The sequence below is a fragment of the Desulfovibrio piger ATCC 29098 genome (assembly GCF_000156375.1).
GTDB classification, from domain to species: domain Bacteria; phylum Desulfobacterota; class Desulfovibrionia; order Desulfovibrionales; family Desulfovibrionaceae; genus Desulfovibrio; species Desulfovibrio piger.
Map to the genome: position 1 here is coordinate 345,941 of NZ_DS996359.1, position 55,693 is coordinate 401,633.

Below are 55,693 nucleotides of genomic sequence, written 5' to 3' on the forward strand. Positions count from 1 at the left end.
ACGGAGGGGAAACGGGGACGGTCCCGTTCGGCGTCGGCGCGACGAACGGCCTCTCCCCCTCGTGCTCCCCCTACCTCTCCAAAACGCGCTCATGGCGTCCCGTGCTCCGCACAGGACGCACGTATCTGTCATGACGGGGCTTTGGGAGAGCTGAAAACAGCCGTGCCGTCATGGGGCAGACACGGGAAGAGGAAGGAAAACGGGAAAAGGTCAGTCCCCCATGCGGGTGACGTGCAGACGGGCGGCCAGGGCTTCCAGCACGCGGGCGGGCGTGACGTTGAAGCCCAGGGCCTCCTGGGCCTCGTTGAACCAGAGGCAGCACTGGACGCGCTTCTCGCGGGGCAGCAGGGCCAGGGCCGTGTCCAGGGGACAGAGGGCATCGTCATTGCCGGACATGACCCGGCTCATGGATTTCTGGCAGGCCAGCAGGATCTGTCCGGCCAGGCGGGCGTCCAGGGCGTTGCGGGCGCCGGTGCGTTCGAACAGGCCGCGGCCGCTGGTGATGAACAGGGCCAGGGCTTCTTCCCAGGGCTGGAGGGCCGGATCACGGGACAGGCTGTCGGGCCAGGGCAGGGTCAGGCAGAGGGAGCGCGAGACCAGCGTGGGCAGGAGCTGTTCGCGCTGGGCGGCCAGCAGGACGAAGCAGGAGGAGGGCGAGGGCTCTTCCAGTGCCTTGAGCAGGGCATTGGCCGCATTGCTGCGGTTCTGTTCCACGCCCATGAGCAGCACCACGCGGCGGCCCTGACCGTGGGGAGCGTCGCGCAGCTTTTGCTTGAGCTCGCGGATATTGTCCACGTTCAGGGCGCGGATGGGGCCGGGATGGGCCTCGTCATCGGCATTGCTGATGCGGCCGTCGTAGGCCAGTACGTCCAGATGCTCACCGGCATCGATCTGCATGCAGGTGGGGCAGATGAGGCAGGGCCCGCCCTCGCTGCCCGGTTGCGGGCAGTTGACGCAGGCGGCCCAGTAGCGGGCCGCGGCCAGACGCTGGGGCTCGGTGCCGCCTTCCAGCAGCAGTACCTGCGGCGGGTTGGCGGACAGGCGGTGGAGCACCTCGCGGATGCGGTCGAAGCCCGGCGTGCTGATGTCCTGGAAAAGCGGCATGGCGTCCCTCGCGGTGCGGGAGCGTGACGGGCCCGCACCATGGCAGGGCTGCCCAGGTGCGCCTCAGGCTCCACCAAAGATGGTTGGCAGGAAAAGGGCCGGCCGGACGGGGCGCGGTGCCTGTCCGGGACAGCACGGTGTCATCCGCACTGCCTGTCATGGCCCATGCTCCCCCCGAGGAACGACCGTGCCCATGTTCGCGTCGTCCCCCTGACAAAAGTTTTTGGAAGGGAGAGGGGGGAGCGCGAGGGGGGAGAGGGAGAACCTTTTTTCAAAAAGGTTTCCCTCTCCCCCCTCGCAGGATCTATCGCAAGCGCGAACGCTTAACGGACGATGGTCTGGGCGCGGTCGGCACCCACGGAGATGAAGGAGACGCGCACGCCGGTGAGTTCTTCGATGCGGGCGATGTAGGCGCGCACGTTGTCGGGCAGCTGCTCGACGCTGGTGCACTGGCTGATGTCGTCTTCGAAGCCGGGCATCTCTTCATAGATGGGCTTCACGCGGCCCAGGGCGCCTTCTTCCTGCGGGGGGTATTCCAGACGCTGGCCGTCCAGTTCGTAAGCCACGCAGATCTGCAGGGCGGGCAGGTTCTGGAGCACGTCCAGCTTGGTCAGGGCGATGTCGGTAAGGCCGCACAGGCGCACGGTCTCGCGCAGGATGACCACGTCCAGCCAGCCGCAGCGGCGCGGACGGCCGGTGGTGGCGCCGAATTCATGACCGTTGGTCTGGATGTAACGGCCGGTGTCGTCTTCCAGCTCGGTGGGGAAGGGGCCGGAGCCCACGCGGGTGGTGTAGGCCTTGACGATGCCCACCACGCGCTCCAGGGCGGAGGGGCCCACACCGCTGCCGGCGGCGGCGGAGCTGGCCACGGTGCTGGAGGAGGTCACGAAGGGATAGGTGCCGTGGTCGATGTCCAGGTGGATGCCTTGGGCGCCTTCGAACAGGATGTCCTGACCGGCGGCCTGGGCCTTCTGGATCTCGGAGGAGGCGTCCTTCAGATAGGGCGTGATGCGCGGGGCGATGGCCAGCAGCTCTTCGCAGACCTGGTTCTCGTCCAGGGTGTCGTACTTGTAGAGCTCGCGCAGCAGGACGTTCTTTTCCAGCAGGGCGTGATGCACTTTTTCGCGCACCAGCTGCGGGTTGATGAGGTCACCGGCACGCAGGCCCACGCGGGAGGCCTTGTCCTCATAGCAGGGGCCGATGCCGCGACCGGTGGTGCCGATCTTCTTGCCGGCACGCTTGGCTTCGCGGGCATTGTCCAGGCTCTTGTGGTAGGGCATGATCAGGTGGGTCTTTTTGCTGATGCCCAGACGGCTGGGGGACACGTCGATGCCCTTGGCCGCCAGTTCGTCCACTTCCTTGAGGAAGACGAAGGGGTCCAGCACCACACCGTTGCCGATCAGGCAGTTTTTGCCCTCGTGCAGGATGCCCGAGGGGATCAGGTGCAGGATGGTCTCCTTGCCCTGGACCTTGATGGTGTGGCCGGCGTTGTTGCCGCCCTGGAAACGCACGATCAGCCCGCTCTGCGCGCTGAGCATGTCCACAATCTTTCCCTTGCCCTCGTCGCCCCACTGGGCGCCGATAATGACCGTATTTGCCATATATCCACCTGCACTGCCCGCATGGCGCGGGCCAAGGCTGAAGTTTTGTCGTCCACACGCGAAAACCCCGTAGCCTGACGACTAAGGGGAACAACGTTGGCCGCAATGCCTTAGTTTTTTCTAGCCGCTAACAGCGGACAAGTCAAATGGCCGGGGCCGTCGGGGGAGGAAAATGGGGAAAATTTTATGAGACCCGCGCGCCGGAGGGGCCGGGGCCGCAAAAAAGGGGGGAAGGGACATCCCTGCCGGGATGCTCCTTCCCCCTTCACGACGCTGCCGGAGCAGCGGGGCCGTCAGGACGGATGGTTATTGGTAGGCGCCTTCGCGCGTGCACTTGGAGGGATCGAACAGGGTGCCTTCCATGCGGTACTGTTCGAAGATGTAGGCATTCTCCTTGTGTTCGCCCCAGCGCGCGCCGCCGCGGGCATGGGTGAGGATGCGCGGCTTGGGCAGGGCGGCCGGGTCACGCATCTCGAACTCGTCGGAGGTGCCGACGCCCTGCAGGGCCAGGGTGGGCACGTCGGCGCTGGACATGAAGGCATCGCTGATGCGCAGCTCGCCGCGCTGATGGGGTTCCTTGACCATCAGGAGGGCGTGGGGACGGCCGGGAGCGTAGGGCGCGGTCTGGAAGACGGTGCCGTCGGGGAATTCCTTGCCGTCGTTGTAGGCACGCTGCACCCTGGGGCTGTCGCTCTCGCCGTGGTCGGAGACCAGGATGATGCGCGTATTGTCGTAGATGCCGGCTTCCTTGAGCTGGTCGAAGAAGATCATCAGGTAGCGCAGCAGGTGGCGTTCGGCGTAGTAGTGCTCGGGCAGCACGCCGTTGACGAAGAAGAGCTGGCCCTCGGTGGCCGGATAGGGGTCGGCCACGATCTCGGGCTGGCCGTCCTTGAGGTCGGGGGCGTAGTGCCACATGTAGTGGGACAGCATGGTGTAGAAGACCTTGGCCGTGCTGCGCGGGGCATCGGTGGTGATGCCCGAGGTGAAGGCGAAGCGGAAAAAGGCGTCGCCCGCGCGGCAGGCGTCCATGCTGGCCACCAGGATGCCGTCGCCGGCGTCATGCCAGTTGCCGTCGTCGTAGATCTTCTGCTTGATGATGTTGGGCGAGGCCTGGAACAGGCCCAGCATGGCGAAGAAGCTGCTGAAGTCCCGCAGGCTGGTGCCCTGGTGGTACTTGAGCTGGAAGTCGTCCTTGACCTGGGGCACGGTGGTGACGTTCTCCACCTTGCCGAGGTGACGCTCGTAGAACTCTTGGTTGAAGAAGTCCAGGCCGTTGAGCATGCAGACGTCGTAGCCGTTGGCGGCGAAGTTGCGGGGCATCACGGCAAAGGCGCTGTTGATGTTCTCTTCCAGCGTCACGTCGCGGCGGGCGTTGACGGCCGCCGGGCTGTAGGCATGGCCGCCGTAGATGCTGGGCAGGCTCATGACCGTGGCGTCGGCCATGGAGATGGTGTCGGGGTACCAGACGAAGCCGTCCATGCCCTTGCGGAAGCCGTTGGTGAACCAGGGGTCGTCCAGCATCCGTTCGATATGGCCGCCGGTGAACATGTCCATGACGATGACGATGACGTTCTCGCCGTCCTTGGAATAGGACTGCATGTCAGCCACGTAGGCGGGCGGGGTGAAGCTGGTCTTGGCCTGTTCGGGCTCTTCGGCGGTCAGGGCGTTCCAGGCCGTGAGGGCCACCAGGGAGAACACGGCGATGGAGAGCACGCGCGGCAGCTGCAGGCGCACCTTGGGGAAGGCGAACAGCAGGGCCGTCAGGCCCAGGGCCACCAGCACGGGAAGCAGGCCGTCCTTGAAGGTGCTCATGGGGCCGGTGAGGGCGGCCTCACGCAGGAAGCGGATGCCGTCCAGGGCACCGAAGTGGCCGGGCAGCACGAAAAGGTTCACGAAGGCGAGGCACAGGGCCCAGAAGGCCACGAAGGCCGGGATGGTCTTGGCTTTGGCCGGGAACCAGAGCCAGAGCACGAAGACCACGAAGAAGGTCAGCGAAAGATAGCGCACCATGCCCAGCAGCACGTCCAGGGGACCGGCGGCGAAGAAGTTGGGGTCGCTGGCGTAGGACTGGAAGGGCACGTACAGGAAGATCAGGATGGCCAGACCGGCGCAGGACAGGCTATAGACCGAGCGCATGGTGGCGGCCATGACGGTGTTCATGCCGCCCTGGGCAAAGCCGGGCTTGCGGAAGCGGGGCAGGCGGATGGGCAGGCGCAGGTTCTGGAGCAGGAAGAAGACGTTGTTCATGGTCCAGAAGATGAGCAGGGCCGAGGCCGCGTTGTACAGCAGCGCCAGGAAGAAAAAGGCGATGATGATGGCCTGCAGGGTGTCCTTGCGCGTCAGGCCCGGGGTGGTCAGCGTGGCGATGATGTTGACCACGGTCATGACGATGGGCAGGGCGTTGACGCCCCAGAGCAGGCCGTCGGGCTGCGAAAGGTCGGGGATCATCAGGCAGGGCTGGCCCTGCAGCTGGGTGAGCCCCAGGATCATGTAGTAGGCGCCGGTCAGGAAGGGGATCTGCAGGGCCACGCCGAAGGCCGAACGGACGGCCAGCAGCGGATGGTAGGCGTAGCGCTTGTAGAGGTTGTTGATGCGGCGCTGGCGCTCGGCCCCCTTGGATTCCTTGCGGATGCGGGCCAGCTGCGGGGCCATGATCATCTGGAGCTTCTTTTCCCGGGCCTGGGTGCCCACGGCCAGACGTCCCAGGGGGATGAAGGCCACGGCGCTGATGCAGGACAGGACGAGGATGCTCAGGCCGTAGTTGTGGGTGAACTGGAGGCTGCCGAGATAGATGGCCCGGTAGATGATCTCGATGGGCAGGATGAATATCTCATACAGAAGCGACATGGCGTTTCCTTGAAAGCATATCCGGCAAGGGCCGTGCTATTTCGTTTTGGGAGCGGCAGCTTCGGCCGCGTGTTCGGCGTCCATGCGGGCCAGGGTGTCCACGGTCCACTGGGCGATGGCTTCACCGCTCTGGCCCCAGCAGGCCACGGATTCCTCGCGGAAGGCGGCGATGGCGGAAGAGGGCGTCTTGAGGGCGCGTTCCACCACGGGCACGATGTTGTTGAAGTCCTCGGGCGAGACCACTTCGCCCAGACGGGCGGCCACGGTGTCTTCCCAGATGACGCCCAGGTCCGCCACCTCGTAGAGTTCGGGGTTGCGCACGGGGATGTCCAGGGTGATGACGGGCTTTTCGTAAAGGAAGGCGAAGTCGAAGCGCACGCAGGACTTGTCCGAGATCATGACGTCGGCCCGGCTCATGGAGGCGGTGGCGTCCATCTCGGTATCGAAGCTGACGTTGGGGTAGTCGCGCAGCATCTCGTGGATGGTGTCCAGCATCTCGGTCTCCACCTTGAGGGACTGGGGATGCGGGCGCAGGATCACGTCATAGCCGGCCTTGGCCAGATCCAGCAGGAAGTTGGGGCCGCAGATGTTGAGGCAGCCCTTGTTGCCCCACGAGGGCGCCACCAGCACCACGGGCGGGGTGCTCTGGCCTTCCTTCTTGTGGGCCTTGGCGGCCAGCTCGTCCAGATAGGGCAGGCCCAGGGAGACGCATTCCTTGGGCGGCAGGCCGCGCAGCTTTTCCACCTTGCGGATGCTGGGCAGCATGAAGTCGCCCACCATCAGGACGGCGTCGTAATGGTCCAGGGAGCCTTTCTGGTACATGGCGATGTCGCCCACGCCGTGGCAGATATGGGCCAGGTTGGTCACGCGGCGCGGACGCGGCATGGGAAAGCCGGGCGTGCCGATGTTGGGCGTGGTGGAGAGCATGATGTCGGCGTGACGACCGGCGGCGCGGGCAAAGGCCGCGGAACCCGTGCCGATATAGCGCGAGTTCATGAGGTCGTTCTCGATGGTCAGGGCCGGGTCCTCCACATCCATGGTGATGTAGGAGAAGGGCACGCCGCGGCGCAGGAAGGCGTCGATGACGGGCTTGAAGGTATAGTAGTAGCTGCGGCCTTCGGAGAACATGAGGATGCGCTCGTGGTGCAGCTGCTTTTCGGGACGGCGTTCGCCCTTGGCCTTGCCCATGATGGCGTAGACGATGTTCTTGACGAAATAGAGCACCGTACCCACCAGGCTGATGGCCAGGTAGACCAGCACGTTGCCCGTGCCGGGGTCGAGGTAGGCGTAGGAGGGCGCGGGGAACAGGGCTTCCAGCACCAGCCAGAGGCCCAGATAGGCGCCCACGGAAATCAGAAAACCGCGCTTCATGCCAGTTTTTCTCCGCGTTGCAGCAGTTTCAGGTTGCGGTCCATTTCCGCGATGCGGCCACGACCGTAGTCGATGCACTCGCGGTAGAAGCCCCACAGGCCCCAGATGTAATCCACGATGATCATGGCCTTGAGCAGGCGGGTGCGGTCCGCGCCGCTGGCTTCGATGAAGCTGTCCAGCAGGGGGCCGGAAAGACGGGTCTCGGTGATGAAGCTGGCGTAGTCCCAGTAGGGCGAGCAGAAACAGGCGTATTCGAAGTCGATGAGCTTGATGTCGTCGCCCTTGCGCAGGATGTTCTCCAGCACGAAGTCGCGATGGCAGAAGCGCTTCTCGTCGCTGTCCATCTCGCGGGCGAAATCGTAGAACAGGCTGCGTTCGTGATCGGCCAGCAGGTTGACGCCGCTCTGGCGTTCGTAGAGCTTGACCTCGGAAAGCACGGAGAGCACGGCGCTGGGGCCGTACTTTTCGCGGAAGCCCTCAGGCATGCGGATGTCATGCAGACGGCGCATGATGTCCACCACACCGCGCACCTCGAACTGGTCCAGGGTGTCGTGGTTCAGGATGCGGTAGCCTTCCAGAAAGTCCGTGGTCTTGATGCCGCCCGCGTAGAAGTGGCACTCGGGCGTGATGTCCAGATCCTTCACCATTTCCAGCATGGCCGCTTCCACGCTGCGGTCGATGATCTGGTCGGTGCCCTGGCCGGGGATGCGCAGCACAAGGCCCTTGCCGTCCAGCTGGATGTGGTAGGTATCGTTGGTCAGGCTCTTGAGCTTTTGGGCCATCTGGGTCTCGGAGCACTGGTCGGCCAGCTCGTCGGGCGTCAGCAGGCCCAGGGAAAGGGCGTCGCTCAGGCTGTCGATCTCGCAGAGCAGCATCTTCACCCGCGTGGCGTAGACGGGCACGCGGTCCAGGATGCGGATGACGGAGTCTTCCCAGTAGTCGTCCGGGCCGCTCTTGTCCAGTTCCTCGCGGATGAGGGCCGCGGCCTCCTCGGTCCAGTAGGAGACGCCGGACATGCAGTAGCCCGAGGGCGAATCCTTGCGCACGGAGACCACGCGGTCGTCGGCATCGGTGATCAGTTCCCACTCGTTGCCCTGCTGGGTCTGCTGGCAGATGAACTGCGAGACCCCGGGACGCACCAGGGGCACCACCGGACGGCGGATGTAGGTGTCACCGTCGATGACCAGGCTGTCGCCCAGGCGGTGGGCCACCAGCTGGAGGGAGGAATAATTGTTGGCCGTGGCATACTGCGCCGAGACGATGAGCTGGACGCCGTATTTGTCCACGAGATAGTTGAAGCATTCGTGTTTGTAACCGACCACCAGGGCGATGTCGGTGACGCCGTCGGCATGGAGCTGGCGGATGGTACGTTCCACCAGCGGATAACCGCCGATGTAGAGCAGGGGCTTGGGCTTCAGATAGGTGAAGGGGCGCAGACGCGTCCCGAAGCCGGCACAAAGAATGTTGGCACGCATGGGAACCACTCCTGTGCGTTGTGCGGGGATGTGACGGACATCCCCGATGCTGGTGAGGGGGACTGCGCTTGCGCAGGAAAACCTTTCCCCCGGGGTTCGCGATCCCGGATGCCGTATCCGGGGTGCGGAGGTTTCTCACGACACGCAAAAAAAAGGCAAGGGCTGTCTGGCGGTTGCCGCCGGACGGGTCGGGCCGGAAGGTCGGAAGACGGCCCGGCCAATGCTGTACAAGGCGAAGCGTCAGTTTTTTGTGAGTGAAGTTCGAACTGGGGGAGATCCCGCTCAGTCGTCCTTGCGGGAGGTGGCCGTATCCCCCGGCGCGGGACGGAACGAAAGGACACGGCAGCGGTGCGGCGCGGGGGCCTCCGCCTGGCCCTGCATCAGGTCGAAGTCGGGGGCCAGGGGCTGGGCCGCGGGGGCGGGGCCGTCCTCATGCGGCTGGGCCTGCTGTGCCCAATAATAATTGAACAGCTGGTTCTTGTAGCGTTTGGCCTGGATCATGGAAAAGACCAGGACGGCCTCTTCCCAGCGCTGGGTCGGTTCGAAACGGCTGGCGATGGTGGCGTACTTGCTCCACAGCGACATGAGCGATGCCTCGTCGAGGGCATCCAGCTGGCGGGCAAGGCGGGTGAGCAGTTTTTCCATGGTTTCCTCCGGCAGAAGCGCGTATATCGCGCCGTCGTTATGGCCCATTTGCGGGCCTGCGTCAAATCCGGCGCCTCTTCGGGCCAGCGGAAGGCCCCCCCGGCGGGCCTTCCGCCCTTTGGGGCATGTACTGGTGGACAGGGGCGTTTTGTGCTACACCATTGCCGCGCCGCGAAGCGCTTTCACCTTTTTTGCTAGGCATACCTGGAGGCATCATGACGACCGACCTGAAGGCCATGTACAAGAAAGTCCACAAGGACGCTTTTCCCGAGACCATGACCATTTTGCTGGGTGACGAAAAGCTTGTGTACCACAAGCGCGTCTGGACCCTGGACAACGAGGAAAAAGGTCTGCGCTACGGCGAAAACCCCGACCAGCCCGCTGCCCTGTATGAACTGCGTGAAGGTGGCATCACCTGCGGCGGCCTGCGCTGGCGTGGCCCCGGTCAGGGCATCGTGTCGGCCATGACCGAAGCCCAGATGATCCAGGCCGGCAAACACCCCGGCAAGACCAACCTCACCGACGTGGACAACGGCGCCAACATCCTGCAGTACCTCAGCGAGCGCCCCGCGGCCATCATCCTCAAGCACAACAACCCCTGCGGCGCCGCCTGGGACGACGGCGGCGTGGCCGCTGCCCTGGACAAGGCCTTCTGGTGCGACCGCATCGCCGCTTTCGGCGGCGCGGTGGTGGTCAACCGCCCCTTCACCCGCGAGGCCGCCGAGATGGTGGCCGCCAGCTACTTCGAAGTGGTGGCCGCTCCTGCCTATGAAGAAGGCGCCGTGGAGATCCTCAAGGGCCGCAAGAACCTGCGCATCATGGAACTGCCCGGCCTGGGCCGCCTGGACGAACTGACGCAGTCCGCCTTCCTGGACATCAAGAGCCTGGCCGACGGCGGCATCGTGGTGCAGAAATCTTTCGTGAACCGCATCCTGACCGATGCCGACTTCCTGCCCGCCGAAGCCACGGACAAGAACGGCGTCACCGTCACCGCCCGCAAGCCCAACGCCCAGGAAATGGCCGACCTGCGCTTTGCCTGGGCCGTGGAAGCCGGCGTGACCTCCAACTCGGTCATCTTTGCCCGCAACGGCGCCACCGTGGCCATCGGCACCGGTGAGCAGGACCGCGTGGGCTGCGTGGAACTGGCCATCCACAAGGCCTACACCAAGTACGCCGACACCCTGGCCTTCCGCGAGCACAACCTCTCCTTCTACGAGCTCAAGCAGAAGGCCGCCACCGACGTCGCCCTCAAGGCCGCTCTGGACGACATCCAGGCCCGTACCCAGGAGGCCCGCGGCGGCCTGCCCGGCACGGTGCTGATCTCCGACGGCTTCTTCCCCTTCCGTGACGGCGTGGACGCCGCCATGGCCCAGGGCGTCACCGCCATCGGCCAGCCCGGCGGCTCCATGCGCGATACCGAAGTCATCGCTGCCTGCAACGAAGCCAGCCCGCAGGTGGCCATGGTCTTCACCGGTCAGCGTTCCTTCAAGCACTAGTCTCCCTCAGGGCACGACACCGGCCGGTGTCGTGCCCTTTTTTCATGCCCGCGGCCCTGCCGCCTTCCCGTCAGCCAAGGATGCCCGCCGTGTCTTCCCATCCCCGTATGCCCCGCACAGGGGCCCCGTCCGCCCGTATCTGCATCTCCGCCCTGTCCGGGGGCGGCGGCAAGACCCTGCTCTCGCTGGGGCTGGCGCGGGCCTTTTCCCGGCAGGGACTGGCCGTCCAGCCTTTCAAGAAAGGCCCGGACTATATCGATGCGGCCTGGCTCTCGCTGGCGGCCGGACGGCAGGCCAGCAATCTGGACCCCTATTTCCTGCCCCCCGCGCGTCTGCGGGCCCTGTTCCGGCATGTGATGGAGCGCAGCGGGGCCCGGCTGGCCCTGCTGGAAGGCAACCGCGGCCTTTTCGACGGCATGGACGTGCGGGGCTCCTGCGCCACGGCCGAACTGGCCCGCACGCTGGACTGCCCCGTGCTGCTCAGTCTGGACTGCACCAAGATGACCCGCACGGCCGCTGCCCTAGTGGCCGGGGTACGGAATTTCGAGCCCGGCCTGCGTCTGGCGGGCGTGGTGCTCAATCAGGTGGCCTCGGCCCGGCACGAAGGCATCTTGCGTGAGGCCATCACCACCTACACGGACGTGCCCGTGCTGGGGGCCATCCCCCGCCTGCGCGAGAACCCCCTGCCGGAACGGCACATGGGGCTGGCCTCCCTGTGCGGCGACGATCTGAGCCCGCAGGCTCAGGAGATCCTGGAAAAACTGGCTGATGTGGTGCGCGATCATGTGGACATGGAGCGCGTGCTGGCCATCGCCGACGATCTGCCCGCTTTGCCCGAGGAGCCGGATTTCTGGGACGAGGCCGCCTGGGCCGGGGAGGGCGCCGTGGCCCCTTCCGGCGCAGGGCGGTCTGCCGCCTGCCATGCGGGCACGGCCTTCGCTGCCGGAGCTGGTGCGTCCTGCGAAGGGGCCGCACCGACGGGAACGCTGTCCGTTACCTCCCCGCGGGCCACGACGCCTGACAGCACGCAGACGGGCAGGGATGAGGGCATCGTCGCCTCTCGCTGTCGGACGCTTCGTCCTGCGGACAGCCCGGAGCCTGCCCCGCGCATCGGTTATGTGCGCGACCGGGCCCTGTGGTTCTATTATGAGGAGAACCTCGAGGCCCTGCGCCGGGCCGGGGCGGAGCTGGTGCGTCTTTCCCTGCTGGATGACGCGCCGTGGCCGGAGCTGGACGGTCTCTATCTGGGCGGCGGTTTCCCCGAAGACTGGGCCCGGGAGCTGGCGTCTTCGCCGCATCTGGCCCGTCTGGCCACGCTGGCCGGGGAGGGCCTGCCCATCTACGCCGAATGCGGCGGCTTCATGGTCCTGGCCTCGGCTCTGGAGCGTGACGGGCAACGCTGGCCCATGAGCGGCATCTTTCCCGTGGAGACCCGTTTCTGTCCCAAGCCGCAGGGCCTGGGCTATGTGCGGGCCGACGTGGTGCTGCCCAATCCCTATTTTCCCCAGGGTTCCGCCCTGCGAGGCCATGAATTCCACTATTCCCTCTGCCACGAGCCTGCCGCCGTCAGCGGCCGTCTGGAGCATGCCCTGCGCCTGCGCAAGGGCACGGGCATGGGCCGCGATGCCGAGGGCCACGGCCGTGATGGCCTGGTGAGCGGCCGTGTCTGGGCCGCCTACTGCCACATCTTCGCCCCGGCAGTGCCCGGATGGGCCCCCCGTTTCGTGGATCTGGCCCGCTGTTATCGCCGGGAACGGACTGGGGGATAGAGAAGTTTTTTTATGAGGGGGGAGAGGGACACCTTTTGGGAAAAAGGTTCTCCCTCTCCCCCCTCCAACTCCCCCCTTTCCCTTCCAAAAACTTTTATCAGGAGGCGCTGCAGGATATGGCGGGCCTGCTGACTGTGCTGCGGCGGGTATGATCGACGGACAGGGATGCGCCCTGTCCGGTTTTGATGCGATGGAAAAGGCAGCATTCCCGGAGCCGATACTCCGGGGATGCTGCCTTTTATTGTGCGTTTTTTGGGGGGGGAAAGAGACTTGGGAGAGGAACGTCTTTTGCCGTGAGCAATGCCGGAGAGCGGCAAAAAAGGCCGTGATCTGCGGCGTCGCCGGAGCCTTGCGGGCCTCGACGGCAGGGATTACGGGGCCTCTCCCCAACGTGTCGCTGCGCTCCTAAAAACGGTTCAGAACAAGCTTGTCCAGCGCCAGTTTGGGCACGTAGTGCACCTGATCGGCGTCACGCCAGTAGCCCAGGGCGCCGCTTTCGGGCACGTCGGCCACGCGGCGCACTTCCTTGGCCACGCCAAGGCCCAGGACCAGCGTGGGGCGCAGCTCCTCGGGGAGCCGGACCAGCTCGCTCACTCCGGCGTGATCGAACGAGGCGATCATGCAGCAGCCCCAGTCACGGCTGGAGGCCGCCAGATTGATGGTCTGGGCCGCGATGCCCGTATCCAGCCAGACCAGATCGCCCGCGTTCTTGGGCATGCTCATGACGATGAAGCCCGTGGGACGCTCGCCGGGGAAGGGACCGCCCCAGTCCTTGAGGGCCGCCGCCCATTTGGTCATGCCGAACAGGCGCTGGCAGGTCTCGCCGGGGCCCACGAGGCTGTAACGCAATTGCTGGGCGTTACGGGCGCAGGGGGTCAGGCGGGCGCAGTCCACCAGCCATTCCAGATCCGCCATCTGCAGCGGACGTTCTTCCTCGAAACGGCGGCAGGTACGGGCCGCCAGTGCCAGTTGCTTGAAATCCATATGGGCTCCGCAGGTGAGAAAGGATGGCCGGGATACCCGGCAGGGAGGACAAAAAAATAGCACCTGCGGGAGCACGCGTCTACCGTGGGCAGCGCATCCCGGCGAGGAGGCGTCCGCCGGGATGGCGACGCGGCACGGGGCGGCAACGTGCCCGGGACGGGAAGGGCATGCGCAGTGGCGGAGAGCAGCCCCCGGGAAGACCGGTCAGCTGCGGCGGCAGGCAGGGCGGTATCGTGCATCCTGCAGGCTCCGGCACCGCGCTGCGTGATGGCAGCGGCTCCACCGTTGCCCTGCTGGGGTCCAAAACACGAAAGGGGAGGCGCCTGTGGGCGTCTCCCCTGAAAACCGTCGTGTGATGAGGACTAGCGGTGCTGGCTCGTGTGATCGAAGGCCAGGGCGTAGAGATGGTGGAAAAAGTCCACATACTCCACATGCACATGGTCCGGGGTCTTGATGCGCGCCGGGGCAAAATTGAGGATGGAGGTGATGCCCGCATCCATCAGGTGCTGGGCAGCACGCTGGGCGCGTTCGGGCGGCGTGGTGATGATGCCGATCTCGATGTTCTGCTCGGCCACCATGGCCTTGAGGTCCTTGGTGCAGTGCACTTCCAGACCGTGGACAATCTCGCCGATCTTGAAGGGGTCGCAGTCGAAGATGCCCACGATGTTGAAGCCGCGGGCGCGGAATTCGCCGTGGTTCAGGATGGCCTTGCCCAGGTTGCCGACGCCCACGAGCGCCATGCGCCATTCGCGGTCGACCCCCAGGGAGGAGGTGATGGCCGCAATAAGGGAGGTTATGTGATAGCCCACACCGCGGATGCCGAATTCGCCGAAGTAAGCCAGGTCTTTGCGGACCTGGGAGCCGTTGACCCCGCAGGCCTCGGCCAGGGGATTGGAGGAGATGACTTCAACGCCGTCGCGCGCAAAATTTTCCAGCACCTGCACATAGGTGGCCAGGCGCTGGATCGTGGCGTGGGGGATATGTTTGCTTTTGGGTTCCGTGGGCATAATCGATACCTGCTCAAGCTTGTGATGCTTTTGTGAAATTTAGGTTTTTCAATTTACTGGAAAAAAAAAGAATCCGCAAGCATCGGAAATACAACCTTTATTCCTTGCATACCCGGGCCGGCGAAATGATATGCCAATATAATCAGTCTACTGGCAGTGTGAATGGGGGACGGGGAAAAATATTTGATTTTAGAAAATATTTTAAAAAGTTTAGGGGAACTCCTCCAGGTACCGGGATCGGGCCGGCCTGCAGGAAAAGGGGACATTTTGTTACATTATGAAATAATTCCGTGAAGGAGCGAACAACCACGCTGGCGCCGGGCCAAAAAAAAGGGGGGACCGAAGTCCCCCCGTTGCAGCGTTACTGCCTGGACGGCCTACGCATAGGGGTTGGCGTACAGCAGGATGAAGCTGATAACCAGGGCGTAAATGGCCAGGGATTCGATGAAGGCGAAGGCCAGGATCATGGTACCGGTCACTTTGCCGCTCACGTCAGGGTTGCGGGCGATACCTTCGCAGGCGCCCTTCAGGCCCAGACCCATACCGATACCGCAACCGAAAGCGGCGATGCCGATGCCGAGAGCGGCGGCCAGGCAGGTGTAACCCAGGGAAGCGGAATCAAGCTGGTTGGCGGCGAAAGCCATGGAAGCCATACCCAGCAGGGCCACGGTGTTCAGGGCGATCATCAGAAGTTTGCGCATGTGACACTCCTTCAACAGTTTGTATAAGTTGGGTCGTTTCCGACCATTCCCCACATATTCGGGGCTGCCGCAAGGGCAGCGGGCTGATTAATGTTCCGGGGCCTCGATGGCGCCCTTGATGTAGAACATGGTCAGCATGAAGAACACAAAGGCCTGCATGGTCTTGCCCAGCAGGAACAGGGCGTAGATCGGGATGGTGCCCAGGATGGGAGCCATGATGAAGAAGAGCACCATAACGATTTCTTCACCGCGGATGTTACCGAAAAGACGGAGAGACAGAGAGACGGGGCGCGACAGGTGCGACACGATCTCCAGGGGGAACATCAGCGGGATGAGGAACTTGGAGGGCCCGGTGAAGTGGTGCACGTAGTGCGCCTTCCAGCGGATGATACCCAGGGCGTTGTAGAACACGAGCACGAACAGGGCCATGCTCACGGTGGTGTTCAGGTTGGCCGTGGGGGCGTCGAAGCCGGGGATCAGGCCCAGCAGGTTCATGCCGAAAATGTAGATGAACATACCGGCCAGCAGCGGCACGAAGCGGCGGCCGGCCTCACCCATCGTGTTGCAGATGAAGTTCTCGATGGTATCGATGAGAGCTTCAAAGAAGTTCTGCATGCCTCCGGGCACCAGGGTCAGGCGACGGCGCACGAGATAGGCCACCACGAAGAGCACGGCCATACAGACCCAGGAGTAGAAGACATGTTTGAATTCCACCACCTGTCCGCCGATCGTGATCTGGTCCATGTTGCAGAACGTGGAGAGTAATACCGGATGCGGCAAACCACCAGCCATGAGACATGCCTCCTGCTCGGTTAAGGTGAAAAATCCGGCGCTAGCGCTTTCCGGCCGCGCGGCTTGCCCACGCGTAGGTAATGAGCGCCAATGCCGTGGCGGCGGCCAACCCTCCCAGCAGGGCCGTCAGCGGCGCCCCGCACACTGCAAGGGCCACATAGGTCACCACGGCCAGTACGGCCAGTCTGCCTCCCCAGCGCAAGAGCACCACGCGCAGGAACGCCGTACTGTATTCACCAAGGGGCTGCCGCAAGAAAAAGCGGGCCAATCCCCAAAAAGTCCAGGTTATCATTGCCGCGCCCACGCCGAACCAGAACAGGCCGGGCATGTGCGCATAACCGACGCCGCCCATCCCAAGGCAGATGCCGGTAAACAAAATCAAATTCCGCACCAGCGGCAGAATGACCGGATGACTTATACCCCGACGCCAGAGCCAGTTGTCAATATCTTTCAGCAAGGGTCCTAACATTATCCGTCATTGCGGTCGTGACCGCCGGTCTTCGTGCCTTCGCCCTCGGGGGCTTCCGGGCCGGTCGTGCCGTTGCGCAGCTGCGCCGTGGGGGCCTTGCCGCCGGTTTCCCGGCTGACGGCGGCAGTCTCCGCCGCGCAGGCCCGGGCGATGCTGTCCGGGACGACCGTTTTTTTCTTCACCGTGACGCGTTCCGGCCTGTCGGCCAGGGCTTCGGCACGTTTTTGTTCTTCTTCGCGGGACATCTTGCGCAGCAGGCGCTGGGTATCCTCATAGACGTTCATGAAGCCGGCGATGATCCCGATGACCAGGAAGACCAGCTTCAGCCAGGGACCCGTCTCCAGCCAGGCATCGAGTCCGTAGCCTATGGCGAAACCCACCAGCGGGCCGCTCACCATATGCATACCGATGGTGCCCGTGGTGGCAAGGGATTCCATGCCCTTGCTCTGCTGTTTGAAAATGTCCTTCAGTGACACGTTTTCTCCTGCCTCCGGCTGTGATGACGGGCGGGTGAGGATCACAAAATCCTTTGGACCCCCTGAAGCCGTGTCAATGTACAAATTATCACAATGGCATCACTGCGTCAATGCAATTTGTGGATTTGCACCGGCTCCCCGTCCGGAAGCTCTCATGAAAGATTATCCTATCTCATTGAAAAATAATCAACTTTTTAACTATCTGACATATTTTATAAAAAGGACCAAAAGTCCCGAAAGCGTCAAAAATCCGTACCGCGCGGGCGCCGGAAAAAGCCCTTTGCCTCAGGCGCGGCGCTGCCAGCAGCTCACGCTTTCCACATGCGGGCTGTGGGGGAAAAGGTCCAGCGGCGTCACCTGCATCAGCTCATAATCGGCGGACAGCGCCCGGGCGTCGCGGGCCAGGGTGGCCGGATTGCACGAGATGTAGACCAGGCGCTCCGGCGCCAGATGGAGCAGGGCCTCCAGGGCTTCCGGGGCCACACCGCCGCGCGGCGGGTCCAGCAGGGCATGGTCCCAGTGGCCGGGCCCGTGCTCGCGGGCCAGGGCCGTCAGCAGGCGGGCGGCGTCCCCGACCTCGTAGCGGCAGTTGCCGAATCCGAAACGGCGGGCATTGCGTTCCGCCAGGAGCACGGCACGGCGGTCGTATTCCATGCCCAGCACCTCGTCGAAATGTCCCGCGGCCAGCAGGCCCGGGGCCCCGGCACCGCAATAGACGTCCAGCAGACGGCGGGGCGTCGCATCCGGCCGGAGGGAAAGGAGCATCTCCACGGCCGTGGCGGCCAGCAGTTCGGCGGCCCGGCTGTTGACCTGGAAGAAAGAGGCGGGATCGAGGCCGAACCAGCGGCCGCCCAGGGGCAGATACAGCGGGGCCCCGTCGTCCGGCAGGGCCTCGCCCCGGCGGTCGAGGCAGAGCACGCGCCGTTCTCCGGCCACCAGGGCGTCGGGCGTGGCGCGCTCCTCATGGACGAAGGCCTGGACGCACGGGAAGGCGTCCAGCAGCTCCCGGCCCATGCGGGCCACGGTACGGCGCTGTTCCGCCGTGCCCGGGCTGGTGACGCAGGTGAGCCACCAGCGGCGCCCCGGGGCATCGCTCGCGGCGACCTGCGCCGGATCGGGATCGGGCCAGCCGTAGCGCACCACGAGGAAGCGCCAGAAGCCGCGGTCCTCCGCACCGGGGCGTTCCCGCCGGGGGCGCCGTCCGCGTCCCTTGTCCGCACGGGGGCGCAGGCGGCCTTCTTCGGCGGCGCTGCGCGGCGGCACATAGGCGGGCAGGCCGCTGCGGGCAGCCAGACCGGCGCAGGCCGTGACAAGCTCCAGCCCCTCGCCGGGCAGCAGGGCACAGCCGGGTACCGGCAGCACCTGCAGGCCGCCGCGCCGGCGCAGGCCCAGGCACAGGCTGCCGTCGGCAGGACCGAAGGCGAATTCCATCTTGTTGCGGAAGGCCCGCTGTTCCGGAGAGCCTAGGGCGGGGCGCAGGGGCAGGGCGGCATCCCGGCCCAGACCGCCGATGCGCTCCAGGGCGTCGCGCACCAGCTGGCCTTTCCAGCGCAGCTGGGCCGCATAGGGCAGGCGCTGCCAGGGGCAGCCGCCGCAGTCCTCGCCGTGGGGGCAGATGTCCGCCGCCAGGGCCACGTCTTCCAGCACCGCCGTGCGCTGGGCCTCCCAGAAGCGCTTCTGGCGGCGGATGATGCGGGCCCGTACCGTCTGGCCGGGCAGGGAGCCCGCGACGAAAATGACAGGCCCTCCGTCCTCGGGGCGGTGCAGGCCGCGGCCATCGTGGCTCAGGGCGTCGATGCGGCAAACGATCTCATCGGTCATGGCGGAACAGGGGGTTGGAGTGGCGGGGAGCAGGCCGGAGGGGCCTGCGGCACGATGATCTTTCTTGTAGCGGCTTTGCCCCGGGCTGGCAATGTACGGGAAGGGCGGCGGGATGGTGCCCCCGCACCCCCGCGCGACGGCAAAAGCGCGCCCGGCGCGGAAAAAATCCGGCGGCAGGCAAAAAAGCATTGCCTCCCGTCACTTCCTGTGCTATGCAACGCAACTGGCCTACGCCTCTGTCTGGCCCCGACTACCGCGCGTCCCACCACTGGATGCGTGGCCTGTGGCGCGGCCAAGAACAAAAATCACTTGACTTTTCTTGTAGCATGAGGCAAACAGGCCTCTCTCTTTTCGGAGGTTTAAGAGCATGTACGCTATTATTGAAACGGGCGGCAAACAGTACCGCGTCGAAGAAGGTTCCAAGATCGTTGTGGAAAAGCTCGCTGGCGAAGCCGGCAGCGAAATCAAGCTGGACAAGGTGCTGATGCTTGGCGGCGCCGACGTGAAAGTGGGCGCTCCCTATGTGGAAAACGCTGCCGTGACCGCCGAAGTGGTGGAACAGGGCCGCGGCGCCAAGGTCATGGTGTTCAAGCGCTGGCGTCGTAACGACTCGCGCAAGCTGCGCGGTCATCGTCAGGACTGCACCACCATCCGCGTCAAAAGCATTAACGGCTAGCTTGGCGGCGTGTCCCCACGGGGACGCACGGCAATCTGCCTTGTAAGGAGTATACCATGGCTCATAAGAAAGCAGGCGGCTCTTCGCGTAACGGCCGCGACAGTGCGGGCCAAAGACGCGGCGTGAAGCGCTTTGGCGGCCAGAACGTGCTGGCTGGCAACATCATCGTGCGTCAGCTCGGCACCAAGATCTATCCCGGCACCAACGTGGGCATGGGCAGGGACTACACCCTGTTCGCCAAGGTTGACGGCGTGGTGCGTTTTGAAAAGTACATCCGCAAGCGTCGCGTGCTCACCCGCGTGCATGTGGAAGCCCCCGTTGCCGAATAACGGCGCGGCAAGGCGTGATTTTTGAAGGGAAGAGGCCGCAGGGCTTCTTCCCTTTTTTGCTTTTTTCAGGCCCCTGCGGCCTGCGGTACGCCCGCAAGGCGTCCCGAAGATCAGGGTGGTGACACCCGGGAGATTTTTCATGCGTTTTGTTGACGAAGCTACTATCCAGGTCCGGGCCGGCAAGGGCGGCCACGGTTGCGTGTCTTTCCGGCGTGAAAAGTTCGTGCCCCGCGGCGGACCGGACGGCGGTGACGGCGGCAAGGGCGGTTCCGTCATCCTCAAGGCGGACAGCCGCCTGCTTTCCCTTTACGACTTCCGCCTCAAGCGCCAGTACGAGGCCCGCAACGGCCAGCCCGGCATGGGCAGCCAGTGCAACGGCCGCAAGGGCGAAGACCTCATCCTGGGCCTGCCCGTGGGCACGCTGGTCTATGCCCGTGACGAGATGGGCGAGGAATACCTGCTGGCCGACCTGCGCGAGCCCGACATGGAAGTGGTGGCCGCCCAGGGCGGTCGCGGCGGCATGGGCAACGAACATTTCAAGACGTCCACCATGCGCGCCCCGCGTTTCGCCCAGCCCGGCGAGCCCGGCGAGGAACGCGAACTGCGCCTGGAACTGAAGATCCTGGCCGATGCCGGCCTGCTGGGCCTGCCCAATGCGGGCAAGTCCACCTTCATCTCGCAGGTCTCGGCGGCGCGGCCCAAGATCGCGGCCTATCCCTTCACCACCCTGACCCCCAATCTGGGCGTCATGATCGACGAATACGATCCTGACCGCCGCATGGTCATCGCCGACATCCCCGGCCTCATCGAGGGCGCTCACGAAGGCCAGGGCTTGGGCCATCGCTTCCTCAAGCATGTGGAGCGTACCCGCTTCCTGGTGCACATCCTCAGCATCGAGGACGTGAGCGACGACAATCCCTGGGCCGGTTTCGAGCTCATCAACGAGGAGCTGCGCCGCTTTGACCCCGAACTGGCCGAACGCCGCCAGATCGAAGTGGTCAACAAGATCGACCTGGTGGATGAAGAGCGTCTGGAAGAGCTGCGGGACCGCGCCCGCGCCGACGGCCGCGAGGTCTTCTTCATCTCCGCCCGCGACGGCATCGGCATCGAGGATCTGGTGGCCGCGCTCTGGAAGCTGCGCGACGAAGTGCAGGTGCACGAGCCCCTGCACCACTTCGTGGAAGCCGAGAACGTGGACGAAGAGGAATTCGAGGACATCGAAGTCATCTACACCCGCGAGTGATGCGTGCGGGGCGGGGACGCCGGGGCTGCCGTCCGGCAGGCTGGGGCCCTGCCCCGTTTTTCGTCACTCAGGAGGAGAAGCATGAAACATATCCTTCTGTCCTGCCTCCTGCTGCTGGTCCTGTGCGCCACCGCTCTGGCCGCCCCTGTGGAGAAGCAGACCTTCCGCGTGGTCGCCCCCGAGGGCTGGACCGTGACCGCCGTGCCGGACGTGACCGAAGGCGTGGTGCTGGTGGCCCCGGACAAATCCGTGAGCGTCACCATCGTCACCGCCGCCAGCGGCACCATGACGCCGGAACAGCTGGCGGCCGATTACGAGCAGAAGCTGCACGCCGCCCGTGTGGCGCAGAACGGCAACTATTACGGTCTCAAGGGCATGGCGGGCGATCTGCCGCTGGAGGTCTGCCTCTGGACCTTCGACGGCATGCACGGCGTGGCCAGCATCGTGGGCCGCACCGGCCATCCCGCCCTGCAGGGCATCGTGGACTCGCTGGAGTTCTACAGGTAGATTTGAGCAGTCTTTTTTATGAGGGGGCGGGGGAACTTTTCCTTGCGGAAAAAAGTTCCCCCGCCCCCTTATGCCCCCACCCCTTCAAAAACCGCTGTTCAGGTTAGTGTCAGGGGGTCTGGCCCCGCAGGGCAGCCTCCGCTCCCTGTCCCCGTGGTGACGGGAGGGCTGCAGGAACAGAGAGGTGGCGGATCCATGACCATGAAACTGCCGTAGGTGCAAGGGGCGGGCCGCCGGGCGTAGAGAGGCCTTGCCGCCTGCCCTTGGCTGCGTCGGGGCAGGCTTTTTGACGGGCTGTCGGACAAGGGCGTTTTCTCTGGAGGCAGTGTGCTGGGACAAGATGTGGGCTTATTTTTTGTCCGGTAGCGTGAAGACGGGGAATGGAGCGGTCATGCTGGGAAGGTTTTTCGAATAAGGCGGAAAGGCCATCTCGCTGCTCTGCTTGCTTCTCGAACGATTACTGGTACCCCTCCCCGTCTTCTTTTTTCCCGAATAAAGCGTATTTGGGAAGGGGACCCTTTTGTGCGCTAGCCAGAGGCCGAAAGGTGGTTCGCAAGGGCCGTGCCCGTCAGCGATGAAGGAGCCTTGCGGGCATCGACAGCAGAGCAAGGAGGGCCTCCCTCAAGACGTCCATCCCCCCATGCCTGCAGCCTGCCGGAGAGCTGGCTGTTTGTCGTGCTTTGGGCTATGGTCAGGCGGCGTCCGCCGGAGGCGGGCAGGAATTTTTTAGAGCCCTTGCAGGAGCGATCATGGAAAGACAGGCCGATTGGCGACAGGAAAAAGCACAGGCACTGGCCCGTGCCCGTGTGGTGGTCATCAAGGTGGGCAGTGCGGTATTGACCGATGCCCAGGGGCTGAGCACGCCCGTGCTGGAAAGCCTGGCCCGTCAGATGGCCGCCCTGCGCACTGCGCCGGGCGGGCATGAACGCCGTCTGGTGCTGGTCTCTTCCGGGGCCGTGGCGGCCGGTCGCGCCGTCCTGCGCGCCCATGGCCACAGCGGCGAGACGTCGGGCCTGTCCGCCCGTCAGGCGGCTGCCGCCGTGGGGCAGGGCCAGCTCATGCGCGCCTGGGACGAGGTCTTCCGGGCCTATGATTTCCCCACCTCGCAGGTGCTGCTCACCCGCGACGACCTGCGCGCCCGTCAGCGCTTCCTCAATGCCCGCAACACCTTTGCCGAGCTCATGGACTGGGGCGTGCTGCCCATCGTCAACGAGAACGACACGGTCTCGGTCAGCGAGCTCAAATTCGGTGACAACGACTGTCTGGCCAGCCTGCTGGTCAACCTCATCGGCGCCGACCTTTACATCAATCTGACGTCGGCCCCCGGCGTCTACGCGGCCAACCCGCAGGAAGTGCCCGACGCGGGCATCCTGGAATGCGTGGAGGACGTGGCGGGCCTCGATCTGGGCCGCATGTGCGGCGGCAAGACCAGCGTGGGCACCGGCGGCATGTATTCCAAACTGCAGGCCGCGCGTCGTGCCGCCCAGCTGGGCGTGCCCACCCTCATCCTGCCCGGCCGCGAAGCGGACGTGCTGGCGCGCGCCTTTGCCGGTGAGGCCGTGGGCACCTGGGTCCGTCCCGAGGAACACGCCATCCCGCGGCGCAAGTTCTGGCTGGCCTACCAGTCCGATCCGGCGGGCACGGTGCTGGTGGATGCCGGTGCGGCCGAGGCTCTGCTCAGCAAGGGCAGCAGCCTGCTGCCCGGCGGTGTGCGTCAGGTGCTGGGCAGTTTCCAGAAGGGCGCGCTGGTGCGTGTGGCCCGTCTGGGCGAGAGCGACAGCCACGCCAGCCTGGGCGTGGGCCTGTCCAATTACAGCGCGGCGGACCTGCGCAAGATCATGGGCCTGCGGCGCCATGAGGTGGCCGCCATTTTGGGCGACGCCCACTATCCCGAGGTCATCCACCGCGACAACCTGCTCATGGATGCCGCCATCTAGGCGACAGCGCTCGTCGGGCGGCAGACCGCATCCGTGTGGCATACGGTGCGAAGGGGCGGACGCATGGGCCCATGCGCGGGAGCCGAAGCGGTTTTTCCCCGCAGGGCGGTCCGGGAGGCGGTGAGCGATGGTCATTTTGATCGCCGGGGAAACTCATACGGGAAAGACCCTGCTGGCGCAGAAGCTGGTGGAGGCATACCGCTATCCCTGCCTGTCGCTGGATCATTTGAAGATGGGGCTCATCAGGAGCGGCCGGTGCGCGCTGTCTCCCGAAAGTGATGATGCCGAGCTCACAGGCTATCTGTGGCCCATCGTCAGGGAGATGATCAAGACATGCATCGAGAACCGCCAGCACATGATCATCGAGGGATGCTACATCCCCTTTGGCTGGGAAAAGGATTTTCCGGCCGAGTATGTCAAAGAGATAGCCTATGTCTGCCTTGTACTCAGTGAGGCCTATATCAAGGAAAGATATGCGGACATAGCCAGGTATGAAAGCGTGATCGAAAAAAGGAAGACGGCATGCCCCGCTCCCGATGCCCTTCTTGAGGGGAACCGGCGCAATTTGCGGCAGTGCATCCTGCATTCCTATGACTACATTCTGATAGATAAAGACTATGCCCTGGATATCGAAATGATACAGCGGCGCCTGGATACGGCACGGCCCAAGGCCGTTGCCGTCACAGGATGATGCGGAAGTGTTTTTCCCGTATGTCCGCCGCACGAGGCAGGGCATAGGGCTATCCTGCAATCCCATGCTCTCTGTTCATCAAGGAGGGACCATGTCCGGCAAAACAACTGTCATGAAGCCCGGTGCGGCCATCGCCGCCTGTTTCGGCAAATTCGCCCGCTGCTACGGTCGCAGCTGCCGGGCCGAGTTCATCTGGTTCCTGCTGTTCTTCCTGGTCCTGGGGGCTCTGGCCGTGTGGTTCACCTCGCCCATGATCGTGGGCATGCTCTGGGCCCTGCTGATGATCCCGCTCAGCTCCGTGGGCATCCGCCGTTTGCATGACCTGAACCTGCCCGGCGGCATCTGGACGGTCTGGCTGACCATCACCGTCATCCTGCCCATGTTCGGCCTTTCCAACTACATGAACAATGAAGGCCACCTTTCGGACTACATGCTCTATCTGCATTACGGCTGGCTGTTCGTCACGGGTACGCTGCTGCTCTTCCTCTGCTTCGCCAGCGGTCAGGAAGGCCCCAATAAGTACGGCCCGGTGCCGTGTGTGAAGGCCGCCGATGATGCGGACGAGGAAGAGGCGGCCAAAGAAGACTAGGCACCTTTTCCTGTTCGATACGCTGCATGATGAAGCGGAGCCCTTGGGCTCCGCTTTTTTTATGCCGCGACGGGGCCCCAAAGAGCCCCGCATCTTTGTACGGGCCTCCCCAATATCCGTATGGCCGGGCATCGCATGACCGGCCATCCATCGTCGTGCGCATCGGGGGGTGCCCGTCATCAAAAAGGCCCATGGCCCGCCTGATGGCGGGCCATGGGCCTTGGCAAAGCGCGCTGGGGAGGGATGGGGGTACGGGGGAAGGGGACCGCTCTCGCGCGAGCAGAGGGGTCCCCTTCCCCCGTGCGGTTCGTTACGCGAAGTCGTAGCCGGCCTGCAGGGCCTTGGCGTTGACCGGGATCAGCTTGGCGTAGTGGGCGCTGACCACGCGGTTGAGGGCTTCCTGCACGGCTTCCAGGGGCAGGGCGCTGGTGGCTTTGATCCAGGCGCCCAGGGCCACCATGTTGGCCAGTTTCACATTGCCCAGTTCGTGGGCGATGTCGTTGACCGGGATGTAGACCGTGCGGTGCTTGCCGTCCAGCAGCCCTTCGGAGATGAGCGAGGCGTTGACGACCTGCACGCCGTCGGGATGCAGACGGGGCTGGAACTTGGCCAGCGAGGGCTCGTTGAGCACGATGATGGAGCGGGGCGTGTTGACCAGGGGCGAACCCACGGGATGCTCGTCCAGCACCACGGTGCAGTTGGCGGTACCGCCGCGCATCTCGGCGCCGTAGACCGGGATGAAGCTCACTTCGAGGCCGTGTTCCATACCGGCCTGGGCCAGCAGGTTGCCGATGAGCATGACGCCCTGGCCGCCGAAACCGGCGATGATGACGTCCTGATACTTAGCCATGCCGCACCTCGCTTTCGGCCTGGGCGGTCACGTCTTTGTACACGCCCAGAGGGAATACAGGGATCATGGCCTCGCTGATGCGCTTGTTGGCGCTGACGGGGTCCATATGCCAGTTGGTGGGGCAGCCGGAGAGCAGCTCCACGAAGCCGAAGCCCAGGCCCTGCAGCTGCACTTCGAAGGCCTTGCGCAGGGCCTTTTTGGCCGCGCGCACATGCTTGACGCTGTCCAGGGCGCAGCGCTCGGAGTAGGCCACGCCGGAGAGCTGGGCCATGAGTTCGGCCATGCGGATGGGGCCGCCTTCGTGGCGGGCCATGTCGCGGCCGCGGGGGCTGGTGGTGGTCTTCTGGCCCAGCAGGGTGGTGGGGGCCATCTGGCCGCCGGTCATGCCGTAGACGGTGTTGTTGATGAAGATGCCGGTGATGAGCTCGCCGCGGTTGGCCGCGTGGATGGACTCGGCCAGACCGATGGCGCCCATGTCGCCGTCGCCCTGATAGGTGAAGACCACGCTTTCGGGACGGGCGCGGCGCACGCCGGTGGCCACGGCGCAGGCACGGCCGTGGGGGGCTTCGAGGCCGTCCACGTTGAAGTAGTCGTAGGTGAAGGTGGCGCAGCCCACGGAGGCCACCAGGATGGTCCTGTCGGCCACGCCCAGCTCGTGCAGCACCTCGCTCACCAGACGGTGGGCGATGCCGTGGTGGCAGCCGGGGCAGTAGTGGGTCACGCGCTCGTTGAGCACGGGATTGGTGTCGAAGACCAGGGTCTCGCCATCCTGGGGCACAAGGGCCTGTTCAAGTTCGTGCGCGTGCATCTTAGTTCTCCTTGCAGGCCTGACGGATGGGATCTTCCAGGGCATCGGCGCCGATGAACAGGCCGGGCATGACGCCGTGCCAGTCCACCCTGGCGTTCTCGCCCATCAGGGACAGGCGCACGTCTTCCACCATCTGGCCGGTGTTCTGCTCGATGACCAGGAAACGGCGGCCCGGGGCCAGGGCGCGCAGGGCGTCGGCCGGGAAGGGATAGAGCGTCTTGGGACGGAACAGGCCCGCCTTGAGGCCTTCCTCGCGCAGTTTGCGGATGGCGCTGCGGGCGATGCGGGCCATGGAGCCGAAGGCCACCACCACGAGCTCGGCGTCGTCGGTGTTCCAGCATTCGGCGCAGGCTTCGGCCTGCATGGCGGCGTACTTTTCCATGAGCAGGCGGTTGCGGGCGGCCAGGGCGCCTTCGGCCAGATACACGGACTTGAGCAGGCGGGGCTTGGCGCCGGGGCCGCGCTTGCCGTAGCCTTCCATGCGCCAGGGCGCGGCCAGTTCGGCCAGGGCCTCGGGGCTCAGGGCGTCGGCCGGGGGCTGACGGCGCACGGGTTCCTTGATCTGGGCCACGATGGCGTCGCCCAGCAGCATGACCGGGTTGGCGTACTTGAAGGCCAGAGCGAAGGCGCGGAACATCATGTCATAGCATTCCTGCGCGGTGGAGGGGGCCAGCACCAGGTTGCGGTGGTCGCCGTGACCGCCGCCCTTGACGGCCTGGAAGTAGTCGCCCTGCGAGGGGCCGATATCGCCCAGGCCCGGGCCGCCGCGCTCCATGTTGACGATGACGGCCGGGATATGGCTGCCCGCCATGTAGGAGATGCCTTCCTGCATCAGCGAGATGCCGCAGCTGGACGAGGAGGTCATGGCCGGGATGCCGCAGGCGCCGGCGCCCAGCAGCATGTTGATGGCGGCCACTTCGCTCTCGGCCTGTACGAACTGGCCGCCGCATTCGGGCAGCCGGAGGGACATGGTCTCGGGGATCTCGTTCTGCGGCGTGATGGGATAGCCGAAATAGCAGCGGCAGCCGGCGTCCAGGGCGCCAAAGGCCACGGCTTCATTGCCCTTGATGAGAATGCGGTCGTGACTCATGCGGTCTTCTCCGTTTTTTGGGATTTGAAGACACGGATGGCCACGTCCGGGCACATGAGCGCACAGGAGGCGCAGCCCGTACAGCGGCCTTCGGTTTCCATCACCTCATAGCCCTGGCGGTTGAACCGTCCCGAGGGGCGAATGATGTGCGCCGGGCAGACCGCTACACACAGGCCGCAGCCCTTGCAGCGTTCTTCCAGAAAAACAATTCGCGACATGCTGTTCCCCTGATCGATACAGATTGCACATGGCGCGTCATCCTGCCACAGGGTGCGCTCCATGCGGTGTTGACAATCATCGTGCCCCGAAGGGCTGGTCATGCTGCCTCCGGCCCCCGGTACGGGGAGCCGGGGCATCCATGAAATATGCTCGCGCGGTCCTGCCGTCGGGCAGCGCCCGCCGCTCCTGCTTTGTGCGGCCGTCCTTTTTGCCGGCCGTATCCGGGCAAGTCGTTGCCATCCCGGGGCTGGCCGCCCCCGGCGGAGCGTGCCGGGGAAGGAGGGGAGCCTGGTCCCCTTGCCGCAAAAAAACACCTACCGGATGAGCATGGCATCCCCGTAGGAGAAGAAGCGATAGCCTTTCTTCACGGCCTCCTGATAGGCTTCCAGGATGCGTTTGCGGCCCGCGAAGGCCGAGACCAGCATCAGCAGGGAGGACTCGGGCAGGTGGAAATTGGTGATGATCCCGTCCACCACGCGGAAGGGACGGCCGGGGTAGAGGAAGATGTCCGTCCAGCCGGCAAAGGGCTGGGCACGGCCGCAGACCTGGGCCACGCCTTCCAGCGTGCGCACCGAGGTGGTGCCCACGGCGATGACGGGTCGGTGCTGGGCCTTGGCCTCGGCGATGGCGTTGGCCGTCTCTTCGGGCAGTTCCACGTATTCCCGGTGCATCTGGTGGTTGCGGATGTCCTCGCAGCGCACGGGGCTGAAGGTGCCGTAGCCCACATAGAGCGTCACCTCGGCCCACTGGAAGCCGCGCCGGCGCAGGGTCTCGCGCAGCTCGTCGGTAAAGTGCAGGCCCGCCGTGGGCGCGGCCACGGAACCGGTCTTCTCCTCGCGGGAGTAGATGGTCTGGTAACGGCTGAAGTCTTCCTCGGCGTCGGAGCGTTTGATGTAGGGCGGCAGGGGGATGTGCCCGGTGGCGGCGAAGGCGTCGGCCACGTCGCCCTTCCAGCACATGCGCACACGCCGGTGGCCGAAGGTGCCGCACTCGAGGATGGTCACGCTGATGCCCGCGCCGAAATGCAGGGTCTCGCCTTCGCGCACGCTGCCCCCGGAACGGACCAGGCCGTTGACCTCGGCGCTCCAGGTGTCCTCACGGCCCTTGACGGGCGTGGCGGCGGCCCGCACCAGCGGCAGGGGCGTCAGCAGCAGGAATTCCACCTTGCCGCCGGTACTGCGGCTGCCCAGCAGGCGGGCCTGCAGCACGCGGGAGTTGTTGGCCACCAGCAGGGCGCCTTCGGGCAGGCAGTCCGGCAGGTCGCTGAACATGTGGTGTTCCAGGTCCAGGGCGCCGTTGCGGCGCATGGTCAGCAGGCGCGACGCGCCCCGCTGTTCCGGCGGATACTGGGCTATCTGCTCCTGGGGCAGATCGTAGGTATAGTTTTGCAGCAGAAAATCATCTTCGGAAACGAAAACAGGCGGCATGGGTCTTTTCCTTCACTTCTCTTCGGGCCGCGGGGCGGCCGCAACATCTGCCGTCGGGACAGGGCCGGGCGATGCCGTTTTCCATGCCCGTCCCGCAGGGGGAGGGGCAGCCGGGCGACCGGAGAGACGCTTGTCAGTCCGTGCCGGAGAGGCTATCCTTTTCGGGCTGTCCGGCCTTCCGGACGACAGTTGAAGGAGTATAGCCAATGCGACGCCTACTTGTCACCTTGATCCTTGGGGTCTCCCTGGCCAGCGCCGCCGGTTGCGCCGACCTGGGCATCAGCAACCCCTTCGAGTCCACGCCGACCGCCGCGAGCAGCCAGCTTTTGGGCATCAGCCTGCCTGCGAGCATGGAACTTTCCACGCAGCACTGCGCCCGCACCACCGGCAGCGACGGCCAGCCCCAGGGCATGGAGACCGCGTACGGTCAGGCCGACCGGATGCAGGTGGCGCAAAGCCTGTTCAACAACATGCAGGGCTCGGGCTGGAACCTGCGCATGAGCCTGCGCAAGGCCGACCGCATCATGCTGGCCTTTGAGAACGGCAACCGCCTTGCCGTGATCAGCCTGTATTCACAGACGGTCTACAGCTGCGTGGCCGAGATCTGGGTCTCGGAAAAGCTGGCCGACGGTTCTTCCCTGAACCTCCTGCCCCTGCGCGGCGAAGGCAGCCAGAACAGCGGTGGTTTCGGCGGCTTTGGCGGCAGCTCCGACGGCGCGTCCGGCGGCGGCTTCGAGAGCAACGGGCCCGCCACGGGCGGCGGTTTCGAGACGCCCGACAGCGGCAGCAGCAGCGGAAGCAGCGGGAGTTGGGGCTCCTCTTCGGGCGGCAGCAGCAGCGGCAGCGGTCTGCAGGAGCGCCTGCTGTGAGCGCGTCGCCCTTCCACAACAGCCGCCGTTTCACGGGCAAGCGCCTGCATCTGGGCGTATGCGGCTCCATCGCCTGCTACAAGGCGCTGGATCTGCTGCGCGCCCTGCACGCCCTGGACATCCACGTTTCCGTCACCCTCACCGACGGCGCGCGCCGTTTCGTGACGCCCCTGCTTTTCGAGGCCCTGGGCGCCATGCCGGTCTATGGCCGCATGTTCGAGGGCGACGAGGTCTTCGATCATCTGGAGCCGGGCCAGCGGGCCCAGGCCATGCTGGTGGCCCCGGCCTCGGCCGACGCCCTGTCGCGTCTGGCGACCGGAGCAGCGTCGGACATGCTCTCGGCGCAGGCTCTGGCCTTCGACGGGCCGCTGGTGGTGGCCCCGGCCATGAACCCGCGCATGTGGCGGCACCCGGCCACCCAGGACAATGTGGCCACCCTGCGGCGGCGCGGGGCCGAGATCGTCGTGCCCGGCTGCGGCGGTACGGCCTGCGGTGATACCGGCCAGGGACGTCTGGCCCCGGTGGAGGATCTTTTCCTGGCCGCCCTGCGTGCCCTTTCGCCGCAGGACATGGCGGGACGGCGCGTCATGCTGACCATGGGCCCCACCCGCGAGAAGTGGGACGGCGTGCGCTACTGGACCAATCCCAGCAGCGGCACCATGGGCGCGGCGCTGGCCACGTCCGCCTGGCTGCGCGGGGCCGAGGTCACGGCCGTGTGCGGGCCCGGCTGCCCCGACCTGCCCGCCGGAGTGGAGCGCATCGGCGTGGGCAGTGCCCGCGAGATGTTCGAGGCCGCGTCCGACTGCTGGCCCCGCATGGACATGGGCCTGTTCTGTGCCGCCGTGGCGGACTTTTCGCCCGAGCCGCTGGGCCCGCAGAAATTCAAGAAAGAAGGGCAGCAGGACGGCTTCAGCATCCGTTTCACGGCCAATCCCGACATTTTGCGGACCCTGTCGCACCAGCGGCGGGAAGGGCAGAAAGTGCTGGGCTTCGCGGCTGAGACCACGCCCGACATGGACAGCCTGTTGGAACTGGCCCGGGGCAAGCGCGCCCGCAAGGATGCCGACCTGCTGGCGGGCAACCGCGTCAACAGCGGCGACAGCGGCTTCGGCGCGGCCACCAACAGCATGGCCGTGGTGGACCGTACCGGCCATGAAGAGATCTGGCCCAACCAGAGCAAGGCCGACGTGGCCTGGGATCTTTGTTCGTGGCTTTTGCGCCTGTAAACCCGCTGGCGGCCCCCTGGCAGGCACGCGGCCTCAATTGGCTGCTCATGCCCGAGGATCTGCCCCCGGAGCTCTCCCTGTGCGTCATGCCGGACGCCGTCCCGGCCGCGCCCGTGCGCCGTCCTCAGCCTGCGGCCCCGCGGGCGCCTCGTCCCGTGCGCCCTTTGCCGTCCCAGCTGTATCAGGATGGCCAGGGCGGTGCGCCCGCCGCACCGGCACAGGCCGTGAGGCAGGGCGCTGCCCCTGCGGCCTCTCCCGCTCCCAGCGCGGCCGCTCCCGCGGCCCCCGTGCAGGAACAGCGACGCCCGGCCCGCCCGCAGCCTGAGGAACAGGCCCCGGAAGCCGCCGCTCCGGTAAGGAACTGGCGGCCCCTGCCGCCCCACGTCTGGCCCGCCGTCTGGCAGGAGCGCCTTTCGCGCACCCGGCAGGGACGGGTGGTCTGGACCTACTGGAACCTCGGCCCGGACCTTTGCGAAGCACAGGCCCCGGGCAAGGCGCAGCGCAGCGCCTTTTTCCGCCGTCTCATGCAGGATCTGGCCTATCCGGCGGGCACCAGCACCTTCTGGCCCGCCTGCCTGCCCGATCCTGACGCCATGCCTGCCCCTTCGTCCCCGGCCGGCGGGGAGGACAGGCCCCATTACCAGCCCAATGCCGACGTGTTCTGGTCCGGCGTGCAGGCCCTGCATGCCCGTGCCGTGGTGGTCATGGGCTCCGTGGCGGCCCGCGCCCTGGGGCTGCCCGCCGGGGTACGCCCCCTCCAGCAGCTGCGCCATCGCGGCACGCTGGTCTGGGTGCTCTGGGACGTGGAATTCCTTCTTGATGAACCGCAGCGCTACGCGGCCATGCTGGCCTTTGTGCGCCGGGCGCTGCAACAGATCTCCAGACGCTGAAAACAACACCATGTTCACTGCTATCGGACTGATGCTCACGGGCATCGCCCTGGGCTTTGCCCTGCGCTCTTTCCAGTGGCCCGAACTGCTGGGCCGTGCCATTTCTCCCACCATCATGCTCATGCTTTTCGCCCTCGGCGTGGCCGTGGGCGGCAACGAGACCCTGATGGCCAACCTGCCCGTGCTGGGCGGCAAGGCCCTGATTCTGACAGGCGCCTGCGTGGCGGGCAGCCTCATCTGCATCGTGGCCGTGCGCCGCTTCTTCCCCGGTGCCGGGCCCCAGCGCCATGCGGCCGCTGAGGCCGACAGCGCGGACGCCGGCGCGGCCATGAGCGTGCGCCACGACCGGGAAGACGGGGAGGGCCGGGCATGAGCGGGAGCCTGATGATCCTGGGCTGTTTCGTGCTGGGCGTGCTGCTGGCCTGGCTGGGCTGGATACCGGACTATTTCCTGGAGCACGACGGCACGCTTTACGTCCTCTATGTGCTGATGTTCCTGGTGGGCATCTCCATCGGGCACGACCGCCGTCTGGGCGAGATATTGCGTACCCTGCGGCCCCGGGTACTGCTGCTGCCCCTGGCCACCACCGTGGGCACCTTTGCCGGGGCGGCCCTGGCCAGCATCACGCTGGCCTATTCCCTCAGCGAATGCCTGGCCGTGGGGTCCGGCTTTGCCTACTATTCCCTTTCGTCCATCTTCATCACCCAGTACAAGGGCGCGGAGCTGGGCACCGTGGCCCTGCTGGCCAACATCATGCGCGAGCTGGCTACATTGCTTTTCACGCCGCTCATGGTACGCTGGATCAGTCCGCTGGCCGCCATCTCGTGCGGCGGCGCGTCCACCATGGATTCCACCCTGCCGGTCATCACCCGCTTCGCGGGCAAGCAATGGGTGTTCGTCTCCATCGTGCACGCCATGATCCTGGATTTCAGCGTGCCTTTCTGGGTGACCTTCTTCTGTACCCTGTAACGCAAGGAGCTGCGCCATGGCCCGTATGCGTGCCGTCAAACAGCAACTGAAAGACCTGCTTTCCGCGCCCGACTGGCGTGACCATCTGCCCGAAGTGCGCTCCATGGGGCAGCCCGCCGTGGGGCCGCTCTTCTCCTTCCTGCTGCTGGAACCGCTCATGCGCCACAAGGCCGCCCTGGCCCTGGGGCAGGTGGTGGCCGGTCTGGAAGAGGGCAGCGCCGAAGACATGCACAACATCATGCGCCGCCTCATGTGGCACATGAACGAAGAGTCCGGCAACATCGGCTGGGGCATCCCCGAAGCCTTCGGCGAAGTGCTGGCCGCCTGCCCGCGCGCGGCCAAGGAGTTCCACCGGGTGCTCATCTCCTATGTTATCGATCTGGGCCGGGACGACAACTTCTGTGACCACGGTCCGCTGCGCCGCTCCTGCTTCTGGGCCATCGGTCGTCTGGCGCAGGCCCGGCAGGAACTGGCCGTCATCGCCCGGCCCTGGCTGCTCAAGGGGCTGGAGGACGAGGACGTCCCCTGCCGCGGCATGGCCGCCTGGGCCCTTGCCCAGCTGCCCCGCGACTTCATGGATGCCCCAGCCCTGCGCCGTCTGGCCGAGGCGGGGCATGAGGATATCTGCGAAGTTTTCGACGGCGAGAAGGTGGTCGAGAAGACCGTTTCCAAGCTGGCCCGCGAGGCCCTGGGGTAGAGTGTTGCTATATTGAGGGGGAGAGGGGAACTTTTTTTCTTGGAAAAAGTTCCCCTCTCCCCCTCAAGCTCCCCCTTTCCCTTCAAAAAACGCTGCTATGGTCGCCGGACGGGAGCGTGGTCTCCCTGTCCGAGCCCTGTGTGATGGTCCCCCGGTGTCGCGGGGGACTTTTTTGTGTCTGGTGGACGGGAATCCGGTGAGGGAGGGGACAGGGACAGACGTCTTGTGGTGAAAAGGAAGGCCGGGAAACAGGCCGGTTGCGGGATGGTGGTTCCATCCTGACGCTGCCGGGCGCATGGAGCGCATGAAAAAGGCCACCCATGGCGGGTGGCCTTTTGTGTTCATGAGGGGCCGGAGCAGGGCTGCCGCCCGCTCCGGGGGATTTTTTACAGGCCCTTTTCCTGCATCAGGCAGATAAGGTCGCAGACGCGGTTGGAATAGCCCCATTCGTTGTCGTACCAGGCCACGACCTTCACCAGATTGCCGTTCTGCACGGTGGTGTAGGGCGCTTCCAGGATGGAGGAATGCGGGTCGCCCTTGAAGTCCATGGAGACCAGGGGCAGGGTGTTATAGCCCAGGATGCCCTTGAGGTAGGTCTCGCTGGCGTCCTTGAGGGCGGCCAGCAGGGTCTCGGTATCGGTCTCCTTTTCCAGGATGCCGTTGAAGTCCACCACGGAGACCGTGGGGGTGGGCACGCGCAGGGAATAGCCGGTGAATTTGCCGGCCAGTTCGGGGATGACCTTGGCCACGGCCTGGGCCGCACCGGTGGAGGTGGGGATGATATTGCAGGCGGCGGCGCGGGCACGGCGCGGGTCCTTGTGGGCCATGTCGAGGATGCGCTGGTCGTTGGTGTAGGAATGGATGGTGGTCATGTTGCCCAGTTTGATGCCGAAGTTGCGCTGCAGCACCAGGGCCACGGGCGCCAGGCAATTGGTGGTGCACGAGGCGTTGGACACGATGTGGTGCTTTTCGGGATCGTACTGGTCGTGGTTCACGCCCATGACGATGGTGATGTCTTCTTCCTTGGCCGGAGCGGTGATGATGACTTTTTTGGCGCCGTTGTCCATGTGCACGGACGCCTGGGAGGCCTTGCGGAAGATGCCGGTGCTTTCCACCACCACGTCCACGTCATGCTGGCCCCAGGCCAGCTGATGGGGATCGCGCTCGGCGAAGCAGTGGATGTTCCAGTCACCGACCTTCACTTCCTGACCGTCCACCTGGGCGTCCAGGAAGGCGCGGCCGTAGACGGAGTCGTACTCCAGCAGCTGGAAGTTGGTGGTGGCGTCGAAGAGGTCGTTGATGGCCACCACTTCCACGCGATCAGCGTAGCTCTGGCGCAGGGCGCGGAACACCTGGCGGCCGATGCGGCCGAAACCATTGATACCGACACGAACTTTTTTCATTGTATTCACCTTTGCCCTTGCGGGCATCCTGTCTTGATGGGGGCGGAGCGGCACGGCGGCGGGCAGGGCCCCTGATGCCGCCATGCCGGGGCGCACGTCGCCGGGCCCGGCGGGCCGGGACGTACGATGAGCCGGCTAGTCTTCGTAGACCGAGTAGGCGTGTTTGGCCATCAGCTCGTAATTGTTGCGCAGGGCGTCATGCAGGCGGGCGTTCTCGATGGCCACGGCGGAGATGGCGGCCACGGCCATCATGAAGCTGTCTTCGTCGGCGCTGAACTCGCGCTCTTCGGAGGAATAGACGCGGATCAGGCCGATGACCTTGCCGCCCACGCTCAGGGGGGCGGAAAGCACGGAGACCAGACCTTCGGCCTTGGCGGATTCGGGATACTGGAAGCGGCCGTCAGAGGTGGCGTCCTTCAGGTGGATGGCCTTGCCGGACAGCACTTCGCTGTCCAGACCGCTGCGTTTCACTTCCACGGGGCCTTTGCGCATGTAGGTGGCGGAGAGGCCGTACGCGGCGCTGGGCAGCAGGAAGTGCCCGGTGCTGTCCAGCAGACGGATGGTGCAGGCCTTGCAGTTCATGGTCTGTGCCGTGTGCTCGCTGATCTTGTGCAGCACGTCCTTGGGATCAAGGCTGGCATTGATGGCCAGGGCCACATCACGCAGGGCGCGGAAATAATCCTGGGGCATGGAAGACCTCCTTTGGATGGGGTGACGCCTTCCCCGGCAGGGCGTCGATGATTGCCGTTGGCCGCCCCGGGCGCAGGCGCGTGACCGGGGATGACGGACGCGCGCAGGGCGGCGGAGAGGGGATAGTCGTCGGCCGGTCGTCCGGCAACGGGATATCCGGATGGGTCATGCGGCGGGTCCCCGGCTGTGCCCCGGGAAAGGAGGTGGGAGGTCTCCTGTCCGGCACGCCTGCGCGGGCAGGCATGCCCCGGGCTCAGCTCTTGAACATGAAGCGCCGCATAGAAACATTAAGCACGATACCCAGCAATGTGAAGTTCACCACTGTGGCACTGCCGCCATAACTGATGAAGGGCAGGGGGATGCCCACCACGGGCATGAGCCCGATGACCATGCCCATATTGATACATATCTGCCAGAAAAAGTAAAAGAAGACCCCCACGGCCAGCATGCTGCCGAAACGGTCCTTGGCCTGGACCACCGTGGAGAAGATGGACAGCAGGAACAGGCAGAACAGCGTCACCAGGGCCACGCAGCCCACAAAGCCCCATTCCTCGCCGAACACGGCCAGGGCGAAGTCCGAGTGGCGTTCGGGCAGGAAGTTGAGCTTGTTCATCATGCCTTCCATGTAGCCCTTGCCCCACAGCTCGCCGGAGCCGATGGCGATGCGCGATTGCAGGATATGGTAGCCCGCCCCCAGAGGGTCGTCACCGGGGTTGAGGAAGGTAAGCACGCGCTGCTTCTGGTAATCGTGCATGAGCACGCACCACATGAGGGCGGCCACACCGGGCACGGCCAGCAGGCAGGTGCCCAGCACATAGCGGCGCAGGCCGTGGAACAGGATCATGCCGCCCATGATGAGCAGCACCATCATGGCCGTGCCGAGGTCGGGCTGCTTGAGGATGAAGACCACGGGCACCAGGCCCACGGCCAGCACGGAAAAAAAGTTCTTCCAGCCCAGGGGCTGGCTGTCGCGGGCCAGAAGGCGCGCCACCAGGATGAGCACGGCGATCTTAATGGGTTCCGAAGGCTGGATGGTGAACAGCCCGAAGGAGATCCAGCGCTTGGCGCCGTAAAAGGTGGAGCCTATCAGGGGCACCAGCATCAGCAGTACCAGAAAGAGCAGATAGGCGGGCCAGGCCAGGTTGCGCAGCTGCCGGTAGTCGAACAGCGTGGCCAGCAGCATGCAGCCCAGGCCGCACAGGCCCCAGATCAGCTGGCGCTGGTAAAAGCTCTCGAAGGCGAAACCGGTCTCCACGCGGGTGCCGCTGGCGGAATACAGGTTGGCCACGCCCGTGAAATAGAGCAGCAGCATGCAGGCCAGCAGTGCCCAGTTGATATAGCCGAGAAGGCGCTTGTCCATGGGGCGTTCCTGTTATCGTCAGCGGCGACGGCGCTTGGGAAGATCGTTGCTGTCGTTGGTCATGCCCGGCAGGGGACCCGAGGCGGAGCCCAGCATCCTGCCGGCGGGCTGGGGCGCTTCCGGGGCCCTGTAGCCGGGCGCGGCGGTATCCGGCCCGAAAAGATATTCGTAGACTTTTTTGGCCACGGGCCCGGCCACGCTGGAACCGCCGCCGCCGTGTTCCACCATGACGATGACCACATAGGTCTTGCCGTTCTTGCTGCCCCAGGTGGCGATCCAGGCATGGTCGCGGTGCAGGTAGGCCAGCTCCGCGGTACGCAGACGGCGGTCGTTGGCGGTCATCTTCAGCTTGGTCACCTGGGCCGTACCGGTCTTGCCGCCCATGTCGGCATCGTGGCGGCCCACCACCTTGGCCGTACCGCCCCCGGCCGTGCGGCGCATGGCCTGGACCACGAAGCGCAGGTGGCTCAGCTCGGCGGGGATGCGGCCGCGCACCTCGCGGGGGGCATCTTCCAGCAGCTGGGGCTTGAGCAGGTCGCCGCCGTTGAGCATGGCCGACACGTAGACGGCCATCTGGATGGGCGTGACCAGGGTGAAACCCTGACCGATGGAGGTGTTGAAGGTATCGCCGCGCACCCAGACCTGTTTGCGGTAGCGCTGCTTCCAGTCGCGCGAGGGCACCAGGCCCGAACGTTCGTGGGGCAGGTCCACCCCGGTGGGACGGCCGAAGCCGCATTGCTTGGCAAAGGCCGAGATCTTGTCGATGCCCAGGCGCTCGGCCATGATGTAGTAGTACACGTCGCAGGAGTTGATGAGCGACTGCTCCAGCGTCTGGCTGCCGTGGCCGCCGCGCCGCCAGCAGCGGAAGATCTGGTTGCCCAGCTTGGTCTGGCCGCCGCAAAAGACGGTCTCACGGGGATCCACGCCGTTCTCCAGGAAGAACACGGCCATGAGCAGCTTCCAGACCGATCCGGGCGGGTAGACGCTCTGGATGACGCGGTTCTGCAGGGGATAGCGCTTGCTGGTGCGCAGGGCCTCCCAGTCGCGGCGGGAGATGCCCGAGGCGAACAAATTGTTGTCGTAGGCCGGGGAGGTCACCAGCGCGCGCAGCTTGCCGGTGTCCGGCTCCATGACCACCACGCAGCCCGCCTCGCCGGCAAGGGCGTCCCAGGCGGCCTGCTGCAGGTCGCGGTCCAGCGAAAGGGCCAGCTCCTGCCCGGCGCTGGGGGCCTCGCTCAGGCTCTTGGCCAGCATACGCCCGTGGGCGTCCACTTCCATCTGGTACAGGCCCTTGTGGCCGCGCAGGCGCTTTTCCAGCTCCAGTTCCAGACCGGCCTTGCCCACCAGGTCGCCCATGGCAAGGTCGGGGTCCTTCTCCATCTCGGCGCTGTTGGCTTCGGCCACATAGCCCAGCACATGGGCGAAGAGGTCTTTTTCGGGATAGTAGCGGTTGGTGCGGACCATGATCTCCAGACCGGGCCAGTTGACCAGCTCGGCCTCGATGCGGGCCACCTGGCCGAAGTCCAGACCGGAGACCAGCGGCAGGGCCTCGAAGGGCTTGGTCTTGAAGCGGTCCTGGTTGTAGCGGTTCTGGAGCTGCTCCAGGGGCGTGTCCGTCCACTGGCTGATCTGGGCCAGGGTGGCGGGGATGTCCGGGCAGTCCTCGCGGATGATGGCCAGGCCGTAGGCCGTGCGGTTGTCGGCCAGGATATTGCCGTGGTCGTCGAAGATGCGGCCGCGCGGGGCGAAGATGCGCTCCGTGCGCAGGCGGTTCTTCTGGGCCTGCGTGGTCATCTCCGGCCCGAGATGGAGCTGGAGGTACCAGAAGCGGGTGACGAAGACGAAAAAGAAGATGCCCACCAGCACCTGCAGGAGCAGGATACCGCTGCGCGGCGGCTGGTAGCGTTCGCTTTCCACCTGTATGGTCAGCCAGGAACGCCAGTTCTTGCGCTTGCGGCGGGGAGCCTCCGTCAGGGGAGAGGCCGGTTCCGGAGCGGCAGAGGGGATGATGCGCCTATTCTTCGTCATGCGAACATGCCAGGGGCCGCGTGGCCGTCAAAAGCAACCAGGCCACGGGCAGGTAAAGGGCCTGAATCAGGCTCCTGTCCAGAAATTCCTGCGGATCGAAATGCACGGCATAGAGCGGGGAGAACAGCCAGCCCAGGCCGAAGCAGGCACCGCCCAGGCAGATGGAGAGCAGCAGCACGAGGAAGAAGTTCCCCAGGCCCAGCAGCCAGCGCAACAGGCGGTAGATCAGGCAGACCAGCGCGTACCAGACGATGGTGGCCCCGAAGGGGCTCGTGCCGATGCCTTCCTGCAGCAGGACGAAGAGCGGCAGCAGCCAGCAAAGGTTTTTGTAGTCCCTTTCCTGCAACAGGATGACCAGCCCCACCACCAGGGCATCGAGGCAGGGGACGAGGCTTTGCACGCAGATGCCCAGGGCCACGAAGCACAGCCACCAGAAGATGTTGCGCACGGCCTGCATGGGCTAGCGCTCCCTTTTGGGGGGCCGGGGCGGGCCCACGAAGTCCGGGGCAGGCTCGCTGGGGCGCAGGGGCCGGTTGATGCCGCTGGGCTCCAGCAGCAGCACTTCTTCCAGACGGCGCACGTCCACCAGGGGCCGGGCCGTGACGGCCAGGAACTGGGTGGAGTCCGAAGGGGCCACGCTGTCCACGGTGGCCACGGGGATGCCCTTGGGATACTTGCCGTCCAGGCCGGAGGTGATGAGGATCTCCCCGGAGGTCACCGGGGCGTCGCGTTCCACGAAGCCCACTTCCAGCGGCTGTTCCAGGCCCTGTCCGCTCAGGATGCCGGCCGAGCGGCTCTGCTGGGCGAACACGGCGATGCGGCTGCCCGGGTCGGTGATGAGCAGGACCGTGGCGGCATGGGGGCTGGCCCGCAGCACGCGGCCCACAAGGCCCATATTGGTGACGATGGGGGTGCCGGGGCGGGCTCCCGAGGTGTAGCCCCGGTTGATGGTGATGCTGTCCTGGATGGCGTTGGGGCCCATGCGTCCGGCCAGGATGCGGGCGCCCACGGGCTTCCAGGCGCTGTCCACGGGCAGCTGCACCAGCTCGCGCAGCCGGGCCAGTTCCGCCAGATCCTCACCGTGGGAGACGATGCGGGCCTGCAGTTCGGCCACCTGGGCGCGCAGGCGCTCGTTCTCTTCGCGCACGCCCACCAGATCCACATAGCGCCGCCAGGCGTCCATGACGCTGCCCTTGACGGAATCGAAGGTACCCAGCACCGTGCCGCTCATCTCCAGACCGACGTTGGCGGCGATGTCATCGAGCGTGTGCGTGCGCTGGTTCCAGGAATACATGCCCAGAAACAGCACCAGAAGGCCGCCCGCCATGAGGAGAAAGCGTCGGAATGTCACAGTGGCACCCGTGAGAGCAGCAGGAAAAAAAAGGACGGCCGTGCCGGAAAAAGGCGACGGGCCGTCCTGCACTTGCAAAGATTAGTCAATGCAGACGTCTTTGAGCACGTGGATGTTGTCCAGGGCCCGGCCCGTACCCATGACGACGGTGGACAGGGGATCGTCCACCACGGTGATGGGCAGGGAGGTCTGCTCGCGCAGCAGCTGGTCGAGGCCCTTGAGCAGCGCGCCGCCGCCGGTCAGCACGATACCGCGGTCCACGATGTCGGCGGCCAGTTCCGGGGGCGTCTGTTCCAGGGCGATGCGCACGGCCTGCACGATGCTCTCCACCTGTTCGGAGATGGCTTTGCGCACTTCCTCGGAAGTGATGATGATGTTCTGCGGGATGCCCGTCACCAGGTCGCGGCCCTTGACCTCGATCTGCTGTTCGGGATCCATGGGATAGGCCGAGGCGATCTTGATCTTGATCTCTTCCGCCGAGGCTTCGCCGATGAGCATGTTATACTTGCGTTTGACATGCGTCATGATGGCTTCGTCCATCTTGTCGCCGCCCACGCGTACGGAGCGGGCATAGACGATGCCGGCCAGGGAGATGACGGCCACTTCCGTGGTACCGCCGCCGATGTCCACCACCATGTTGGAGGTAGGCTCTTGGATGGGCAGATCGGCGCCGATGGCGGCGGCCATGGGTTCCTCGATGAGGTAGACCTCACGGGCACCGGCGGACTGGGCCGATTCCTTGACCGCACGCTTTTCCACCTGCGTGATGCCGGTGGGCACACAGACCATGATGCGGGGGCGAACCAGATGGCGGGAATTGTGCACCTTGGTGATGAAGTGGCGCAGCATGGCCTCGGTCACCTCGAAGTCGGCGATGACGCCGTCCTTCATGGGACGGATGGCCTTGATGTTGCCGGGGGTCTTGCCCAGCATGCGCTTGGCGTCGGCGCCCACGGCCAGGACCACGGTATTGCCGCGCGAATCTTTCTTGACCGCCACCACGGACGGTTCACGCAGGACGATGCCCTGGCCCTTGACATAGACACAGGTATTGGCCGTGCCCAGGTCGATGGCCAGGTCATTGGAGAACATTCCCAAGAAGAAATCCACAATTTTGGACATTACGCTAGCTTGCCTCGTTCTACTGGTATGCGTATGGTGCTGCCGGTCGTGCGGAGAAGGGAGGACGGAGCCTGTGGGGGGATGCCGTAAGGCTCCGGGCCGGTTCCCGCGGGAACCACGGCCTTGCAGGCGAAAAGCGCACGGCAGCAGACAAAACTTGTTCGGCTAAAATGGGCTTGAAGTCAAGCTGTTGCGGACACAGTACAAATTTTTTCTCCCGTCCGCGCACCGAAAAAATCCGCTAAAAAGGCGTGAATCATGCTGCTTTGGCATACCCTGGCCACCTATTTCCGGCGCAAATACGGCGTCCGGGTGCAAAAAATTCCACTGGATGCGGGCGCCACCTGCCCCAACCGGGACGGCACGCTCTCCGCGCGGGGCTGCATCTTCTGCAACGACAGCGGCTCCGGTTCCGGCATGGGCCTGCGCGGCCTCGACCTGCGCGCCCAGTGGGACGCCTGGTACACAAAATACACCACCACGGACAGCGACCGCCTGTTCATGGCCTATCTGCAATCCTTTTCCAATACCTACGGCCCGGCCTCCCGTCTGGCCCGCCTGCTGGAGCAGGTGGCGGCCCTGCCCGGCTGCCGGGGCGTCGCCGTGGGCACGCGGCCGGACTGTCTGGATGACGAAAAACTGGCCCTGCTGGCCGGTTGCGGACTGGACGAGGTCTGGCTGGAGCTGGGCCTCCAGACCTGCCGGGACGATACCCTGCGCCGCATCAACCGCGGCCACACGGCACGTCAGGCCGAAGAGGCCGTGCGCGCCGCCCTGGATGCCGGGCTGCTGGTCTGCGGGCACCTCATGGCCGGGCTGCCGGGCGAGGACGAGAAGGATTTCCTCCACGGCGTGGACTGGGCCGTCTCGCTGGGCATGCAGGGCCTCAAGCTGCACAACGTCTATGTGCCGCAGGGCACGGAGCTGGCCCGGCAGTGGCAGGCGGGCGGCTACCGCCCTCTGGCCCGGGACGAGTATGTGGACATGCTGTGCGCCGCCCTGCCGCGCATCCCTTCCACCGTGGTCATGCAGCGCATCCAGGCCGACCCCGCGCCGGGAGAACTGCTGGCGCCCGCCTGGGCCCTGGAAAAGAGGGGCATCATCACGGATCTACGCCGCGCCATGGCCGCCCGCGGCCTCTGGCAGGGCTGCCGCGCCGACGCCACGGAGGCCCGGCCGGAGTGGTTCGGGGGCTAGGGGATAGCAAAGGACTTTTTTGAGGGGGCGGGGGAACTTTTTCTGGCGGGAAAAAGTCCCCCCGCCCCCTCACCCCCCCCGCCCCTTCAAAAACCGCTCATAGGATCAATGACAGGGGAGGGAAAATGGTCAAAGGCATCTCTTGGATAAGGGGCTCCAAGATAAAACAATTTTGAGTTAGAATAAATTATTCAAGGTGGGCTAGCTCTTCTATAATGTCTTTAAATTTTGAATTGTTACTTGATAAAATGTACTGCTGGCTTATTTTATATGAAAATTCTGTGGCAATGTGCGAAAAAGAATTGCCACTTTTCTTTTTTAAAGCGATAATTTCTTTTGCAATAGAGCTAAAGTTGATATAAAGTAGTTTATTTGTTTCGTTAAAAGAATTGTTGTACTCGTCTACACAGTAAATAGCAGTCATAATTGCTACTATTTCATCCTGTGTTGTTGCATGCATAATGTCGATGATACATCTTTTTTTATCTGGTATAAATCGTAATCATTTATTTTTACGTTATTGTTTTTTAAAAGTTCGTCGATAATTAAAAAAGAAAGTACAAATAAGTAGTTATATACAAGGTGATAGCTTATCTTGTTGTTTTTTATATTATTATCTGTCATAATCTGCTCACCTAAATCATGAAAAATATATCCAAGTATAGGCGAGTTTGTGTCTGCTCTAGGTATGTTTTGCTGTTCTTGAGATAACTTTTTTTTTCTCGCTTTTTCAAGTTTTTTAATTACTAAATATACAATAATTATTGTAATGATACTATATAAAGTTTCCATATGTTTTCCCCCTATGCTAATTTAGTAGTTTTTATTATTAATTATATGTAGTCTTTTGCCTTGCATGTCAAGATATTGTTTGGCATACTTTCTGCCTGCGGATTCCTGTGCGCGGGGCATCTGTTCCCCAAGGAGTATGACATGCAGCCAGAGCTTCTTCTTTTCGACATCGGCAACACCTGCATCAAGGTCGGTCTGGCCGACTCCCGGGGGGTGATGACCTCCTACAATCTGCGCACGGACCCCGCCCAGACCTCGGACAGTCTGGGCCTGACCCTGCTGGAGCTGCTGCGTCACGCCGGTGCCGAGCCCCGTTTCACGGCCTGCGTGGCCTCGTCGGTGGTGCCGGGCTTCGACCCCCTGCTGCGTGAAGCCGTCCAGCGCTATCTGGGCTGCCCCCTGTGGATGGTGCCGCAGGACATGCCCATCCCCCTGCAGAACCATTACGAACGCCCGCAGGAAGTGGGCGCCGACCGCCTTGTGGGCGCCTATGAGGCACGCCGTCTGCATCCCGGCCCGGAATCCCTCATCGTGGTGGACTTCGGTACGGCCGTCACCTTTGACTGCATCAGCGGCAATGCCTATCTCGGCGGCCTGATCTTTCCCGGTCCGCGTACGGCCATCTCGGCCCTGGCGCGCGAAACGGCCCAGCTGCCCCGCGTCAACCTGGACGTGGACGCCCTGGAGCCCGCGCCCGGCCGCAGCACGTCGGTGAGCATCCAGCACGGCCTGGTCTTCGGTTTCGCCTGCATGGTGGAAGGCCTGACGCAGCGCCTGAAAAAGGGCCTGCCCGGTGACTGTCTGGTGCTGGCCACGGGCGGCTTTGCCCCGTCCATCGCGCGCATCAGCCCCGACGTTTTCGACGCCGTGCTGCCCTCGCTCTTGCTGGAGGGCCTGCGCCGCCTGTATTACGAGCGTCATCCCTATTGAGTGCCGACAGGCCGTGCCGCCCCGTGCGGCAGTGGGCCCGGGTCTGCCGTCGCGCGCAGGGCCCGGAGGCCCCCCTTTGGGAGAGATATTTTTGCGGCAGGGCTTCCCTGTCGCCGGACAATGGTCCCGCCACCGCCCGTGGGGCGCAGCGGAGAAAACGACTCTTTCGCGCGGCGGAAGAATCAACCTTCAAAGGAGCGATTATGAGCAGCAGCATTGCGTCTGTGTATGCCCGCGAGATTCTGGATTCGCGCGGCAATCCGACCGTGGAAGTGGAAGTTTCTCTGGAGTCCGGCCACAGCGGCCGCGCGGCCGTGCCTTCCGGCGCCTCCACCGGCAGCCGTGAAGCCCTGGAACTGCGTGACGGCGGCAAGCGTTACGGCGGCAAGGGCGTGACCAAGGCCGTGGAGAACGTCAACAGCGAGATCGCCGATGCCCTGCTGGGCCTGGACGCCCTGCAGCAGGTGCAGCTGGACAACACCCTCATCGACCTGGACGGCACCGACAACAAGAGCCGTCTGGGCGCCAACGCCATGCTGGGCGTGTCCATGGCTTGCGCCCGTGCCGCCAGCGAATACCTGGGCCTGCCCCTGTACAAATACCTGGGCGGCGTCAACGCCAAGGTGCTGCCCGCGCCCATGATGAACATCATCAACGGCGGCGCCCACGCCCCCAACAACCTGGACATCCAGGAATTCATGATCATGCCCCTGCGCGCCCAGAGCTTCCGTGATGCCCTGCGCATGGGGTCCGAGATCTTCCACGTGCTGAAAAAGCTGCTGGAAAAGGACGGCCACGTGACCAGCGTGGGCGACGAAGGCGGCTTTGCCCCCAACCTGAAGAACCACGACGAAGCCTTCAGCTACATCGTCAAGGCCATCGAGGAAGCCGGCTACATCCCCGGCAGCGAAGTGGCCCTGGCCATCGACGCCGCCGCTTCCGAATTCTATCAGGACGGCAAGTACGTGCTGAAGGGTGAGAACAAGACCTTCAACAATGCCGAAATGGCCCAGTGGCTGGCCGAGTTCACCAGCAAGTACCCCCTGATCTCCATCGAAGACGGCATGGCCGAAAGCGACTGGGACGGTTGGGGCATGCTGACCGCCAGCCTGGGCGAACGCACCCAGCTGGTGGGCGACGACGTGTTCGTGACCAACCCCTCCATCCTGGCCGAAGGCATCGCCGAAGGCGTGGCCAACTCCATCCTCATCAAGCTGAACCAGATCGGCACCGTGACCGAGACCCTGGACACCATCGAGATGGCCAAGGAAGCCGCCTACACCACGGTGGTCTCCCACCGTTCCGGCGAGACCGAGGACAGCTTCATCGCCGACCTGGCCGTGGGCGTCAATGCCGGCCAGATCAAGACCGGCTCCCTGTGCCGCTCCGAGCGCATGGCCAAGTACAACCAGCTGCTGCGCATCGAAGAGGAACTGGGCGACGGCGCCGAATTCTTCGGTCCCATGCTGGCGGAATACTACGCCCTGGACGAGAGCGAAGACTAATCCGGCAGACGCAGGCTCGTCCTGCCTCATCCGTATTCCTAAGGGGGCCGCAAGGCCCCCTTTTTCATGCGGCAGGGAGCCCTGCCAAGACAAAAGCGCCGTCTTCCCGGAAGGGAAGACGGCGCTTTGCATCTGGGGAGAGTATCGGGAGGCGCCCTTCCCCGCCGGGGAAAAGGGCCCCCCGGATCAGTGCGTTATTTTTGCTCCAGATCGTGGGCATCCACGTAGGCGTCGAAGGTCTCCATGTTCATGGGCGGGGAGAAGAGATAGCCCTGCCCGTACTTGCAGTGTGAGGCAAGGAGCTTTTGCAGCTGCTCTTCCGTCTCCACGCCCTCGCAGAGGATCTCGATGCCGAGGCGCCGGGCCATGTCCACGAGCGAGGAGATGATGATCCAGACGGAGCGCTGCTTGTCCTGCCCGGGAGCCAGGAAGGCCCGGTCCAGCTTGATGGTGTCGAAGCCGAAGGAATGCAGCATGGCCATGGAGGAATAGCCCTTGCCGAAATCGTCGAGGCTCAGGCCGATACCTGCCCGGCGCAGGGCATCCAGGGTGCGGATGAAGGCTTCTTCATCCAGCCAGGCCATGCTTTCCGTGACCTCCACATGCAGCAGGTGGGTGGGCACGTCGTGACGGGACGCGATGGTAAGGACGGTCTCGACATAGTTGTCGTGGAAGAACAGGGCCTTGGACTGGTTGATGCTGATGGGGGGCACCTTTTTGCCTTCGTCCAGGCGGCGACGTATCCAGGCGCAGACCGTATCCAGGACGAAAAGGTCCAGTTCGCGGATGAAGCCGTTCTGTTCGAACAGGGGGATGAACTCGTCGGGGTAGACCATCTTCCCGTCCGGGCCCTGCCAGCGGATGAGGGCCTCGGCCCCGTGCAGACGCCGGTCCGCAAGGCAGAGCTGGGGCTGCATGAAGACAGTGAATTCCCCGCGCTCCAGGGCATTGACCATACGGTTCTCGATGTCGTTGGCCTTGAGCTGGCGGGCCCCGATGAGCTCGTTATAGATCAGGAACTGCGACCGGTAGCCGCCGGAAGCGATGCTGGCTTCCGCCGTTTCGGCATAGAGCAGATAGCGGGAGACGAATCGCTCGGATTCGTTGACGTTTTTCCCTGTCCCCGGCGTGGGCTGAGGTTCGCTTTCTTCCATGTCGGCGCCGTTGCGGATGACGTAGACGCCGCAGGAGAAGCTCACCGGGCGCTGGTACAGCTTGCGGGCCATGTCCGCGACGCTGAACAGTTCTTCCATGCGCTGGGTGAAGCTCGTCTCGTCAGGGCATTTCCACAGCAGGAGATACTGTCCCGAGCCGCTGTAGGCGGCCAGTTCCCCCTGACGGCTGCGCAGGGCGAACTCGCGGTTGCAGAAGCGGATCAGGCTGTCCCCGGTGCGCAGGCCGCAGGCCCGGTTGATGAGCTTGAGTTTGCGGATGTTGACCGTGCACAGGTAATGGCAGCGTGGGTCCTTTTGCAGGATCTTGGCCGCATCCATAAGGAACCTTGCCCGGTTGGGGCCCTGCGTCACGGGGTCGGTGAGCGCTGCCGCGCGGAGCGCGGCCAGGCGCCGCCTGTTGTGGCGCAGGACGAGGAGCACGATCAGGACCAGCAGCAGGCCGAGGCCGCAGAGCGTCTCCACAAGGTTCCGGCGCAGGAAACGGTGGATGATGTCCATCAGGGAGTCCGGCGCGGCGGAGAGGAGCAGGGCATCGATGGTGGCCGTGGTGGTGGAGGTGATGACCTTGTCCAGCACGGAGGTCACGAAGGGCGAGGCATGGGGCGAGATGCCCAGTGCCATGGGATACATGGCCCGGGTGGGGAGCAGCAGACCGTCCTTGGGCGGGTCGTCCTGGAGGGCGGCGGCGGGATAGGGCCAGAGGTAGACGTCCAGCTCCCCTTTTTCAAAGGCTGTGCGGCAGGCGTCGATATTGGGGAAGATCTTGGGGATGTCCTCGGGATAGGCGCTCTGGTAGGCCAGCATCACGCTGCGCATCTCGCTGGTGAAGCCCACGGTGCAGGCCTGGCCGGGGATCTTTTTGTCATGGAGCCGTCCCACCACCGTGATGGGCGCGTTATAGAAGATCCTGCCCGAAAAGATGTTCTGGCTGCGCAGGAAAGAGAGCTTGGGATAGACATCGGGCATGATGTCCGCCGTACCGTCGGCCAGCGCCTTGAGACAGGCATCATAGGAGGGCTGGGGAAGGAACTCGAAGCGGATGCCGCTCTGGCGTTCCAGCATCTTCAGGAACGCATACAGGAAATTGCCCCCGTGCTTGGGGTCCATCATGTCCTGTCCGCGGCTGTAGGCCACGCGGATGACAGGCTTGGTGGCCAGCCAGCGGCTCTCGGAACGCGTGAAGACCACGGGCACGTCCGAGGAGATGTTGAGGTAGCTGTCGTACAGGCGGGCCAGATAGGTGGGGTGGTTCAGCAGGATCTGGCGCATGGCCTCGTTGAGCGGGTCCATGATCTCATTGTCGTCCTTGCGGGTGACGAAAAAGAAAGGATCCGTGGAGATGGTGGCCACCACCTTGGTACCCTTGCCCTGGAGGACGCCGTCCACATAGCCGTCGATGCGGCCGTCGGCCAGGGCCTGGGACATCTCATGGCTTTCCTCAAAGAACAGCGTTTTGAAGGTAAACCCGTTCTGGGCGGCAAAACGCTGCATCACGTCATATTGGAGGGAATCGGTGAAAAAGCCGATGCGCATGCCGTTGAAGGCTTCCAGATCCATATAATGCATGTCGCTTGTACTGGAGACATGCAGGCAGGTGTTCTCATACCCGGCGCGCAGTTTGGAAAAGCTGTAGAGGTGGGCGCGTTCCGGCGTGAAACTGATGCCGCAGGAAAGGTCGATGGTGCCGTCATTCAGCCGCTGGGCCAGCTCGTCGAAGCGGATCTTGACCCATTCGTATTCCCAGCCCGTATAGCGCGAGACGGCCGTGAGCAGGGCTATGGCATAGCCGGAAAGATGCTCGCCTTCCCCTTCAAAAACGCCGTGCTGGTCGAAGTAGCCCACGCGGATGATTCTGGACGCTTTATAGTTGGCAGCGATGTCTTCGGGAGAGAAAAAGTGGAAAGTCGTCCTGTTCAGGGGCAGGCCCGTGTCCACTTGGGCAGAGGCCTGCCCGGAGGAGGCGGAGAAAGCTCCCTGGGGAAAAGCCAGGAGCAGGCAAAGCAGGAAAAGCAGGAAAGTTCGGAGCATGGTACGTTCTCACATCATGCCACCGCATGGGGGGCCATGGCATCAACGGCAAAAACTCCCTGGAGCAGGAAGGGCCGTACAAAGGTCGAATGTACAACGCATCATGCACGGAGCGCAAGGCGCTCCGGTGGCATATGGTCGAGGGATGTCGCGGACTTGAGCTTGGCGCGCTCCCGGAGTATACTCCGCCCCTTCCACGCGCCGGCCCCGGCGCCAACGTCAGCCACGAGGTCGCCATGATCCTTATTGATGGAAAGCAGACTGCCCGCGATATCCGCGCGGAACTCAAGGCCCAGGTGGAGGCCGCCGTGTCGGCCGGCCGCCGCGCTCCCGGCCTGGCCGTGATCCTGGTGGGAGAAGATCCCGCATCGCAGGTCTATGTGCGCAACAAGGAACGTGCCTGCGCCGAGGCGGGCATCCTTTCCTTCCCTTACCGGCTGCCTGCCGATACCACGCAGGAGGCCCTGCTGGCCCTCATCGCCGAGCTCAACGGTCGTGACGACGTGGACGGCATCCTTTTGCAGCTGCCCCTGCCCAAACATCTTTCCGCCTCCGCCTGCCTGCTGGCCATCGACCCGGCCAAGGACGTGGACGGTTTCCATCCCGAGAACGTGGGGCGCCTTTCCCTCAATCTGCCCGGCATGGTCTCGTGCACGCCGGCGGGCGTCATCGAGCTGTTGCGCCGCTACAATCTGCCCACCCGCGGCAAGAAGGCCGTAGTGCTGGGCCGTTCGGACATCGTGGGCAAGCCCCTGGCCCTGCTGCTGGCCCGTCCCGGCGAGTTCGGCGACGCCACGGTGACCCTGTGCCATTCCCGTACGCCCGATCTGGCGGCGGAATGCCGCAGCGCGGATTTCCTCTTCCTTGCCATCGGCCGTCCGCGCATGATCACGGGCGACATGGTGCGTGAAGGCGCCGTGATCATCGACGTGGGCATCAACCGTACGGACGACGGCCTGTGCGGCGACGCGGACTTCGAATCCGTGAGCAAGAAGGCCGCGGCCATCACGCCCGTGCCCGGTGGCGTGGGCCCCATGACCATCGCCATGCTGCTGAAGAATACCGTCCAGGCCTGGGAAAGCCGTGCGTAACGGCCCTGCCGTGGCCTGAGCCCGATGTATGGGGAAGGAACGCGTCCTGCGTCCTTCCCTTTTTTTCGTCATGCCGGGGGCCGGAGGAAAGCTCGGCCCGGTGTTGCTGCGGCTTTGCGCCGGGAATGGGGACGGAGCTCCTGTGTCCCTGTGCTCCCGCTTGGCCCGGAAGGCTGGGGCGGGAACTCCGGCGGCAGGCTGGAAAGGCGCCGTCCCGCAGGCAAACCATGGCGGGAGAGGGCAGAGAGGCATGTGCGGTGCTGCCGGGCTCCGGTGAACAAAGAGCCGTGTCCCGGTAGACCGTGACGATGGCAAACAGGAAAGGAGGAGACGCATCATGCGCGTGATGATGGCCCTGGTGCTGGGGCTGTATCTGGTGCTGCCCGCCCGGGCGGCCGACAACGGGCCGGTCCTGCTCTTGCCGGGGGCGTCCGGCCCTGCGGCGGAGACGGTAGCGGGATACCGGTGCGCCGATTTTCTGGAAGAGGCGGGCCTCAAGCCGGAAGGACTGGAATATTTGTTCTGCCGTCCTGCCGCGGAGCCGCGCACGGGGCGCCGGACGCTCACGGCCCGGTATCGTGTGCCGGGGCCGCAGGCCGTTGCCGTGGAACGCGCCTTGCGGGAGCGCACCGGCATGGTTGCGCTGGAACGTCAGATGGGTATCTGGCAGCTGCCGGAAGGCGGGGAAGGACGGTTCGTCCTAAGGCAGACCGCAGGGGCGGACAGTACCGGCGTGGCGCTGCCGGCCCCGTTTTTATCGGTCGAAGGGCTGCGGGACGGCCTTTCCGCAGCTGATACCGCCGGGGACAAAGCGGGCGCGCGGCCGCCTGCCGGGATACCTTTCCCTGCGGCACAGGATGATGGGAGAAACATCGCAGAGGGGAGCCCGGCCGCTGTGCCGGGGACTTCCGCCGGGGAAGGGGGAGGTGCTACCCTTGCGGACAGCGCACCGGAGACGGAGCCGTCCTGTGCGGTGAACATGGGAGAAGTGCCGCAGCAGGGGACGTTCGCACCGCAGCGTAAGGATTGGGGGAAGATCGCCTGGTTCGCGGTGACGGTGCGTCTGGAGCTGCCCCGGTAACCACTGGTCCTGGATGACTGTTTGCAGGCGTAGGCCTTGGTGTTTCCGCCCTGCCTTGTGGAGCGCAGGGCTGCGGTCCGTGCAGGGACCGGGAGCTGAGGGTATCTGCGGCGTGGTTACGTGGGGGCTGACATACTGTGGGACCTCGGCGGGAAGCCTCTGTCGGGATATGCCCATAATGAAAACATTGCGGGAACAGAGGCCGGTAGCAGAAGACGCGAAGAATGCACGCAGGACAGGAAGCCATGGGCGCGGGTTGGAATTGCCGGAGAGTCTGCCCCATGGCGCGGACATCATGGGCAGAGCGCTGGAGGCATGCTCCCGGGGGCTTACTTTTCCCGGGGCGGCATCTCCGCCTTGATGTGGCGCAGGAGCTGGCGCTGTTCCGGGGACCAGAGCAGGGGCTTCAGTTTGCGTGTCCAGGGCGAGGACAGGCGGGCGAACATGCCCACCAGGACGGCCGAGAGCACGGTGCCTTCGCGCAGGCCCACGATGCTGCCCAGCACGGCAAGGCCGAGGAGGCAGGAGGCCAGGACCAGCGAGCAGTCGAACAGCACCTTGATGTTGCCGAAGTTCTTGCGGGAGCGTGCCGCGATGACGATGACCAGGCCTTCGCCGGGGATGACGGTGGCATTGCTCATGATCTCGAGGCTGATGCCCGCGCCCAGCACGGCACTGCCCACGATGCACATGAGGATCTGCCAGATGTAGACATCCGTGACCAGCGCGCCGGTGAGGTGCATCCAGAAGTCGATGAACACACTGAAGATGAGCACGGCCGGGATCTGCAGGAGTTCCGCGATGCCCAGCCGGCGCCGCAGCAGGATGCGCTGGAGCAGCAGGAAGAGCAGGTTGCAGGCGAAGGTCGTGGTGCCCAGGGTCAGGCCGAAGATGGCCGCCAGCGTATAGGGCAGGGTGGTGATGGGGGTGGTGCCCAGATGGGCCTGCGTGATCAGGGCGATGCCCAGGGCGTTGAAGAACAGCGAGACCGCAAGGCTCGTATAGCGTTTGACGACATCCGAAGTTTTCACGATGGCCCCCTTGCACGCGGCATGCCCGGGAAACACGAGCCGCCCTTCCCTGGGCGGCTGCCGGGAACTGTCTGCTGGTCTGTAGTATGACCACAGAGTAATCATCAGGGCCACATGCGCAAGACCATCCCGGATATCCAGAAAATCATGACTGTTATGGAAGCGCATCCCCTGCCCGCCGTTGGGCGGTGGGCAGGGGATGCGTTCGGGGCATGCCTCGTGTTTTTGAAAAGGCTGCCTAGAAAGGGGGGACGGCCTGTGGGGTGGGGGATCAGGCCGCCCCCCCACCGGAAGGAGGACGCCAGGCCGGGTGCGGATCAGGGACGAAAGGATCCCGGCCTGGAGATGGATGCTACAGCAGGGCCGTATAGATCCCGCTCATGTCGGCCACCGTCATTTCCTTGGGGCTGTGGGCCAGCAGGCGTTGCTGGGTCCGCAGCACGGCCTCGGCGAAGGGTCGGGCCTGGGAAGGCTCCATGCCGTAGGCGGACAGCCTCTTGAGCGGGAGGATCTTTTGCAGCAGGGCATCGAGTCTGTCCATGGCCCTGGAGGCGGGGCAGCCCAGTTCCCGGCCCAGAAGCTCCTGGAGGTCTGCCAGGCCCGGGACCTGCTGCTGTTCATAATGCCGCAACACACCGGCAAAGACCGCGTAGTTGGACTCCCCGTGCGGGATATGGAACGTGGAGCCCAGCGGATAGCTCATGGCATGCACGGTGGCGCATCCTGCCGTACCGAAGGCAAGCCCGGCATAGGTGCTCGCCAGCAGGAAGTCGCCGAGGAGGGGGCGCAGGCCGTCCTTGCCGTGCAAAGCCACTTCCGTATAGCCGGCCAGGATGAGCCGGATGGCTTCCGCGGAGAACATGCGGGTAAAGGGGCTTGCCGCGGTGGACAGGTAGGACTCCACGGCATGGACGAGGGCATCGAGTGAACTGGTGGCAAAGACGGGATAGGGCAGCTTTTCCAGCAGCTCGGGCACCAGGACGGCATGGCGTGCGTACAGGCTGTCGTGGACGAGCCCGACCTTGATCCCGAGGCAGGTGCGGTTGATGATGGAGATATTGGTGACCTCGCTGCCCGTGCCGCAGGTGGTGGGCAGGATGATGAGTTCTTTTTCCTGCTTCAGTTCCTTGCTGTCGAAAACGGCACTGGTATCACTGCCGGTTGGAGCCACCGCCAAGACTTTGGCCACGTCGATGACGGAGCCGCCGCCGATGGCGATGACACGGCGGAAATGGTGCCGGGAGGCCGCTGCCAGCAGTGCGTCCACCATGGTGTCGCTGGGTTCTCCCTGGCCGTAGTTTTCCAGGAAAAGCGCCTGGGCGCGGCAGGCGAGACCGTCGAAAAAAGGTTTGAAGATATACGCGTTGCTGAGGACGAGGTCATCCTCGCCGATGTCGAAGCCTGCCAGGAAGTCCTTGCAGGTGGGGAACATGTGGATGGTCGGTTTGCAGACGAACTGTTTCATGGCCGTTTCCGGCCCGGTGTTTCCCGGGCGATGGGTTAGATGGTTTCGGCTGTGGCCGTGGCCTGCCAGACGGCGTCACAGATGCGCGTCCCGCCGTGGCAGTCGCCGATGCCGTAGACAGGCATGTCCATGCCGCGCAGGGCTTCGGCAAGCGCCGTGCGGGGACGGTAGCCCGTGGCCAGTACGATGCAGGAACAGGGCAGGTGTTCCTCAGCATGTCCCGGCGTGCACAGGATGGCTTCCCCTTCCCCGATATGCGCGACCCGGCAGGAGGTCAGGGCCCGGATGCCGTATTCCTTCAGGTGCAGGAGCATGACGGCCCGGGAGCGGGGCTCGATATCCATGCAAAGATCTTCGCGCATCTCCGCCACCAGGGGATGGCAGCCGTTTTTGGCAAGGAAGAGCGCCGTCTCGCAGCCGACCAGCCCGCCGCCGATGATGAGGACATCCTGCCCGGGGGCAGGGCCCTGTTGTTGCAGCACCTGTTCTGCCAGAAGGAATCGTTCCGGCGCAAGCCCGGGGATGGGCGGGATGACGGGTTCGGCGCCGACGGCCAGCAGCACGACGTCCGGCGCCAGTTCGGCTATCAGCGAGGGCGTGGCCTTGGTGGAACAGCGTAGGTCGGCGCCCAGATCCCGGGCCTGACGTTCCAGCCAGGCGGCGTAGCCCGCCAGCTCTTCCTTGAACGGGGGCCGGGCTGCGAGGGGGATCTTGCCGCCGCAGGCGGCCTCTTTTTCCAGGACCGTGACACGGTGGCCCCGCCGGAGTGCCGTACAGGCGGCCACGAGACCGGCCGGACCGGCGCCGACGATGAGGACATGCCGCGGGATGGCGGCCCGGCGCGACAGGGGGCGGTATTCATTGCCCACACGCGGATTGACGGCGCAGCAGATGTCGAGCCCGCGGGACAGGCGGCCGATGCAGCCTTCGTTGCAACCTATGCAGGGTCGGATGTCTTCTTCCCTGCCCTGCAATGTCTTGAGCGGCAGTTCGGGGTCGGCCAGCAGGGCGCGCCCCATGACCACGAAATCGACCTTCCCGGCCGTGATGAAGCTGTCGGCCAGGGACGCGGACGTGATCCTGCCGATGCCGATGACGGGCCTGGAGGCCTGGATGGCCTGCCGTACGGCCGCCGCCTTTTCGATATGCGTGCCCCGGGGCAGGGCCAGGGGCGGCGTCACCCACATGCCGCCTTCCCGCATGCCGGCCGTCACGTCGAAGGCGTCGATGTCCTCCCGGGCCAGGATGCGTGCTGCGGCCACGCCGTCTTCCAGGGTCAGGCCTCCGCTGACGGGTTCCGCCACACCGAGGCGCAGGATGATGGGGAAGTCCGGTCCGACAGCCGCCCTGACCGCCCGGATGGCCTCCACGGTGAAGCGGACGCGATTCTCCAGGCTGCCCCCGTAACCGTCCTGCCGGGCATTGGTGAACGGGGAAAGGAACTGCTGGGGCAAATAGCCGTTGCCTGCATGCAGCTCCACGGCATCGAAGCCCGCCTTTTGGGCCCGCAAGGCCGCGCCGGCATAGTCACGAAGGACCCTGTCGATATCTTCCTGCCGCATGGCGCTGGTCTCGTCATTGCCGAAACGGGTCACCGAGGGCGAGATGAGCGGCAGACCGGTCACGGCCCGGGAGGTCTGCCTGCCGGCATGGCACAATTGCACGGCGATGCGGGCCCCCGCCGCGTGGACGGATTCCACCAGGCGCCGGAGGCCGGGCAGCAGGCCATCGTCATCGATACCGAGCTGATGCGGGAAGCTCTTGCCGTCGGGACTGATGTAGGTGGCTTCCGTGATCAGGAGACCGGCACCGCCTTTGGCCCGTTCCTGGTGGTAGGCCACCAGCCTGTCGGTCACTTCGCCCCGGGTG

The 55,693-nt window shown here is 64.7% G+C and carries 51 protein-coding genes (1 of these 51 only partly in view); 20 read left to right on the forward strand and 31 right to left on the reverse strand.

Annotated elements, in window-relative coordinates:
- Positions 1 to 210: 210 nt before the first annotated feature.
- The 6 genes from DESPIG_RS08175 to DESPIG_RS08200 form a co-directional block, all read right to left on the reverse strand.
- The gene (locus tag DESPIG_RS08175; RefSeq protein WP_006007340.1) at positions 211 to 1,104 is read right to left on the reverse strand and encodes a hypothetical protein; all 894 of its coding nucleotides are present in this window, start codon (positions 1,102 to 1,104) and stop codon (positions 211 to 213) included.
- Between the two features lie 323 nt (positions 1,105 to 1,427).
- Positions 1,428 to 2,705 carry an adenylosuccinate synthase gene (locus DESPIG_RS08180; protein WP_006007342.1) on the reverse strand — a complete coding sequence of 426 codons (1,278 nt, stop codon included), beginning with the start codon at positions 2,703 to 2,705 and terminating at the stop codon, positions 1,428 to 1,430.
- Between the two features lie 306 nt (positions 2,706 to 3,011).
- A complete protein-coding gene (locus DESPIG_RS08185; RefSeq protein ID WP_006007346.1) occupies positions 3,012 to 5,552 on the reverse strand; it encodes a YidC/Oxa1 family membrane protein insertase in 2,541 nt (846 codons plus the stop codon).
- A gap of 36 nt (positions 5,553 to 5,588) precedes the next feature.
- The gene (locus DESPIG_RS08190; RefSeq protein WP_006007347.1) at positions 5,589 to 6,923 is read right to left on the reverse strand and encodes a CDP-glycerol glycerophosphotransferase family protein; all 1,335 of its coding nucleotides are present in this window, start codon (positions 6,921 to 6,923) and stop codon (positions 5,589 to 5,591) included.
- Entirely contained in the window at positions 6,920 to 8,398 is a 1,479-nt protein-coding gene (locus DESPIG_RS12895; protein WP_006007349.1) for a phosphotransferase, read from the reverse strand. Before DESPIG_RS12895 ends, DESPIG_RS08190 begins: the two co-directional genes overlap by 4 nt.
- 282 nt (positions 8,399 to 8,680) lie before the next feature.
- Positions 8,681 to 9,043: a hypothetical protein gene (locus DESPIG_RS08200; protein ID WP_040369726.1), complete on the reverse strand. Its 363-nt coding sequence runs from the start codon at positions 9,041 to 9,043 to the stop codon at positions 8,681 to 8,683.
- Between the two features lie 215 nt (positions 9,044 to 9,258).
- Here DESPIG_RS08200 and DESPIG_RS08205 point away from each other — a divergent pair, with 215 nt between their 5' ends.
- Together DESPIG_RS08205 and DESPIG_RS08210 are read left to right on the forward strand one after the other, a co-directional pair.
- Positions 9,259 to 10,539 (forward strand): hypothetical protein, encoded by a 1,281-nt coding sequence (locus DESPIG_RS08205; protein ID WP_006007358.1) that lies wholly within the window; start codon positions 9,259 to 9,261, stop codon positions 10,537 to 10,539.
- An 80-nt stretch (positions 10,540 to 10,619) separates the two neighbouring features.
- Positions 10,620 to 12,308: a cobyrinic acid a,c-diamide synthase CobB gene (locus DESPIG_RS08210; RefSeq protein WP_147589002.1), complete on the forward strand. Its 1,689-nt coding sequence runs from the start codon at positions 10,620 to 10,622 to the stop codon at positions 12,306 to 12,308.
- Positions 12,309 to 12,713: 405 nt separating this feature from the next.
- Here DESPIG_RS08210 and DESPIG_RS08220 read toward each other — a convergent pair whose 3' ends face one another.
- The 7 genes from DESPIG_RS08220 to DESPIG_RS08250 all read right to left on the reverse strand — a co-directional run bounded on the left by DESPIG_RS08220 (position 12,714) and on the right by DESPIG_RS08250 (position 18,558).
- Positions 12,714 to 13,292 (reverse strand): nitroreductase family protein, encoded by a 579-nt coding sequence (locus tag DESPIG_RS08220; RefSeq protein WP_006007363.1) that lies wholly within the window; start codon positions 13,290 to 13,292, stop codon positions 12,714 to 12,716.
- A gap of 362 nt (positions 13,293 to 13,654) precedes the next feature.
- Entirely contained in the window at positions 13,655 to 14,299 is a 645-nt protein-coding gene (locus DESPIG_RS08225) for a redox-sensing transcriptional repressor Rex (RefSeq protein WP_006007367.1), read from the reverse strand.
- A 377-nt stretch (positions 14,300 to 14,676) separates the two neighbouring features.
- Positions 14,677 to 15,000, reverse strand: a complete 324-nt coding sequence (gene atpE, locus DESPIG_RS08230; protein ID WP_006007371.1) for an ATP synthase F0 subunit C — start codon at positions 14,998 to 15,000, stop codon at positions 14,677 to 14,679.
- Between the two features lie 87 nt (positions 15,001 to 15,087).
- A complete protein-coding gene (gene atpB / locus DESPIG_RS08235) occupies positions 15,088 to 15,792 on the reverse strand; it encodes a F0F1 ATP synthase subunit A (RefSeq protein ID WP_040369730.1) in 705 nt (234 codons plus the stop codon).
- 40 nt (positions 15,793 to 15,832) lie between these two features.
- Positions 15,833 to 16,249 (reverse strand): hypothetical protein, encoded by a 417-nt coding sequence (locus tag DESPIG_RS08240; RefSeq protein WP_239463801.1) that lies wholly within the window; start codon positions 16,247 to 16,249, stop codon positions 15,833 to 15,835.
- A gap of 11 nt (positions 16,250 to 16,260) precedes the next feature.
- Positions 16,261 to 16,737, reverse strand: a complete 477-nt coding sequence (locus DESPIG_RS12900; protein WP_050760299.1) for an AtpZ/AtpI family protein — start codon at positions 16,735 to 16,737, stop codon at positions 16,261 to 16,263.
- A gap of 285 nt (positions 16,738 to 17,022) precedes the next feature.
- A complete protein-coding gene (locus DESPIG_RS08250) occupies positions 17,023 to 18,558 on the reverse strand; it encodes a class I SAM-dependent RNA methyltransferase (protein WP_006007379.1) in 1,536 nt (511 codons plus the stop codon).
- Between the two features lie 367 nt (positions 18,559 to 18,925).
- Between DESPIG_RS08250 and rplU the strand changes: the two genes are divergently transcribed.
- The 7 genes from rplU to DESPIG_RS08285 all read left to right on the forward strand — a co-directional run bounded on the left by rplU (position 18,926) and on the right by DESPIG_RS08285 (position 24,530).
- Positions 18,926 to 19,234: a 50S ribosomal protein L21 gene (gene rplU, locus DESPIG_RS08255; RefSeq protein ID WP_006007380.1), complete on the forward strand. Its 309-nt coding sequence runs from the start codon at positions 18,926 to 18,928 to the stop codon at positions 19,232 to 19,234.
- 56 nt (positions 19,235 to 19,290) lie between these two features.
- Positions 19,291 to 19,563 carry a 50S ribosomal protein L27 gene (gene rpmA / locus DESPIG_RS08260; protein WP_040369732.1) on the forward strand — a complete coding sequence of 91 codons (273 nt, stop codon included), beginning with the start codon at positions 19,291 to 19,293 and terminating at the stop codon, positions 19,561 to 19,563.
- 139 nt (positions 19,564 to 19,702) lie between these two features.
- Entirely contained in the window at positions 19,703 to 20,806 is a 1,104-nt protein-coding gene (gene obgE, locus DESPIG_RS08265; RefSeq protein WP_006007384.1) for a GTPase ObgE, read from the forward strand.
- 81 nt (positions 20,807 to 20,887) lie between these two features.
- A complete protein-coding gene (locus DESPIG_RS08270; RefSeq protein ID WP_006007386.1) occupies positions 20,888 to 21,313 on the forward strand; it encodes a hypothetical protein in 426 nt (141 codons plus the stop codon).
- 749 nt (positions 21,314 to 22,062) lie between these two features.
- Entirely contained in the window at positions 22,063 to 23,250 is a 1,188-nt protein-coding gene (gene proB, locus DESPIG_RS08275; protein WP_040369734.1) for a glutamate 5-kinase, read from the forward strand.
- 127 nt (positions 23,251 to 23,377) lie between these two features.
- Complete coding sequence (locus tag DESPIG_RS08280) at positions 23,378 to 23,941, forward strand: ATP-binding protein (protein ID WP_006007392.1); 564 nt, start codon at positions 23,378 to 23,380, stop codon at positions 23,939 to 23,941.
- Between the two features lie 91 nt (positions 23,942 to 24,032).
- Positions 24,033 to 24,530, forward strand: coding sequence for a DUF805 domain-containing protein (locus DESPIG_RS08285; protein WP_169304820.1), 498 nt, complete (start codon positions 24,033 to 24,035; stop codon positions 24,528 to 24,530).
- 310 nt (positions 24,531 to 24,840) lie between these two features.
- Here DESPIG_RS08285 and DESPIG_RS08290 read toward each other — a convergent pair whose 3' ends face one another.
- The 5 genes from DESPIG_RS08290 to queA all read right to left on the reverse strand — a co-directional run bounded on the left by DESPIG_RS08290 (position 24,841) and on the right by queA (position 28,924).
- Positions 24,841 to 25,380, reverse strand: a complete 540-nt coding sequence (locus DESPIG_RS08290; RefSeq protein WP_006007396.1) for a 2-oxoacid:acceptor oxidoreductase family protein — start codon at positions 25,378 to 25,380, stop codon at positions 24,841 to 24,843.
- Positions 25,373 to 26,188 (reverse strand): thiamine pyrophosphate-dependent enzyme, encoded by an 816-nt coding sequence (locus DESPIG_RS08295; protein WP_006007398.1) that lies wholly within the window; start codon positions 26,186 to 26,188, stop codon positions 25,373 to 25,375. The genes DESPIG_RS08290 and DESPIG_RS08295 overlap by 8 nt, the downstream gene beginning before the upstream one ends.
- A 1-nt stretch (position 26,189) precedes the next feature.
- Complete coding sequence (vorB, locus tag DESPIG_RS08300; RefSeq protein WP_006007400.1) at positions 26,190 to 27,278, reverse strand: 3-methyl-2-oxobutanoate dehydrogenase subunit VorB; 1,089 nt, start codon at positions 27,276 to 27,278, stop codon at positions 26,190 to 26,192.
- The gene (locus DESPIG_RS08305) at positions 27,275 to 27,496 is read right to left on the reverse strand and encodes a 4Fe-4S dicluster domain-containing protein (protein WP_040369735.1); all 222 of its coding nucleotides are present in this window, start codon (positions 27,494 to 27,496) and stop codon (positions 27,275 to 27,277) included. Before DESPIG_RS08305 ends, vorB begins: the two co-directional genes overlap by 4 nt.
- Before the next feature lie 315 nt (positions 27,497 to 27,811).
- Positions 27,812 to 28,924 carry a tRNA preQ1(34) S-adenosylmethionine ribosyltransferase-isomerase QueA gene (gene queA, locus DESPIG_RS08310; RefSeq protein ID WP_006007406.1) on the reverse strand — a complete coding sequence of 371 codons (1,113 nt, stop codon included), beginning with the start codon at positions 28,922 to 28,924 and terminating at the stop codon, positions 27,812 to 27,814.
- A gap of 206 nt (positions 28,925 to 29,130) precedes the next feature.
- Here queA and DESPIG_RS08315 point away from each other — a divergent pair, with 206 nt between their 5' ends.
- Genes DESPIG_RS08315 through DESPIG_RS08340 form a run of 6 tightly spaced genes read left to right on the forward strand, consistent with a single transcriptional unit; the run spans position 29,131 to position 33,575 of the window.
- Positions 29,131 to 29,793, forward strand: coding sequence for a hypothetical protein (locus DESPIG_RS08315; RefSeq protein ID WP_006007409.1), 663 nt, complete (start codon positions 29,131 to 29,133; stop codon positions 29,791 to 29,793).
- Positions 29,790 to 31,019, forward strand: coding sequence for a bifunctional phosphopantothenoylcysteine decarboxylase/phosphopantothenate--cysteine ligase CoaBC (coaBC, locus tag DESPIG_RS08320; RefSeq protein WP_006007413.1), 1,230 nt, complete (start codon positions 29,790 to 29,792; stop codon positions 31,017 to 31,019). Before DESPIG_RS08315 ends, coaBC begins: the two co-directional genes overlap by 4 nt.
- Positions 31,001 to 31,909 (forward strand): hypothetical protein, encoded by a 909-nt coding sequence (locus DESPIG_RS08325; protein WP_147589003.1) that lies wholly within the window; start codon positions 31,001 to 31,003, stop codon positions 31,907 to 31,909. The genes coaBC and DESPIG_RS08325 overlap by 19 nt, the downstream gene beginning before the upstream one ends.
- Positions 31,910 to 31,919: 10 nt before the next feature.
- Positions 31,920 to 32,282, forward strand: a complete 363-nt coding sequence (locus DESPIG_RS08330) for a LysO family transporter (protein WP_006007417.1) — start codon at positions 31,920 to 31,922, stop codon at positions 32,280 to 32,282.
- Complete coding sequence (locus tag DESPIG_RS08335; protein WP_006007419.1) at positions 32,279 to 32,878, forward strand: LysO family transporter; 600 nt, start codon at positions 32,279 to 32,281, stop codon at positions 32,876 to 32,878. Before DESPIG_RS08330 ends, DESPIG_RS08335 begins: the two co-directional genes overlap by 4 nt.
- Before the next feature lie 16 nt (positions 32,879 to 32,894).
- The gene (locus DESPIG_RS08340) at positions 32,895 to 33,575 is read left to right on the forward strand and encodes a DVU0298 family protein (RefSeq protein WP_006007421.1); all 681 of its coding nucleotides are present in this window, start codon (positions 32,895 to 32,897) and stop codon (positions 33,573 to 33,575) included.
- A 386-nt stretch (positions 33,576 to 33,961) separates the two neighbouring features.
- Here DESPIG_RS08340 and gap read toward each other — a convergent pair whose 3' ends face one another.
- The 7 genes from gap to DESPIG_RS08375 all read right to left on the reverse strand — a co-directional run bounded on the left by gap (position 33,962) and on the right by DESPIG_RS08375 (position 41,529).
- A complete protein-coding gene (gene gap, locus DESPIG_RS08345) occupies positions 33,962 to 34,978 on the reverse strand; it encodes a type I glyceraldehyde-3-phosphate dehydrogenase (RefSeq protein WP_040369737.1) in 1,017 nt (338 codons plus the stop codon).
- A 135-nt stretch (positions 34,979 to 35,113) separates the two neighbouring features.
- A complete protein-coding gene (locus DESPIG_RS08350) occupies positions 35,114 to 35,668 on the reverse strand; it encodes a GAF domain-containing protein (RefSeq protein ID WP_006007425.1) in 555 nt (184 codons plus the stop codon).
- Between the two features lie 253 nt (positions 35,669 to 35,921).
- A complete protein-coding gene (rodA, locus tag DESPIG_RS08355; RefSeq protein ID WP_006007427.1) occupies positions 35,922 to 37,028 on the reverse strand; it encodes a rod shape-determining protein RodA in 1,107 nt (368 codons plus the stop codon).
- Between the two features lie 18 nt (positions 37,029 to 37,046).
- Positions 37,047 to 39,056, reverse strand: a complete 2,010-nt coding sequence (gene mrdA, locus DESPIG_RS08360; RefSeq protein WP_006007429.1) for a penicillin-binding protein 2 — start codon at positions 39,054 to 39,056, stop codon at positions 37,047 to 37,049.
- On the reverse strand, positions 39,043 to 39,513 hold the full coding sequence (locus tag DESPIG_RS08365) for a hypothetical protein (RefSeq protein ID WP_006007430.1): 471 nt from the start codon (positions 39,511 to 39,513) through the stop codon (positions 39,043 to 39,045). The genes mrdA and DESPIG_RS08365 overlap by 14 nt, the downstream gene beginning before the upstream one ends.
- A 3-nt stretch (positions 39,514 to 39,516) precedes the next feature.
- Complete coding sequence (gene mreC / locus DESPIG_RS08370) at positions 39,517 to 40,407, reverse strand: rod shape-determining protein MreC (protein ID WP_040369891.1); 891 nt, start codon at positions 40,405 to 40,407, stop codon at positions 39,517 to 39,519.
- A gap of 81 nt (positions 40,408 to 40,488) precedes the next feature.
- The gene (locus DESPIG_RS08375) at positions 40,489 to 41,529 is read right to left on the reverse strand and encodes a rod shape-determining protein (protein ID WP_006007445.1); all 1,041 of its coding nucleotides are present in this window, start codon (positions 41,527 to 41,529) and stop codon (positions 40,489 to 40,491) included.
- 258 nt (positions 41,530 to 41,787) lie between these two features.
- Here DESPIG_RS08375 and mnmL point away from each other — a divergent pair, with 258 nt between their 5' ends.
- Positions 41,788 to 42,726, forward strand: coding sequence for a tRNA modification radical SAM protein MnmL/YtqA (mnmL, locus tag DESPIG_RS08380; protein ID WP_006007447.1), 939 nt, complete (start codon positions 41,788 to 41,790; stop codon positions 42,724 to 42,726).
- Positions 42,727 to 42,913: 187 nt separating this feature from the next.
- Here the strand turns inward: mnmL and DESPIG_RS13790 are convergent, their stop codons facing one another.
- Together DESPIG_RS13790 and DESPIG_RS13795 are read right to left on the reverse strand one after the other, a co-directional pair.
- A complete protein-coding gene (locus DESPIG_RS13790) occupies positions 42,914 to 43,150 on the reverse strand; it encodes a hypothetical protein (protein WP_006007448.1) in 237 nt (78 codons plus the stop codon).
- Positions 43,151 to 43,158: 8 nt separating this feature from the next.
- A complete protein-coding gene (locus tag DESPIG_RS13795; RefSeq protein WP_006007450.1) occupies positions 43,159 to 43,518 on the reverse strand; it encodes a hypothetical protein in 360 nt (119 codons plus the stop codon).
- Between the two features lie 141 nt (positions 43,519 to 43,659).
- On the opposite strand from DESPIG_RS13795, the gene DESPIG_RS08385 reads away from it, so the two are divergent.
- A complete protein-coding gene (locus tag DESPIG_RS08385) occupies positions 43,660 to 44,448 on the forward strand; it encodes a type III pantothenate kinase (RefSeq protein ID WP_040369738.1) in 789 nt (262 codons plus the stop codon).
- 203 nt (positions 44,449 to 44,651) lie between these two features.
- Positions 44,652 to 45,953 carry a phosphopyruvate hydratase gene (eno, locus tag DESPIG_RS08390; protein ID WP_006007454.1) on the forward strand — a complete coding sequence of 434 codons (1,302 nt, stop codon included), beginning with the start codon at positions 44,652 to 44,654 and terminating at the stop codon, positions 45,951 to 45,953.
- Between the two features lie 194 nt (positions 45,954 to 46,147).
- Here the strand turns inward: eno and DESPIG_RS08395 are convergent, their stop codons facing one another.
- A complete protein-coding gene (locus tag DESPIG_RS08395) occupies positions 46,148 to 49,156 on the reverse strand; it encodes an EAL domain-containing protein (protein ID WP_006007456.1) in 3,009 nt (1,002 codons plus the stop codon).
- A gap of 236 nt (positions 49,157 to 49,392) precedes the next feature.
- On the opposite strand from DESPIG_RS08395, the gene folD reads away from it, so the two are divergent.
- Entirely contained in the window at positions 49,393 to 50,247 is an 855-nt protein-coding gene (gene folD / locus DESPIG_RS08400) for a bifunctional methylenetetrahydrofolate dehydrogenase/methenyltetrahydrofolate cyclohydrolase FolD (protein WP_040369739.1), read from the forward strand.
- Positions 50,248 to 50,584: 337 nt separating this feature from the next.
- Positions 50,585 to 51,328, forward strand: a complete 744-nt coding sequence (locus tag DESPIG_RS08405; RefSeq protein ID WP_006007459.1) for a DUF4952 domain-containing protein — start codon at positions 50,585 to 50,587, stop codon at positions 51,326 to 51,328.
- 329 nt (positions 51,329 to 51,657) lie between these two features.
- On the opposite strand, the gene DESPIG_RS08410 is transcribed toward DESPIG_RS08405, so the two are convergent.
- From DESPIG_RS08410 to DESPIG_RS08420, 3 genes are all read right to left on the reverse strand, one after another.
- Positions 51,658 to 52,359 carry a YczE/YyaS/YitT family protein gene (locus DESPIG_RS08410; protein WP_246118343.1) on the reverse strand — a complete coding sequence of 234 codons (702 nt, stop codon included), beginning with the start codon at positions 52,357 to 52,359 and terminating at the stop codon, positions 51,658 to 51,660.
- A 352-nt stretch (positions 52,360 to 52,711) separates the two neighbouring features.
- Positions 52,712 to 53,824, reverse strand: coding sequence for a 4-hydroxybutyrate dehydrogenase (locus DESPIG_RS08415; RefSeq protein ID WP_006007463.1), 1,113 nt, complete (start codon positions 53,822 to 53,824; stop codon positions 52,712 to 52,714).
- 35 nt (positions 53,825 to 53,859) lie between these two features.
- On the reverse strand, positions 53,860 to 55,693 hold the 3' portion of the coding sequence (locus DESPIG_RS08420) for an oxidoreductase (protein ID WP_040369740.1). The gene runs 92 nt beyond the window's last position; only the last 1,834 of its 1,926 coding nucleotides appear in the window; the start codon falls outside the window, past its right edge — the gene reads right to left on this strand; it ends in the stop codon at positions 53,860 to 53,862.

What these genes read in the sequence shown, in the direction of transcription:
- DESPIG_RS08175 (WP_006007340.1), bottom strand. Translation starts at nt 1,104, where the DNA reads ATGCCGCTTTTCCAGGACATCAGCACGCCGGGCTTCGACCGCATCCGC.
- DESPIG_RS08180 (WP_006007342.1), bottom strand. Translation starts at nt 2,705, where the DNA reads ATGGCAAATACGGTCATTATCGGCGCCCAGTGGGGCGACGAGGGCAAG.
- DESPIG_RS08185 (WP_006007346.1), bottom strand. Translation starts at nt 5,552, where the DNA reads ATGTCGCTTCTGTATGAGATATTCATCCTGCCCATCGAGATCATCTAC.
- DESPIG_RS08190 (WP_006007347.1), bottom strand. Translation starts at nt 6,923, where the DNA reads ATGAAGCGCGGTTTTCTGATTTCCGTGGGCGCCTATCTGGGCCTCTGG.
- DESPIG_RS12895 (WP_006007349.1), bottom strand. Translation starts at nt 8,398, where the DNA reads ATGCGTGCCAACATTCTTTGTGCCGGCTTCGGGACGCGTCTGCGCCCC.
- DESPIG_RS08200 (WP_040369726.1), bottom strand. Translation starts at nt 9,043, where the DNA reads ATGGAAAAACTGCTCACCCGCCTTGCCCGCCAGCTGGATGCCCTCGAC.
- DESPIG_RS08205 (WP_006007358.1), top strand. Translation starts at nt 9,259, where the DNA reads ATGACGACCGACCTGAAGGCCATGTACAAGAAAGTCCACAAGGACGCT.
- DESPIG_RS08210 (WP_147589002.1), top strand. Translation starts at nt 10,620, where the DNA reads ATGCCCGCCGTGTCTTCCCATCCCCGTATGCCCCGCACAGGGGCCCCG.
- DESPIG_RS08220 (WP_006007363.1), bottom strand. Translation starts at nt 13,292, where the DNA reads ATGGATTTCAAGCAACTGGCACTGGCGGCCCGTACCTGCCGCCGTTTC.
- DESPIG_RS08225 (WP_006007367.1), bottom strand. Translation starts at nt 14,299, where the DNA reads ATGCCCACGGAACCCAAAAGCAAACATATCCCCCACGCCACGATCCAG.
- atpE (WP_006007371.1), bottom strand. Translation starts at nt 15,000, where the DNA reads ATGCGCAAACTTCTGATGATCGCCCTGAACACCGTGGCCCTGCTGGGT.
- atpB (WP_040369730.1), bottom strand. Translation starts at nt 15,792, where the DNA reads ATGGCTGGTGGTTTGCCGCATCCGGTATTACTCTCCACGTTCTGCAAC.
- DESPIG_RS08250 (WP_006007379.1), bottom strand. Translation starts at nt 18,558, where the DNA reads ATGACCGATGAGATCGTTTGCCGCATCGACGCCCTGAGCCACGATGGC.
- rplU (WP_006007380.1), top strand. Translation starts at nt 18,926, where the DNA reads ATGTACGCTATTATTGAAACGGGCGGCAAACAGTACCGCGTCGAAGAA.
- rpmA (WP_040369732.1), top strand. Translation starts at nt 19,291, where the DNA reads ATGGCTCATAAGAAAGCAGGCGGCTCTTCGCGTAACGGCCGCGACAGT.
- obgE (WP_006007384.1), top strand. Translation starts at nt 19,703, where the DNA reads ATGCGTTTTGTTGACGAAGCTACTATCCAGGTCCGGGCCGGCAAGGGC.
- DESPIG_RS08270 (WP_006007386.1), top strand. Translation starts at nt 20,888, where the DNA reads ATGAAACATATCCTTCTGTCCTGCCTCCTGCTGCTGGTCCTGTGCGCC.
- proB (WP_040369734.1), top strand. Translation starts at nt 22,063, where the DNA reads ATGGAAAGACAGGCCGATTGGCGACAGGAAAAAGCACAGGCACTGGCC.
- DESPIG_RS08280 (WP_006007392.1), top strand. Translation starts at nt 23,378, where the DNA reads ATGGTCATTTTGATCGCCGGGGAAACTCATACGGGAAAGACCCTGCTG.
- DESPIG_RS08285 (WP_169304820.1), top strand. Translation starts at nt 24,033, where the DNA reads ATGTCCGGCAAAACAACTGTCATGAAGCCCGGTGCGGCCATCGCCGCC.
- DESPIG_RS08290 (WP_006007396.1), bottom strand. Translation starts at nt 25,380, where the DNA reads ATGGCTAAGTATCAGGACGTCATCATCGCCGGTTTCGGCGGCCAGGGC.
- DESPIG_RS08295 (WP_006007398.1), bottom strand. Translation starts at nt 26,188, where the DNA reads ATGCACGCGCACGAACTTGAACAGGCCCTTGTGCCCCAGGATGGCGAG.
- vorB (WP_006007400.1), bottom strand. Translation starts at nt 27,278, where the DNA reads ATGAGTCACGACCGCATTCTCATCAAGGGCAATGAAGCCGTGGCCTTT.
- DESPIG_RS08305 (WP_040369735.1), bottom strand. Translation starts at nt 27,496, where the DNA reads ATGTCGCGAATTGTTTTTCTGGAAGAACGCTGCAAGGGCTGCGGCCTG.
- queA (WP_006007406.1), bottom strand. Translation starts at nt 28,924, where the DNA reads ATGCCGCCTGTTTTCGTTTCCGAAGATGATTTTCTGCTGCAAAACTAT.
- DESPIG_RS08315 (WP_006007409.1), top strand. Translation starts at nt 29,131, where the DNA reads ATGCGACGCCTACTTGTCACCTTGATCCTTGGGGTCTCCCTGGCCAGC.
- DESPIG_RS08330 (WP_006007417.1), top strand. Translation starts at nt 31,920, where the DNA reads ATGTTCACTGCTATCGGACTGATGCTCACGGGCATCGCCCTGGGCTTT.
- DESPIG_RS08335 (WP_006007419.1), top strand. Translation starts at nt 32,279, where the DNA reads ATGAGCGGGAGCCTGATGATCCTGGGCTGTTTCGTGCTGGGCGTGCTG.
- DESPIG_RS08340 (WP_006007421.1), top strand. Translation starts at nt 32,895, where the DNA reads ATGGCCCGTATGCGTGCCGTCAAACAGCAACTGAAAGACCTGCTTTCC.
- gap (WP_040369737.1), bottom strand. Translation starts at nt 34,978, where the DNA reads ATGAAAAAAGTTCGTGTCGGTATCAATGGTTTCGGCCGCATCGGCCGC.
- DESPIG_RS08350 (WP_006007425.1), bottom strand. Translation starts at nt 35,668, where the DNA reads ATGCCCCAGGATTATTTCCGCGCCCTGCGTGATGTGGCCCTGGCCATC.
- rodA (WP_006007427.1), bottom strand. Translation starts at nt 37,028, where the DNA reads ATGGACAAGCGCCTTCTCGGCTATATCAACTGGGCACTGCTGGCCTGC.
- mrdA (WP_006007429.1), bottom strand. Translation starts at nt 39,056, where the DNA reads ATGACGAAGAATAGGCGCATCATCCCCTCTGCCGCTCCGGAACCGGCC.
- DESPIG_RS08365 (WP_006007430.1), bottom strand. Translation starts at nt 39,513, where the DNA reads ATGCAGGCCGTGCGCAACATCTTCTGGTGGCTGTGCTTCGTGGCCCTG.
- DESPIG_RS08375 (WP_006007445.1), bottom strand. Translation starts at nt 41,529, where the DNA reads ATGTCCAAAATTGTGGATTTCTTCTTGGGAATGTTCTCCAATGACCTG.
- mnmL (WP_006007447.1), top strand. Translation starts at nt 41,788, where the DNA reads ATGCTGCTTTGGCATACCCTGGCCACCTATTTCCGGCGCAAATACGGC.
- DESPIG_RS13790 (WP_006007448.1), bottom strand. Translation starts at nt 43,150, where the DNA reads ATGACTGCTATTTACTGTGTAGACGAGTACAACAATTCTTTTAACGAA.
- DESPIG_RS13795 (WP_006007450.1), bottom strand. Translation starts at nt 43,518, where the DNA reads ATGGAAACTTTATATAGTATCATTACAATAATTATTGTATATTTAGTA.
- DESPIG_RS08385 (WP_040369738.1), top strand. Translation starts at nt 43,660, where the DNA reads ATGCAGCCAGAGCTTCTTCTTTTCGACATCGGCAACACCTGCATCAAG.
- eno (WP_006007454.1), top strand. Translation starts at nt 44,652, where the DNA reads ATGAGCAGCAGCATTGCGTCTGTGTATGCCCGCGAGATTCTGGATTCG.
- DESPIG_RS08395 (WP_006007456.1), bottom strand. Translation starts at nt 49,156, where the DNA reads ATGCTCCGAACTTTCCTGCTTTTCCTGCTTTGCCTGCTCCTGGCTTTT.
- folD (WP_040369739.1), top strand. Translation starts at nt 49,393, where the DNA reads ATGATCCTTATTGATGGAAAGCAGACTGCCCGCGATATCCGCGCGGAA.
- DESPIG_RS08405 (WP_006007459.1), top strand. Translation starts at nt 50,585, where the DNA reads ATGCGCGTGATGATGGCCCTGGTGCTGGGGCTGTATCTGGTGCTGCCC.
- DESPIG_RS08415 (WP_006007463.1), bottom strand. Translation starts at nt 53,824, where the DNA reads ATGAAACAGTTCGTCTGCAAACCGACCATCCACATGTTCCCCACCTGC.